Annotated in this window: 40 protein-coding genes (1 of these 40 only partly in view); 16 read left to right on the forward strand and 24 right to left on the reverse strand. The window is 61.6% G+C overall.

Annotated features, from left to right (window positions below):
- Positions 1–875: the 5' end (the start) of a PIG-L family deacetylase gene (locus HCO70_RS14430; protein WP_172297291.1), read on the reverse strand. It extends 1,459 nt beyond the left edge of the window; 875 of the gene's 2,334 nt are visible here — the first part of the coding sequence; it begins with the start codon at positions 873–875; its stop codon lies beyond the left edge, outside the window.
- 7 nt (positions 876–882) lie between these two features.
- Entirely contained in the window at positions 883–2,049 is a 1,167-nt protein-coding gene (locus HCO70_RS14435; RefSeq protein WP_172297293.1) for an ROK family transcriptional regulator, read from the reverse strand.
- Positions 2,050–2,168: 119 nt separating this feature from the next.
- Between HCO70_RS14435 and HCO70_RS14440 the strand changes: the two genes are divergently transcribed.
- From HCO70_RS14440 to HCO70_RS14465, 6 genes are all read left to right on the forward strand, one after another.
- Complete coding sequence (locus HCO70_RS14440; RefSeq protein WP_253913285.1) at positions 2,169–3,437, forward strand: extracellular solute-binding protein; 1,269 nt, start codon at positions 2,169–2,171, stop codon at positions 3,435–3,437.
- Positions 3,438–3,504: 67 nt separating this feature from the next.
- Positions 3,505–4,398: an ABC transporter permease subunit gene (locus HCO70_RS14445; protein ID WP_172297295.1), complete on the forward strand. Its 894-nt coding sequence runs from the start codon at positions 3,505–3,507 to the stop codon at positions 4,396–4,398.
- 1 nt (position 4,399) lies between these two features.
- On the forward strand, positions 4,400–5,278 hold the full coding sequence (locus tag HCO70_RS14450) for a carbohydrate ABC transporter permease (protein ID WP_371742229.1): 879 nt from the start codon (positions 4,400–4,402) through the stop codon (positions 5,276–5,278).
- The gene (gene argH / locus HCO70_RS14455; protein WP_172297297.1) at positions 5,275–6,759 is read left to right on the forward strand and encodes an argininosuccinate lyase; all 1,485 of its coding nucleotides are present in this window, start codon (positions 5,275–5,277) and stop codon (positions 6,757–6,759) included. Before HCO70_RS14450 ends, argH begins: the two co-directional genes overlap by 4 nt.
- A gap of 4 nt (positions 6,760–6,763) precedes the next feature.
- Entirely contained in the window at positions 6,764–7,822 is a 1,059-nt protein-coding gene (locus HCO70_RS14460) for a sn-glycerol-3-phosphate ABC transporter ATP-binding protein UgpC (RefSeq protein ID WP_172297299.1), read from the forward strand.
- A gap of 2 nt (positions 7,823–7,824) precedes the next feature.
- Entirely contained in the window at positions 7,825–8,724 is a 900-nt protein-coding gene (locus HCO70_RS14465; protein WP_172297463.1) for a carbohydrate kinase family protein, read from the forward strand.
- Positions 8,725–8,792: 68 nt separating this feature from the next.
- Here HCO70_RS14465 and HCO70_RS14470 read toward each other — a convergent pair whose 3' ends face one another.
- The 7 genes from HCO70_RS14470 to HCO70_RS14500 all read right to left on the reverse strand — a co-directional run bounded on the left by HCO70_RS14470 (position 8,793) and on the right by HCO70_RS14500 (position 16,090).
- The gene (locus tag HCO70_RS14470; RefSeq protein ID WP_172297301.1) at positions 8,793–9,560 is read right to left on the reverse strand and encodes an ABC transporter ATP-binding protein; all 768 of its coding nucleotides are present in this window, start codon (positions 9,558–9,560) and stop codon (positions 8,793–8,795) included.
- Positions 9,553–10,344: an ABC transporter ATP-binding protein gene (locus HCO70_RS14475; RefSeq protein ID WP_172297303.1), complete on the reverse strand. Its 792-nt coding sequence runs from the start codon at positions 10,342–10,344 to the stop codon at positions 9,553–9,555. The genes HCO70_RS14470 and HCO70_RS14475 overlap by 8 nt, the downstream gene beginning before the upstream one ends.
- On the reverse strand, positions 10,341–11,420 hold the full coding sequence (locus tag HCO70_RS14480; protein ID WP_172297305.1) for a branched-chain amino acid ABC transporter permease: 1,080 nt from the start codon (positions 11,418–11,420) through the stop codon (positions 10,341–10,343). The genes HCO70_RS14475 and HCO70_RS14480 overlap by 4 nt, the downstream gene beginning before the upstream one ends.
- Complete coding sequence (locus HCO70_RS14485; RefSeq protein WP_172297307.1) at positions 11,413–12,285, reverse strand: branched-chain amino acid ABC transporter permease; 873 nt, start codon at positions 12,283–12,285, stop codon at positions 11,413–11,415. Before HCO70_RS14485 ends, HCO70_RS14480 begins: the two co-directional genes overlap by 8 nt.
- Before the next feature lie 33 nt (positions 12,286–12,318).
- Positions 12,319–13,479, reverse strand: coding sequence for an ABC transporter substrate-binding protein (locus HCO70_RS14490; protein ID WP_172297309.1), 1,161 nt, complete (start codon positions 13,477–13,479; stop codon positions 12,319–12,321).
- A 46-nt stretch (positions 13,480–13,525) separates the two neighbouring features.
- The gene (locus HCO70_RS14495) at positions 13,526–15,391 is read right to left on the reverse strand and encodes a long-chain fatty acid--CoA ligase (protein WP_172297311.1); all 1,866 of its coding nucleotides are present in this window, start codon (positions 15,389–15,391) and stop codon (positions 13,526–13,528) included.
- Between the two features lie 72 nt (positions 15,392–15,463).
- Entirely contained in the window at positions 15,464–16,090 is a 627-nt protein-coding gene (locus HCO70_RS14500) for a TetR/AcrR family transcriptional regulator (protein ID WP_172297313.1), read from the reverse strand.
- Between the two features lie 145 nt (positions 16,091–16,235).
- On the opposite strand from HCO70_RS14500, the gene HCO70_RS14505 reads away from it, so the two are divergent.
- Both HCO70_RS14505 and HCO70_RS14510 read left to right on the forward strand, forming a co-directional pair.
- Positions 16,236–17,684: an aminomethyl transferase family protein gene (locus HCO70_RS14505; RefSeq protein WP_172297315.1), complete on the forward strand. Its 1,449-nt coding sequence runs from the start codon at positions 16,236–16,238 to the stop codon at positions 17,682–17,684.
- Positions 17,684–18,112, forward strand: coding sequence for a thioesterase family protein (locus tag HCO70_RS14510; protein ID WP_172297317.1), 429 nt, complete (start codon positions 17,684–17,686; stop codon positions 18,110–18,112). The genes HCO70_RS14505 and HCO70_RS14510 overlap by 1 nt, the downstream gene beginning before the upstream one ends.
- A 32-nt stretch (positions 18,113–18,144) precedes the next feature.
- On the opposite strand, the gene HCO70_RS14515 is transcribed toward HCO70_RS14510, so the two are convergent.
- The 10 genes from HCO70_RS14515 to HCO70_RS14560 form a co-directional block, all read right to left on the reverse strand.
- A complete protein-coding gene (locus HCO70_RS14515) occupies positions 18,145–21,240 on the reverse strand; it encodes an efflux RND transporter permease subunit (protein WP_172297319.1) in 3,096 nt (1,031 codons plus the stop codon).
- Positions 21,241–21,243: 3 nt separating this feature from the next.
- A complete protein-coding gene (locus HCO70_RS14520) occupies positions 21,244–22,293 on the reverse strand; it encodes an efflux RND transporter periplasmic adaptor subunit (RefSeq protein ID WP_253913286.1) in 1,050 nt (349 codons plus the stop codon).
- 559 nt (positions 22,294–22,852) lie between these two features.
- The gene (gene comE / locus HCO70_RS14525) at positions 22,853–23,407 is read right to left on the reverse strand and encodes a sulfopyruvate decarboxylase subunit beta (RefSeq protein ID WP_172297323.1); all 555 of its coding nucleotides are present in this window, start codon (positions 23,405–23,407) and stop codon (positions 22,853–22,855) included.
- The gene (gene comD / locus HCO70_RS14530) at positions 23,404–23,898 is read right to left on the reverse strand and encodes a sulfopyruvate decarboxylase subunit alpha (protein ID WP_172297465.1); all 495 of its coding nucleotides are present in this window, start codon (positions 23,896–23,898) and stop codon (positions 23,404–23,406) included. The genes comE and comD overlap by 4 nt, the downstream gene beginning before the upstream one ends.
- Before the next feature lie 31 nt (positions 23,899–23,929).
- The gene (locus HCO70_RS14535) at positions 23,930–24,853 is read right to left on the reverse strand and encodes a hydroxyacid dehydrogenase (protein WP_172297325.1); all 924 of its coding nucleotides are present in this window, start codon (positions 24,851–24,853) and stop codon (positions 23,930–23,932) included.
- A 7-nt stretch (positions 24,854–24,860) separates the two neighbouring features.
- Positions 24,861–25,955 carry a Gfo/Idh/MocA family protein gene (locus tag HCO70_RS14540; protein WP_172297327.1) on the reverse strand — a complete coding sequence of 365 codons (1,095 nt, stop codon included), beginning with the start codon at positions 25,953–25,955 and terminating at the stop codon, positions 24,861–24,863.
- 2 nt (positions 25,956–25,957) lie between these two features.
- A complete protein-coding gene (locus tag HCO70_RS14545; RefSeq protein ID WP_172297329.1) occupies positions 25,958–27,340 on the reverse strand; it encodes an L-fucose/L-arabinose isomerase family protein in 1,383 nt (460 codons plus the stop codon).
- A 9-nt stretch (positions 27,341–27,349) separates the two neighbouring features.
- A complete protein-coding gene (locus HCO70_RS14550) occupies positions 27,350–28,375 on the reverse strand; it encodes a tagatose 1,6-diphosphate aldolase (protein WP_172297331.1) in 1,026 nt (341 codons plus the stop codon).
- Entirely contained in the window at positions 28,356–29,258 is a 903-nt protein-coding gene (locus HCO70_RS14555; RefSeq protein ID WP_172297333.1) for a PfkB family carbohydrate kinase, read from the reverse strand. The genes HCO70_RS14550 and HCO70_RS14555 overlap by 20 nt, the downstream gene beginning before the upstream one ends.
- A 205-nt stretch (positions 29,259–29,463) precedes the next feature.
- Positions 29,464–30,228, reverse strand: coding sequence for a DeoR/GlpR family DNA-binding transcription regulator (locus HCO70_RS14560; RefSeq protein WP_172297335.1), 765 nt, complete (start codon positions 30,226–30,228; stop codon positions 29,464–29,466).
- Positions 30,229–30,444: 216 nt separating this feature from the next.
- Between HCO70_RS14560 and HCO70_RS14565 the strand changes: the two genes are divergently transcribed.
- The 3 genes from HCO70_RS14565 to dctP are packed head-to-tail and all read left to right on the forward strand — an operon-like array spanning position 30,445 to position 33,579.
- On the forward strand, positions 30,445–31,014 hold the full coding sequence (locus tag HCO70_RS14565; RefSeq protein ID WP_371742230.1) for a TRAP transporter small permease: 570 nt from the start codon (positions 30,445–30,447) through the stop codon (positions 31,012–31,014).
- Between the two features lie 3 nt (positions 31,015–31,017).
- A complete protein-coding gene (locus tag HCO70_RS14570; protein ID WP_172297337.1) occupies positions 31,018–32,493 on the forward strand; it encodes a TRAP transporter large permease in 1,476 nt (491 codons plus the stop codon).
- Between the two features lie 39 nt (positions 32,494–32,532).
- Positions 32,533–33,579 carry a TRAP transporter substrate-binding protein DctP gene (dctP, locus tag HCO70_RS14575; RefSeq protein ID WP_172297339.1) on the forward strand — a complete coding sequence of 349 codons (1,047 nt, stop codon included), beginning with the start codon at positions 32,533–32,535 and terminating at the stop codon, positions 33,577–33,579.
- Positions 33,580–33,611: 32 nt separating this feature from the next.
- Here dctP and HCO70_RS14580 read toward each other — a convergent pair whose 3' ends face one another.
- Genes HCO70_RS14580 through HCO70_RS14590 form a run of 3 tightly spaced genes read right to left on the reverse strand, consistent with a single transcriptional unit; the run spans position 33,612 to position 35,806 of the window.
- Entirely contained in the window at positions 33,612–34,442 is an 831-nt protein-coding gene (locus HCO70_RS14580) for a ChbG/HpnK family deacetylase (protein WP_172297341.1), read from the reverse strand.
- Positions 34,442–35,314 carry a glucosamine-6-phosphate isomerase gene (locus HCO70_RS14585; protein WP_172297343.1) on the reverse strand — a complete coding sequence of 291 codons (873 nt, stop codon included), beginning with the start codon at positions 35,312–35,314 and terminating at the stop codon, positions 34,442–34,444. The genes HCO70_RS14580 and HCO70_RS14585 overlap by 1 nt, the downstream gene beginning before the upstream one ends.
- A 36-nt stretch (positions 35,315–35,350) precedes the next feature.
- Positions 35,351–35,806, reverse strand: coding sequence for a tetratricopeptide repeat protein (locus HCO70_RS14590; protein WP_172297345.1), 456 nt, complete (start codon positions 35,804–35,806; stop codon positions 35,351–35,353).
- Here HCO70_RS14590 and HCO70_RS14595 point away from each other — a divergent pair.
- From HCO70_RS14595 to HCO70_RS14610, 4 genes are all read left to right on the forward strand, one after another.
- A complete protein-coding gene (locus tag HCO70_RS14595) occupies positions 35,805–37,175 on the forward strand; it encodes a cytochrome-c peroxidase (protein WP_172297347.1) in 1,371 nt (456 codons plus the stop codon). The genes HCO70_RS14590 and HCO70_RS14595 overlap by 2 nt on opposite strands.
- Positions 37,176–37,961: 786 nt before the next feature.
- Positions 37,962–38,678, forward strand: a complete 717-nt coding sequence (locus tag HCO70_RS14600) for a Crp/Fnr family transcriptional regulator (protein WP_172297349.1) — start codon at positions 37,962–37,964, stop codon at positions 38,676–38,678.
- Between the two features lie 40 nt (positions 38,679–38,718).
- Entirely contained in the window at positions 38,719–39,465 is a 747-nt protein-coding gene (locus tag HCO70_RS14605) for a porin family protein (RefSeq protein WP_172297351.1), read from the forward strand.
- A 154-nt stretch (positions 39,466–39,619) separates the two neighbouring features.
- On the forward strand, positions 39,620–40,336 hold the full coding sequence (locus HCO70_RS14610; protein ID WP_216665441.1) for a Crp/Fnr family transcriptional regulator: 717 nt from the start codon (positions 39,620–39,622) through the stop codon (positions 40,334–40,336).
- 90 nt (positions 40,337–40,426) lie between these two features.
- On the opposite strand, the gene HCO70_RS14615 is transcribed toward HCO70_RS14610, so the two are convergent.
- Both HCO70_RS14615 and HCO70_RS14620 read right to left on the reverse strand, forming a co-directional pair.
- Positions 40,427–40,711 (reverse strand): hypothetical protein, encoded by a 285-nt coding sequence (locus HCO70_RS14615; protein WP_172297355.1) that lies wholly within the window; start codon positions 40,709–40,711, stop codon positions 40,427–40,429.
- Between the two features lie 786 nt (positions 40,712–41,497).
- Positions 41,498–41,710, reverse strand: coding sequence for a hypothetical protein (locus tag HCO70_RS14620; RefSeq protein ID WP_172297357.1), 213 nt, complete (start codon positions 41,708–41,710; stop codon positions 41,498–41,500).
- A gap of 29 nt (positions 41,711–41,739) precedes the next feature.
- Between HCO70_RS14620 and HCO70_RS14625 the strand changes: the two genes are divergently transcribed.
- Positions 41,740–45,116: Ig-like domain-containing protein (locus tag HCO70_RS14625; RefSeq protein WP_172297359.1), on the forward strand; the 3,377-nt coding region annotated here is incomplete at its 3' end.

Here is a 45,116-nt window from a genome sequence, read left to right on the forward strand (position 1 = left end):
GCGGGACCAGCATCGAGATCGGCGAGCGACACCGGCAGACCGGCCGCAACGTCGTTGTCAGGAGCGGGCACGTGGCTTTCCAGCAGATGCAGCGGGAATTCGCGTTCCGTTCCGTTCGCAGGCCATCGTCCCATGCCTTGTGTCCGGTGGAAGGCACGGGAGTGTTGGCCGATACGTTCCCAGGTCCAGCCCGTGACAGGATCGCGGCCAGACGGGAGTGTCAGCGTCGCGGGCGGCGGCGGCAGGTCGTCGTCATAGGCTTGTCCTGCGCCGGACCAGGCGGGCAAATAGAGTTTCTTCACTTGCCAGGGTGCAGCATTCGACGGGAAATTGGGGTCGGCTGCCGCGGCCATCGCGAGCCTAACGGATTCGGTCATCGCGCGGTGGTGGCCATGCTGGCCGGGAATATCCAGGAAGGTCGGACACAGGATATCGGGCCGGTCGATCCGCAGGATCTCGACCATGCGTGCAAGCGTCCGGTCAGCACCCCAACGTCCCAGTGTTTCGACGCCACTCTTGGAAAATCCGAAATCGGTGATCGGGTCGTCTGGCCCTTCCGACAGCCAGTACATCCGCATTTGGAGGACATCGCATGCGCGTTCCATTTCGCGCGTTCGCAGCGCACCCAGATCGGCCCCGGCCTCGGTTCCAATGTCGTTCTGTCCGCCTTCGCCGCGCGTCGAGCAGGCGTAGCTGAGATTTATGCCGCGGCCATGAAGCATGCCGGCCAGCATTGCAGAGGTCTCGTCATCCGGATGCGCGCCGGAATTCATGAACCTGATCACAGAACCCAGCGGCAGAAGCGCCAGCCCGAGGTCGGTCAGGCGCGCATGAGCGCGGTCGTCGGCGAGGCGGCGTTGGTCTCTGGTTGGCATGTGGGACCTATCTTGCGGCGATCATAGGAGTGAAAGCCTGGTTGATGACGAGCGCGGCTGCGCCCAGCGTTGCGGTCATCCGGCCGGACGCGCCTCTTAGCAGTCGGGGGCGTTCGCGGTCGGGTCGTGTGGCAACGGATCGGTCCGGCAGCGAGACGCCAGCGATCATGTGGTCTAGCAGCGAGTCGGGCATCGCGCCGCCAAGGATGATCGCCTGCGGATCGAACAGGTTCTCGATGATGGCGACGGCGGCGGAAAGAGGCTCGGCCGTGCGGTCTAGCCATTGGGAGAGGGCTGGATACTCCTCGGCATAGAGCTGTGCGAGATCTTCGCCGCTTTCGACGTTTACTCCGGTATTGCCGAGAGCACGCTGAACTGACAGTCGGCTGACCGCAGATTCCAGAGGGACGATGGCGCCGTCTGAAGGTACCGGGATATGGCCAATCTCACCCGCGTTGCCATGTGTGCCGGCCACCAGTCTCCCCTCATTCACGACGCCAAGCCCGAGGCCGGTGCCGAAATAGAGGAATGCATATGTGTCGAGCCCACGAGCAGCGCCGTTCACCCGCTCCGCCATGGCGGCGGCGTTCGCGTCGTTCTCGACTACCACAGGAAGGTTCAGCGCGTCGGAAAACAGCCGGGCAGGTTCGACATCGTCCCAGGCAGACAGTTCGGAACCGCTTTCTCGAATACCGGTCGCGCCGAACGGGCCGGGCATAACCATGCCCGCTCCCAGCAAGTGCGCATCTGGGTTTTCCGCCAAAGCTATGTCGCGGAGCGAGAGTACGGCGTCGGTTACGTGATCGGGGTGTGTGTCGGCAAGCGCCACACGGCGCGAAAAGAGCGTCTCGCCCCCAAGGTTCAGGACAGCTGCAAAGAGCGCGTCAGGCCGGATCTCGACCCCCAGCGCATGCGCGCCTTCCGGATTGAGTGTGTACTGGACGGCGGGAAGGCCGCGCACGCCTGCGCGACGTCCACATTCCACGATCAAATCTTCACTCAGCAAATCGGCGATGATGTTCGAAACTGCCTGGGTCGACAGTCCGGAGGACCGCGCAATCTCGGCGCGACCGATCTGTCCTGCCGCGCGGACCCGGGACAGGACCACCTGCCGGTTGTGGCTGCGTGATCTTTCGGCATTTGCGCCGACAGTTTCCAGCGGGCGGACGATCATGAGGCCCGATTAACTCAATACACTTGATAACTCAAGCATGTTGAGTTAATCGGAGAAAAGCTCTGACAAAACACGTCACCGGGGCATCGACTGCGCCCCAGGAAAACAGGGAGACGACAATGGAATACGAAAAAACAAGGGCGATGTTCCTTGCCTCAAGCCTTGGCATCTCGGCGCTGTTCGCGGGCGGCGCGCAGGCGGTCGAGATCGAGTACTGGCAATATTTCTACGACGCACGTGTCAAGGCCATGGAGCAGTTGATCGAGACGTTCCAGGAGCAGAACCCGGACATTACGGTCACCATGACGACCTTCCCGTATGATGACTACCGTACCAAGGTCGCTGCCGCGATTCCCGCAGGGGAGGGGCCGGACGTTGTGCAATTGTTCTATGGCTGGTTGAACGATTATGTTGCAGCGGACTTGATCCAGCCATTGCCTGCCGATGCATTTCCGCCGGAGAAGATCGACGAAGAATTTTTCCCGATGGTCCAGGCGATGAAAGGGGATGAGGGTTATTGGGCGCTGCCTACTGCGGTGCGTTCTCTCGCATTGTTCTACAACAAACGCCTCTTCGAAGCGGCCGGCATCGAGGAGCCGCCGGCGACACTCGACGAACTCGTAGAGGACGCCAAGAAAATGACCGAAGTCGATGGCGCAGGCAACGTGACCCAGGTCGGACTGACCGCCGGGATGACCGCGCAGGACCACCATTGGTTCCGGGAGGTCTTGGTTCGCCAGTTCGGCGGAGACCCGTATCTCGATGACTACAAGACAGTGAATTACAACAACGAAGCCGGTCTTGACGCGCTTAATTTCTACGTCGGTCTGGCCGAGGGTGATGTGCCGGCCACCTCTTTCGGCTTCATGGACGAACCGCAGGCTGCCTTCAAGGCAGGACGCGCTGGTATGCATATCGACGGGTCGTTCCGGATCGGATCGCTGGCAGACATTCGCGGCCTCGAGTGGGGGGTAGCCGAGTTGCCCGCTGGTGCGGACGGTACCCAGTCGAACTACTCGTCCTACTGGGTAAACGCCATCACAACGAAAGCAGAAGGCGAGAAGATGGACGCCGCGGTCAAGTTCATGGAGTTTGTCACTTCGGACGAAGCGATGCAGGTTTGGCTTGACGTCGTTGGTGAATTGCCAGCGAAGCCGTCCGTTGGCATGACTGATGACAATGCTAACGACCCTGTTTTCGGTCCCTTCATTCGCGGCCTAGAATATGCGCATACCACCAAATTCGCCAATGAAAGCGCCCAGCGCGAAGCGATGAACCACATGGTGGAAAGGATCACCATCGAGGGAACCGATCCCGCTGACGCGCTCGCCACGGCTGCCGAGGAAGAGCAGAAAGTGCTCGACGACTACTACGCCACTTCGAACTGATTTGATCCAGTGCACCCCGGCCCGCTCGGGGCGGGGTGCAGCCCATTGGGGCGCGAGGAGTCAACGGGTGCGTTTATACCGCAATCTTTCCATCCGACAGAAACAGATCGTCTGGGCATGGACCTTTCTGTCGCTGCCGGTCCTGTTCTATGTGGTGATCCGGTTTTATCCGACCGGAAATGCCATCGTCATCTCGTTCCAGGACTGGAATCTTCTGGGTGACCGGACCTGGGCAGGGCTTGAGAACTACCGCAAGCTTGTGGCTGATCCTGTGTTCTGGAAGGTGTTCGGGAACACGTTCCAATACCTGCTTATCGGTACGCCGATCAGCCTCGTGATTTCCTTTGTCATTGCCTATCACCTCGACCGCGTGCGTTTCGCACACGGTTTTATGCGGATGCTGTACTTCCTCCCTTTCATGACCTCGGCGGTGGCAATGGCCTGGGTCTGGCGCTGGTTCTATCAACCGGTGCCAATCGGCCTCTTCAACAACTTCCTGGCTTCGATGGGCATTCCGCAGGTCAAGTTTCTTGCATCGACCACCAACGCTCTGCCCGCAATTCTGGCGCCGGCCGTCTGGGCCGGGCTGGGGTTCCAGATCATCATTTTCATGGCCGGCCTGCGCGCCATACCACCAAGTTATTATGAAGCCGCGCGCATTGACGGGGTTTCGTGGTGGACGGTGCTTTGGGAGATCACGATTCCGCTGTTGAAGCCCACAATTGTTTTTATCGTTGTGTTCTCGTCAATCGGGTTTCTTCGGATCTTCGACACCGTATTCAACATGACATCCACCAATCCAGGTGGCCCGCTCAATTCGACGAAGCCTTTGGTGCTGATGATCTACCAGACTGCGTTTACCTCTTTCGACATGGGCTACGCCGCGGCGCAAACGGTGGTGCTTTTCCTGGTGCTACTGGTGGTGAGCCTGCTGCAACTCTGGATCCTGAGGGACAAGTGAAGTGGCAGTAGCAGAAGAAATCCGCGCGTCCTCCGAAACGCTTCTTGACCGCAAAGCGACACGGCGTCCGGCAAACCTGGGCCAGATCATCCGCTGGACGATCCTGTTTCTCGGCGGGATTCTGATGGTGATGCCTATTGCCTTCATGATTTCGACCTCGCTGAAATGGCCGCACGAGGTTTACAACCTGAACCTCATCCCTGAAGAGCCGACGCTCGATAACTATCGCTATGTGCTGGAGGACGGCCGGTTCTACTGGTGGTTCCTGAACTCGCTTATCATTGCCACGATCACGACGCTTTCGAATGTCTTCTTCGACAGCCTGATTGGCTACACCCTGTGCAAGTTCCGCTTCCCAGGGCGCTACATCGTCTTCATCGCAATCCTGTCGACGCTGATGATCCCGACCGAAATGCTGGTAATTCCGTGGTACCTGATGAGCCAGCAGTTCGGCTGGCTGGACACTTACTGGGGAATTATGTTTCCCGGGCTTATGACCGCCTTTGGAACCTTCCTGATGAAGCAGTTCTTCGAGACGGTGCCTGACGACTTCATTGAGGCGGCACGCATAGATGGGCTGAACGAGTTCCAGATCTGGTGGACCGTCGCGATGCCGCTGGTCCGCCCGGCGCTGGCCGCACTGGCGATCTTCGTCTTTCTTGGAAACTGGACGGCCTTCATCTGGCCGCTGATCGTGACCAACTCGACGGAACACTACACGCTGCCCGTTGGGCTGTCCTCGTTCGGTGACGAGGCAGATGTGGCCTGGGAACTGATAATGACGGGTGCAGCTATCTCGACGCTGCCGACACTGATCGTCTTCCTGATCTTCCAGCGCTTCATTATCCGCGGTGTTGTCATGGCGGGGCTGAAGGGATGAACGACACCACCCGCTTTCCGGATCCGGTCTATCGCGACACTGTGCTAGCCCCGCTTTTTGAAGGGGTTAAGACGCATTTCGCGGCACATATGGGCGCGCTGAACAAGGCGCATCTCGTGATGCTGGCCGAGACCGGAATTCTGTCTGCTTCGGATGCCGGGTCAATCGCCGACGCCTTGTCCGACATCGAAGTAGACGTCGATATCGCCGCATTGAAGTATACGGGCGAACACGAAGACTATTTTTTCCTTGTCGAGAGCGAATTGCGGCAGAGGCTGGGCGATCTAGGAGGTGCGCTCCACACCGCGCGGTCCCGCAACGACATGGATCATACACTGTTCAAGCTTGCCCTGCGTGGCCGCGTCTCGGCACTGATAGGTCAGGTGCTGGGACTGGCCGACGCGCTGATCGCCAAGGCCCGCATGGAAGCCGAGACGCTGATAGTTGCCTATACTCACGGACAACCGGCGCAGCCGACCACCTGGGGCCACTACCTCGGTGCCGCAATCGAGGTTTTGCTGCGAGACGCGGAGCGTCTCGAAACTGCCGCCGAGGGGCTGGAGCATTGCCCAATGGGAGCGGCGGCGATCACAACCTCTGGCTTTCCGATCGACCGCGATAGGGTCGCTGAGCTTTTGGGCTTCGACGGCCCGTTGTTGAACTCTTACGGCTGTATCGCATCGGTCGACTACATCACCGGCCTCTATTCGGCGATCAAGCTGGTCTTCCTGCATCTCGGCCGTCTGATACAGGACATGCAGTTCTGGTCCGCCTTTGAGGTTCGGCAGCTTTACGTGCCGAATAGTTTCGTACAGATCTCGTCGATCATGCCGCAAAAGCGGAATCCGGTGCCCATCGAGCACCTCCGACATCTGGCCAGTGTAACGGTAGGGCGCTGCGACATGATCAACGGAGTGATGCACAATACGCCCTTTACCGACATGAACGACAGCGAAGGCGAGGTACAGGCGGCGGGATACGCCACCTTTGAAAGCGGCGGACGTGTGCTGGACCTTCTGGCGGCTCTCATCCCCGCATGTTCCATCGACACGGCGCGTGTCCGGGCCAATGCGGATGCCGCCTGCGTCACCATAACCGAGCTTGCCGATACGCTCGTCCGTGACGAGGGGCTGACCTTCCGGCAGGCGCACGAGATCGCTGCGAAGACGGCGAAGGCCGTGATAGCCGATGGCGTCCCGCTCGGCTCAGGTTTCGAAGTATTCACGGCTGCTTTCGCGGACGCGGCAGGGCGCGAGACCAGTTTGACCGAGGTCCAGTTCGCACAGGCAGTTGCACCCGAGACGTTCGTTGCCCGTCGCAACCGCCCCGGTGGACCGGCGCCTGAAGCATTGCAGGCGGCGCTTGCACAATATGTATCAACGCTCGGTTCGCTGAAGAAGAGCGCACTTGACAGGAGGGCGCGGCATCACGCGGCCGAAGAGATGCTGGACGGCGCATTTGCGGCGCTGAAAGAAGGATGAAGCGGTGGCAGATGTAAGCCTGATGAAACTGGTCAAAGCCTATGACAGAACCGAGGTTCTGCACGGTATTGATCTAAACATCGAGGATGGAGAGTTCGTCGTCTTCGTTGGTCCCTCCGGTTGCGGTAAATCCACCACGCTTCGGCTTATTGCGGGCCTTGAGGAGGTCACCTCGGGCGAAATCCGCATTGGCGGTCGTGTGGTTAACAATCTGGAGCCCAAGGAACGCGACATCGCAATGGTGTTCCAGAACTATGCGATCTACCCGCATATGAGTGTGCGGAAGAATATCGGTTTCGGTCTGCGGACTGCCAAAATGCCTAAATCCGACAAGGACAAACGGATCGAGGAAGTCGCAGAGATTCTTGACATGTCAGCGCTGCTGGACCGCAAGCCCAGTCAGTTATCCGGGGGTCAACGGCAGCGTGTCGCGATCGGCCGCGCAATGGTGCGCGATCCGGCTGTGTTCCTGTTCGACGAGCCACTATCGAATCTCGACGCGCAGTTGCGCACGCAGATGCGGCTAGAAATCAAGAAACTGCACCAGCGTGTCGGCAACACGATCATTTTCGTCACCCATGACCAGGTCGAAGCGATGACCATGGCTGACCGCATCGTCATCATGAAAGACGGCTATATACAGCAGGTCGGCACACCGGCGGAAGTGTATCACAAGCCTGCAAATACTTTCGTGGCGCAGTTTATCGGTGCGCCCTCGATGAACATGCTGCCAGGAGCGGTGAACGGTGGATCGGTTCGCCTGGATACTGGCGCAGAGGTCGCGTTGGGGCACAGGCTCGAGTCTGGTCGACGTGTGGTATTGGGAGTACGGCCAGAGGACCTCGCACCCGACATTGACGGTGCTGCTCTTGTCGAGGGACAGGTAATGGTGCGCGAACCGCTGGGGCATGAGACTTTGATCTATGTCGGCGCAGGCGACGCGGAGATCATCGCAAAGGCCGACGGCCGCTTGCCACCGGAGTTGGGTGAGACCGTCTCGCTCACTGCCGACCCTGCAAACATCCACGTTTTTGATGCCGCCAGCGGGGAGGCGCTGACGTGACAATGGTGACCGCAAAGACGGGCGTCCTGTCTGTCGGGCGCACCTATTGCGATCTGATATTCTCGGGTCTGCCGCGGATGCCCTCAATGGGCACCGAGGTCTTTGCCGGAGGACTAGGCGTGCATGCGGGCGGTGGTGCGCCGATCACAGCCGCGGTCCTCGCCGCGCTGGGGCGACCGTCGTTTCTTTCGGCTGTGCTGCCGCAAGAACCATTCGGAGCGTTGGTGCGAAATCAGATTCAGGCCACGGGCGTCGAGCTTTCACTGTGCGAGACGGCAGAGCCGGATGCAGAGCCGCAAGTTACCGTTGCAATTTCGGGTGGAAGCGACCGTGCCTTCCTCACTCGGCGTGTGGGAGCTGCACAACCACCACTTAACATTGCGGAGTTGAATCGGATCGGAGTGCGGCACTTGCATGTGGGAGAACTCACGACGCTTGTCGACACTCCGGAACTGTTGACGCTAGCGCGTGAAGCCGGCCTTACGGTTTCGCTCGACTGTGCCTGGGATGAGTCCGTTTCGCCCGAGGCTGCGATACCAATGATTGGCGCCGTTGACGTTTTTCTGCCCAGCGATGCTGAGGTTGCGTGGTTGGAGCGCATCGGACTGTTGCGCCCCTACGCTCCAGTCACGGTGATCAAGTGCGGTGAACGCGGTGCCGAGGCACATTACGAAGGTAAGGTGTTGCACGCTTCCGCACAGGCGGTAACGCCTGTGGATACAACCGGGGCAGGAGATGCGTTCAATGCCGGGTTTCTGGACCGGTGGCTGGACGGTGTGCCGTTGGGCGAGTGCTTGGCCGCCGGTAACGCCATGGGCGCGGAAGCCATCCAGCGTCCTGGGGGGCTTCCGGCGAACTCCGTATCAGAAAAATCGGAACAACGGTCGGTTTTGACAACCTGATACGACAGCTACCTCCGAATTGGTGCCGAGCAGATCGCTGGGCTCCCGGCGGGAAAAACCGGAAGCTGTCAGCCCTCTGCCACCCCCAGATAGGCATTGATGACATTGCTGTCGCTCAGCACTTCGGCGGGACGGCCCCCTGCAATGGTGCGGCCATAGTCGAGCACCTGCAGTCGGTCGGCGAGATCCGCAACCATCTGCATGTCATGCTCGATCCAGATCATCGCGATGCCCAATTCGTGCTTGATCCGCAACAGGAACCGCGCAAGGTCCTCTCGCTCATCGCGGTTCAGCCCGGCGGATGGTTCGTCCAGCAGCAAGAGTTTCGGTTCCGTCGCTAGCGCTCGCGCAAAACCGGCGAGCTTCTGGATGCCGAAGGGCAGGCCGCCCACGGGCGCATGCCGGAAGCGTTCGAGTTCGACGAATTCGATGATCCGCTCAACTGCTTCCCGATGCATGACCTCTTCCCGCCTGACAGAGGGCAGGAACATCGCCTCGGCGAGAGGATTGGTCCGGAACCGCGCATGTCGACCAGCGAGCAGATTGTCGATGACGCTCATCTCGCGGAACAGCTCGCCATGCTGGAACGTGCGCGCCAGTCCGAGGCGGGCGATCTCGTGAGGGGTCTTGCCGAGGATGCTCTGTCCGCTGAAACGGATCGTACCGGCGCGGGGCCGGTAGATCCCGCTGATACAGTTGAACACGCTCGTCTTGCCGGCCCCGTTCGGGCCGATCAGCGCAAACAGCTCTCCAGGCGCGACCGAAATCGAGATATCGTCCAGCACCTTCAGCCCGCCGAAGGCGAGAGCAAGGTTTTCCACCTGAAGATCAGCCATACCACCTCCGGCTTCTACGGTATTGCTTCACATCGCGATAGCTGCGCCGGTCGCTGCCAGTGTGGCCAAGGTAGAATTCCTGCACGTCGGAATGATCACGAAGCCGCTGCGCATCGCCATCAAGTACGATGCGGCCGTTCTCCAGCACATATCCGTAATCCGCGATGCCAAGTGCGACGGTGGCGCTCTGTTCGACCAGCAGGATGCTAACGCCCAGCTCGTCGCGGATGGCGACAAGGCTCTTTGTGAGCTCTTCGACGGCGACGGGAGACAGGCCAAGCGACAGCTCGTCGACCAACAACAAGTCGGGGTCACACATGATGCCTGCGGCGATGGCCAGCATCTGCCGTTCACCTCCCGATAGCAGCCCTGCGGTTCGGCGGCGCAGGTCGGTGAGGCGGGGAAAGAAATGATAGGCGCGTTCTTCCATCTTTCGTGCCGTTCCGGAGGTACGGGACGGCACGACGGCAAGGTTTTCTGCCACGGTCAGGTTCGGAAAAACCTTGTCGCGTTCCGGCACCAGTGCGAGGCCGCGGCGAGTGATCTCGTAAGGCGGGCGGTTCTCTAGCTGTGTGTCGCGGAAACGAATGCTGCCCTCGGTGACTCGCGCATCATCCAGCCCGAGAAATCCGGAAATGGCGCGCAGCGTCGTCGTCTTGCCTGCGCCGTTGGTGCCGAGCAGGGCAACTATCTGTCGTTCCTCTACCCGCAGCGACACGCCCTGTATGGCAGTTATGGCGCGCTGGTAGACAACTTCCAACTTGTCGACGGTCAGCAGGCTCATGACTTGGTTCCGACGGGCCTGTATCGGAATGGCCAAAGCTGGAAATAGTCGCGCAGGCGCCGCCAGATGCCGACCAGACCCTGCGGTTCGAAGACGAGGAACAGGATCATCACGATTCCGAACGCCGCGTAATTGACCGCAAATACAGAACCGGCCAGGCGATCAGCCCCGGGCAACGCCGACATCAGCCCCTCGATCAGGTAGGGAAACAGCGTGACGAAGGTCGCACCCAGGATCGCGCCCAACAGCGATCCCATCCCGCCAATGATGATCATCGCGACATACTGGATGGTCAGGTACATCGAGAAAGCCTCGATGGACACGAAACCGCGGTAATAAGCGAAAAGCGCGCCGGCAACGGCCGTCATCGAAGAGGAAATGACGAAGGCCAGAAGCTTGTAGCGCGCAATACCGATGCCAAGCGCTTCCGCAACGGTCTCGTTGGAATGGATCGCGCGCCAGGCACGGCCCGAACGGGCTCGCATCAGGTTGATGCAAACCAGCAGCGCGATGCCCGCGGCGGCTAGCAGCACGAGATACCAGGTGCGCGGGGCGTAGATCTCCCAGCCGAAAATCTTCGGCGGATCGACAAGGATTCCCGTGGAAAAACCGCGCCGGGTCTCGTACTCGCCGCCGAGATAGACGACCACGAAATGCAGCGCGAACGTCGAGACGGCAAGGTAAAGACCGCGCAGCCGCAACGAAGGCAATCCGAAAATAAGCCCCAGCAGTGCGCCTGTGACGGCGGCTGCCGGGACAGTGACCCAGAAGGGCAGGGAGAATTCCTTGAACAGGATACCGGCGGTAAAGGCGCCGGCGGCGATCAGGCCGGCATGGCCCAGGCTGATCTGACCGGCAATTCCGGTGAGTAGCATCAGCGCCAGCGCCCCGATGGACGTTAGGAAGACCTGCGTCGCGAGGTCGACGTAAAAGGGCGAGGCAAGGAACGGGAATGCGAGAAGGCAAAGCGTGAAGACGGTGGCCCAGATCCTGGCAAAACGGGTCTCGATCAGGCGAAACTCGTCGGCATAGCTGCGCCGGAAATGCCCACTGGCGGCGGGAAGGGGCTTAGACACGGTCGAGCTCCTCGCGGGTGCCGAACAAGCCCCATGGTCGCACCACGAGCATGACGATCAGCACGAGGAACGGCACAACATCGGCCAGCAGCGGGTCGATGAAGCGGATCACGCCAACCTCCGCCGCCGCGATGATCAGCGCGCCGATCAGCGCACCGGCCAGACTGTCGAGTCCGCCGACAAGTGCTGCCGGAAAGGCCTTCAGCCCGATCATCACCATCGTGCTGTCGAGCCCGGAATCGAGCGCGATCAGCATCCCCGCAGTGGCGCCGGTGAAGGTCGACAGCCCCCAGGCCAGCGCAAAGACCGCGTGCAGGCGGATACCGCGCTGCGCCGCCAGCAGCGGGTTCTGCCCCGCAGCGCGCATCCGCATCCCCCACCGCCCGAAGCGCAGGAACAGGAACAGTGCGCCATAGACCACGACGGTAGAGACGATCAGCAATCCCGCATAAAGCGAAATCCGCGCATCGCCCGGCAGGGTGAACACCGGGTTTTCCCAGCCGAGCATGTCGCGCGGATGCCGCGGGCTGGCGGACCAGATCAGCAGGATCAGACCGCGCAGCAGGATACCCAGCGCAACCGTCGTCAGCACCGCCGCCAGCACCATCTCGCCGGTCATCCGGCGCATCAGGAAAAGATAGACCATGCCGCCCACGACGAGGCTCAGCGCCAGCGCCAGCAGCAGGGCGGCGACGGGGCTGTTCGACAGCCCCGACGCGGTTGCGACCAGAAGGTAGGCGCCGAGCATCATCAGTTCGCCATGTGCCAGGTTCAGCACCCGGCTGACGCGATAGATCAGCACGTAACCGCAGGCAATCAGCGCATAGATCGACGCAAGCACAAGGATGTTGACGACGAGCTGCACCCGTTACCTCCCTTCCGGTTCCGAAACGCCGGCTTACTGGACGTCGTAGCTGGTCCAGTCCCGCACGGTTTCGATCTGCCCGCTATCCGTGTTCCAGCGATAGACGCGATAGCTCTGCACTGTGCGGAAATGGTTGTCCTCGGTCCATTCCAGAGGCCCGCCGCGTAGGCCCTCGGTATCGACGCTGACCGATGACAGCGCATCGCGCACCGACGCCGCATCGCCCGGATCCTCGGCCGCGCTCAGTGCCGCCTCGATCACCATCCCTGCGATCCAGCCCTCGGTCATCTGGTTGGCTTCATAGCTGGACCCGGCCGCCTCTGTGGCGCTGGCGATCTCTTCCATCACCGGCAGCCCTTCCGAGAACATCGCATTGGCGCCGATGGCGTAAAGCCCGGCATCCTTGATCCGCTCCAGCTCTCCCTCCGCCTCAAGGTGGGAGTAGAGCACATAATCGCCCTCCCAGCCCAGACGACGCAACGCCTCGAAGGTCTTGACCTGCGCCACCCAGGGCGCCCAGGACCAGACCCACTCGGCGCCTGCATTTTCGATGTTGGACGCAAACGGCGAATAATCTGGCGCGGGCGGCGGGGTGATTTCCTTGGCGACGGGGGTCATGCCCATTTCGCCCGCAAGCGTCTCGGCATAATCGATCTCGCCGCGCGACACCGGAATCGCCATCGCCTGGAAACCGATCTGCACGTCGGTGCCGTCGGTCGCTTCGATAAAGGCAAGCGCCGCCTGGCTATCGTATTTCGGGCCGAACCCGGTGGTGCAGAACAGGTTCGGATCGGCGGGCGGGAACACTTCGGGCGGGCAGGCGGAAGCCGAAAAGATCAGCGGCACGCCGGCGCGTTTCGCCTCTGCGATGGCCGGGGCATAGGTCGAGGACAGGCTGGCGTTGATCATTACCACGACGCCGTCCTGAGTCAGGAAACGCTTGGAGTTCGCCGCCGCCCGCGAAGGCTCGGCACCGTCATCCTGCAGGATCAGCTCGACGGACCGTCCGCCGATGCCGCCTGCCGCGTTCACACCGTCGAGGTACAGCCGCAGCCCTTCGACCGCCGGCGCATAGGTGCCGGCGACTGGCCCGGTCAAGGCGCCGGTCAGACCGATCTTGATCGTGTCCTGCGCCATCGCCGCCGGTGCAGCGTAAACCACGGCAATGCCGGCAATCATGCTCTTGAACTTCATAGTCTTCTCCTCCCAGGTTCAGGCGGCTCCTCCACCGCCCGTTTGTTCAGCCGCTCCCCACGGCGGCGGCGACCATCCGGTCCTCCCGGTCGTCGTACATTTCGTCGACCAGATGGCCGAATTTCTCGTACATCAGATTCCGCTTCACCTTGCGCGTCGGAGTCACCGGCTCGCCCTCTTCCTCGGGGTCGAGTTCCTTGTGCAGGATGCGGAAATCCTTGATCTGCTCGACCCGCGCCAGCGCCTCGTTGCACCGCGCGATCTCGTCGCGGATCATCTGCCGCAGTGCCGGGTTTTCGGCGAGGTTGGTAAAGCCGGAATAGCCTACGTCATTGGCGCGCGCCCAGTCGGCGGCCATGCCATAATCGACTTCGATCAGCGCGGTCAGGTATTTGCGCCCGTGCCCAAAGACCACGACTTCGCTCAGATAGGGGCTCGCGCGCAGCGCGTTCTCGACATAGGCGGGCGAAATCGTCTTGCCGCCCGAGGTCACGATGAAGTCGCGCGCCCGGTCGATCAGCCGCAGCGAGCCATCTACCCATTCGCCGATATCGCCGGTCCGCAGCCAGCAGTCCTCGGTAAAGCTCCTGGCCGTGGCGTCGGGATTGTTCCAGTAGCCATCGAACAGATCCGGGCTGTTCACCTGAATCTCGCCATCCTCGGCCAGTCGCACCTCCCAGCTCTCGGGAACCGTGCCCACCGTGCCGGGCCGCGAAAACGGGCCGGGTTGGCCAGCGACGATGCCGCCCGCAGTCTCCGTCTGTCCGTACATTTCGACGACATTGACGCCGTAGATCTGCCAAAGCGTCGCGGTCTCTGTCGGCAAAGGTGCGCCGCCGGATATCACCAGTTCCAGCTTGTCGAAGCCCAGCTTGTTCAGGATCGGTCGGAACACAGCAGCCCAGGCGGCAGAAAAGGCGGGACCGGCCAGTTCGCCGTTCCAGCGCGCCTCGGCCCGCTTGCGGGCGATACGCAGCGCAAGGTCATAGGCGCCACGCTTCAGCCCGGTCGTATTCGAGATCCCGATCAGGATCTGCGAGGCCCATTTCTGCAGATAACGCGGCACGGTGAACAGGATGGTCGGCGCGACCTCGAATATCGTCGTTCCGATATCCTCAATGTCCTCGCCGAAATGTGGAACCAGCCGAGAAATCATCGGCAACGTCACAGCGATATCGCGCCCGAGGACATGACAGAGCGGCAGGAACACGACGGCGCGCTGCTCGCGTTCAGTTAGCATCGGGTAGTGGACCACGATGTTATACGTCGCCGCGAGGTGCTTGCCGTGAGACACCACTGCACCTTTCGGTGCACCCGTGGTGCCGGAGGTATAGACGATGAAGGCCGGTGCGGCCGGATCAAGCTTAGTGGTCTTCTGTTCGAGCCAGTCCTGCCCGGCGGTTTCAGCCGCAACGAGATCGCCATAGACCTTCAGCCGGGGATCATCATAGGCGAAGAGCGCCGTCGCATCGATCACCACGATATCGCGCAGTTTCTCCAGCCGGTCGGCCAAGGCAAGGATCTTGTCGACGTATTCCTGGTCCTCTGCCACAAACACCGACGCACCGCCGTCCCGCATCTGGTACTCGACTTCATCAAGCGATGCGGTCGGGTAGATGCCATAGGTGATCGCTCCCAGCGACTGCGCACCGAGGTCGCAGATCATCCATTCCTCGCAAGGGTCCCCCATGATCGCGACGCGGTCGCCAGCCACTACGCCCAGCCGTTCGAATGCCGCGGCCACCCTGGCCACCGCCTCGGCGTAATCCTTCCACCTCCGTTCCCGGTAGATGCCGAGGCTCTTGGAGCGGTACGCAGTGTCGTCTGGAGAGGTGCGGGCAAGCTCGCAAAGCAGGCTTGGCGCCGTGTTGCGGCGCAGCTCTTCGTACCTCCCTGTCGTCGTGCCCGTCATTCTGCCCACCGGCCAATTCGCGGAACTTGGCGCTAACTATAACGCAGAGATTCTATAAGGCTATAAAATTTTTCAAGAACCGTAATTGGAACCTTCCGGCTGCCGGATACCGCCGATCACAAGGTTCGAGAGTGCTTCGGCGATCTTTTCAAGCCCCGCACTCTCTCGGTCGTGCCATGCCGCGACCGAGTTCATCATCCCCAGAAGGCCAAGCGTCGCGAGTCGTGGATTGATCTCCTGCCGGAACTCGCCGGCCCGGATACCATCCCGAATCACACGCTCGAAAATCGCCTCGATACGCCGCGACATCCGTCCGATCCGGCGGCGGCTTTCGGTGGGCAGCCATTTGCGCTCGTTTAGGAAGGTCTGGACGTAATCGGCGCCCTCGGCCATCGGCATGACCTGAGCCGCCAGCAGCAGATGAAGCTTTGTGCCTTGGTCCTCGTCGCTCTTCAGGATGGCCTCGGCGCGTTCGATGAACCCGGCTGTACCGCGCGCGCAGACCTCCTCCAGCGCGGCCTCTTTCGAATGGAAGTAGTAATAAAGGCTGGCCTGCCTCATCCCCAGAAGATCCGCGATGTCCTGCGTCGAAGCACCGTGATAACCGCGCTCGGCAAAGACCCGGGCTGCCGCGTCGAAAACCTCGTCACGGCGCTTCCGGGTCATCGGCTTTTCGGCAGTTGCGGCTCGGCGCGGCATCGGCGCTCCTTTCGCAAAGGATCCAGTCTTGTTTTATGCCACTCGCGGCCAGAATGGAAAGCGTCTGCGCGTGCGCATGCGATCTGGCATTGATTATTCTCTATAGAACTATAGAATGATTGGCGCCGGAATGGGAGGATACAGCATGGCAAGCGCCGACGAACAGCCACAATCCCTCAGCGATCTGTTGGAGACGATTCCAAACGTGGTCGACCACCTGTTCCGGAATCCGCCCAAGAACGCCCTGACAATCTATACACAGATGATGCCGGGTGACGGCGTGCGACCGGAGTTCACCACCTGGCGGGACGAGCAGCAGTCGTGGCGCAAGAGCATCGCGCTGCATGACCAGTCCTACCACATGCACTCACTGCACGTTCGCGGGGCTCGGGCGCAGGAGTTCCTGCAATTCCTCTCGGTTAACACTTTCAAGAATTTCGGCGTCGGCGCGGCAAAGCAGCTGTTGGCTTGTTCTCCCGACGGCTATGTGATTGGCGACGCGATCCTCTATCGGCTGGAAGAGGAGGAGTACCTCGTCGTCGGTAACCCGGCCACGACGGACTGGGTCGAATACAACGCTCAGGCGCTGGACTATGGCGTCACCACTGAACTCGATCCGATGTGGGCACTGAACCCCGCGAAGAAGCGGAATTTCTACCGCTATCAGGTTGAGGGCCCCAATGCCTGGGACCTGCTGGAGGAACTGAACGGCGCCCCGCTGCCCGAGATCAAGTTCTTCAAATCCGACACGCTGACAATCGCCGGCTGCACAGTTCGCGGCATGCGCCACACGATGGGCGGCGTCCCCGGCCTCGAACTCTCCGGCCCGTGGGAGGATCGAAAGACCGTCAAGCGTGCCTTGGTCAGCACCGGCAAGAAGTACGGTTTGCGCCAGATCGGCTCCATCGCCTATTTCACCACCGTAATTGAAAGTGGCTGGTGGGCTGTGCCGGTCTCCGCTGTCTATACGAGCCCGGAAATGAAGGGCTATCGCGACTGGCTGTCTGCCAAACACGCCTCGATGCGGATGTCCCTGGGCGGCAGCTATTATTCCCAGGATATCGAGGATTACTACCTCACGCCCTATGACCTGAACTACGGCCACCTGGTGAAGTTCGATCACGACTACATCGGCCGCGAGGCACTGGAGGCGATCAGCGACAATGAACACCGCAAAAAGGTGACGCTGGTCTGGAACGCCGATGATGTGCTGAAGGTCATGCAGAGCCAGTTCGAAACGGGCGAGGCGCCGCTTCCGATTACAATGCCGCTCGCCGCGACTGCCCGCATGCACTACGACCGAGTCGAGGACCGGAACGGCAAATTCATCGGTTTGTCGACCTATCCCGCTTACACCGCCAACGAGCGGGCGATGATGTCGCTCGCCTCGGTCGACGCGGATTTTGCCGAGCATGGCACTGAGGTTGCGCTGATCTGGGGCGAGGATGGCGGCGGGTCGCGAAGCGCCGGCAACATCGAGGCACATAAGCAGGTACGGATCCGTGCCACCGTCGCTCCCTGTCCCATCAGTCAGGCCGCGCAGTCATACCGAAGCGAAATCGGCGTCAAACGTGGCTCTCTGGAGGAAGTCTGATGTTGTCGAACACCGTCACCCGGTTGATCGAGTGGGGGGACTGCGATCCGGCCGGGATCGTCTTTAACCCTAACTTTTTCCGCTGGTTCGACCATTGCACGACTTTGCTCTACGAGGCGGCGGGTTGGCCGAAACAGGTGATGGTCGAGACCTTCGGAATTGCCGGTTGCCCGCTGGTCGAAACGACGGCCAAGTTCCTAGCGCCATGCCGGTATGGCGAGGAAGTGGAAATCACTTCGACAATCGCCGAGGTCCGGAACTCCGGTTTCGACATACGGCACATGTTGCAGAAGGACGGTAAGGTCCGGGTGGAAGGAAAGGAAACCCGGGTCTGGACCGCGTGCGATCCAGAAACCGGTCGGCTGAAATCTGCGGTGATACCCGAAGAAGTCGTCCAGCGGTTCCGGGGAAAGCCGGTGCCTGGCTGACGTTGCAAAAAAAGGAACGTGGTCCTCGCAGGTCAGGTCACGCGTTTTTTTGAAGGCCGTCGCACAATCACGAAGCAGGCCGGCACCACAAATACACCTATAAATGTCGCTGCCGTCATGCCGCCAAGCACCGCGATACCGATTGCGTTCTGTGCCTGAGCGCCGGCCCCGCTGGCTGTCGCAAGGGGCAGGACCCCCAGCATGAAGGCCAATGACGTCATCAAGATCGGCCGCAGGCGCATGCGGGCAGCTTCAAGTGCGGCTTCGACCGTGCTGCGTCCCTGCTCCTCTAGGTCTCGCGCGAACTCCACAATCAGAATCGCATTCTTCGCCGCAAGGCCGATCGTTGTCAGGATCCCGACCTTGAAATAGACGTCGTTGGACTGATCGAAGAGCACCGCAAAGAACAGCGCACCGGCGATCCCTACCGGGACCGAGAGCATTACCGCTATCGGAATGCTCCAGCTTTCATACAGCGCGGCGAGCGCAAGGAATACCACGAGCGCAGACAGTGCATACAGGTATGGCGCTTGGCTGCCGGATTGTTGTTCCTGAAAGCTCAGACCCGTCCAAGCGACGCCATAGCCACCGTCCAGACTGTTTGCCAGCTCGGCTATCGCGTCCATCGCCTCACCGGAAGAGACACCATCGCCGGGGCTTCCCGAGACTGAAATCGCGCCGATCCCGTCTATCCGGGAAAGCGATGGCGTATTGGAAATCCACTCCGTCTCCATGAAAGAGGAAAAGCTAACCATCTCGCCACCAGAATTGATGGCAAACCAATCTTCGATGTCTTCTGGCTGCATCCGGTAATTTGCTGCAGCTTGCACGATCACCGGGCGTAATGTGCCGTTCATGTCGAAATCGTTGACAGTGGTACCGGCGAACACCGTTGACAGGATGCTGTTCACTGAAGAGACGCTAACACCGAAGCTTTCGGCCTTCTGCTGATCGATGTTGATGCGCAACACCGCTTCACTGTCAGTGCCTTCGACCCGTACGTTTGAAAGCCTCGGATCCTCCCCGGCAATTTGCTCCAGTTCGGTTGCGGCGGCGCGGAGGTCTTCTCCGCCGGTGTTTCCGAAATCGACCAGGTACATCGAAAACCCGGACGTGTTTCCGAGGCCCGGAATGGACGGAGGCTGCATGAAAAGAACCTGTCCCGCCCGGATGTTGCCGAACCGCGCCGTTGCCCGCCCGGCCACTGACGATGCGGATTGTCCTTCGTCCGATCGATCATCGAAATCGCGCAGCTTAACAAATATCATGGCGGTGTTCTGGCCGGATCCGCCGAAACCAAAGCCGAGTGTGGCAAATGTGCTTTCAACCGCGGCGCTCTCCTCGGTCAGCAGGTAGTCCTCGACCTGCGAGACGACCTGTTCCGTCTGGGGTGTGGTAGATCCCTCGGACAGATTCACCATCACCATGAGCACGCCCTGGTCTTCCTGCGGAAGAAAAGAGGACGGCAGCCTCGTGAATGTCACGCCGGCTGCCCCGGCCAAGGCCAGGATTACAAGAATAGCTATCCAGGATCTTTTTGTCAGGCGCTTCACCACGGACGCATAGGCGGACGTCATCCTATTGAAACAGCTATTGAACCACCTTGCTGGCGCAAACTCGGCCCCGGTTTTCTTCCGCCGCAGAAGCGAGGCCGTCAGGGCCGGTGTCAGGATCAGCGCCACAAGGGCCGACAGAACCATCGCACTGATAATCGTGACCGAGAACTGGCGATAGATCACGCCGGTCGAACCGCCGAAGAACGCCATGGGCAGGAAGACTGCCGAGAGGACCAGCGCGATGCCGATCAGCGCCCCTGTGATCTGGCGCATGCTCACTTCGGTAGCAGGCAGGGGATCAAGGCCATCTTCCTCCATGACGCGCTCGACGTTTTCGACCACAACGATCGCGTCATCGACCAGCAGGCCGATGGCGAGGACCATGCCGAACATCGTCAACGTATTGATCGAATACCCGAGAACCGCCAACACGCCGAACGTCCCGGCCAAAACGACGGGCACTGCGATGATCGGGATGACAGTGGCGCGCCAGTTCTGCAGAAAGAGAAGGATGACGAGAAAGACCAGGGCCACGGCCTCGATCAGCGTGTGATAGACTTTCTCGATGGATAACTCGACAAAGGGCGATGTGTCGTAAGCGACTTCGAACTCCACGCCAGCTGGCAGCGATGCTTCCAGTTCGGCCAGTGTTTCGCGGACGGCTTCTGCGGTGTCGACCGCATTCGCACCGGTAGCGAGGTTCACCCCGAAACCGGAGGCGTTCGCGCCGTTGAACCGGGCATCGCCGCCGTAGCTTTCTTGGCCTATCTCGATCCGCGCCACGTCGCCAAGCAGGACATGCGAACCGTCCTCTTCAGACTTCAGCAGAATGCTCTCGAATTCTTCGACGGTCGAGAGCTGGCTCTGAGCGGTGATCGTCGCTGTGAATTGCTGACCCTCGACTACCGGAAGCTCGCCGAGCGACCCAACGGATACGGTGGAGTTCTGCGCTGCAATCGCCGAAGTCACGTCGGAGGGCGTAAGCTGGAACTCGGAAAGGGAAAGCGGGTCGAGCCAGACGCGCAACGCATAGCCAGACCCGAAGGAATTGATCCCGCCCACGCCGTCGGTGCGCTGTATGGGCCCCGAAACCTGATTGTCGAGGATATCGCCGAGTTCAATCGTCGAATAACGGCCATCGCTCGAAACGATTGCCCCGACCATCAGGATCGAGGACGAAGAGCGCGATATCGTCACCCCGGAAGACTGAACCGAGTCAGGTAGTTGCCCTTCGATCTGGCTGACTTTGGATTGCACGTTGTTCTGGGCGTCGACCGGATCAATGCTTTCATCGAAGGTCAGTTCGATAGACGAAGAGCCTTCGCGTGACGTACTCTCCATGTAGAGTACGCCGTCGAGCCCCGTCATCGCGTCTTCGATGACCGAGGTGACCGAATTTTCGACAGCTGAAGCGGTGGCGCCGGAATAGCTGGCAGAGACACGCACAGTCGTCGGAGCAATTTCGGGATACTGCGAAACCGGAAGCTGATAAAAGGCGAGAGCACCGGCCAACATCGCAACGATAGCCAGCACCCACGCAAACACGGGGCGGTGAATGAAGAACTGTGCCATGTCTTATTCGTTTCCGGCCGGTGCCGCATCCTCGACCACACCAGCGGCGTTGATCGTGACAGGTACAGTCGTGATTGCCGCGCCATTCGTCAGGTTGGTCAGTCCGTCCAGGATCACCTCGTCTCCGGCGGCAACTCCATCTGTCACAATCCACCCATTCTTGTGGGTGCCTGAATAGGTCAATTCCACCCGTTCAGCGGTTCCGTCCCTGGCTATGAAGGCTGTTAGCGTGCCGTCAGATTGCCGTTCAGTTGCGCGCTGTGGCACCAGGATCGCCCTCTGTTCACCAACAATGATCCGGACCCGCAGGAACTGGCCGGGCAGGATCATCCGGTCCGGATTCTCGAATTCGAAGCGAAGGTCGATCGCCCCGGTAGTCGTCGATACCGACAGGCCGGGAGCGACGAGCCGCCCGGTGCTCTCGTAGATCTCGCCGTTTTCCAGCGTTAGCACCGCTTCCAGCTGACCGCCCGGCTGCATGCTCCCGCTGGCAATGCGCGATCGGATCCGCATCATTCTCGCTGAGCTTTCGGCAACATCTACGTAAATCGGGTCCATCGCCGTCACGGTAGTAAGCGCATCGGTCTGGTTCGCCGTTACCAGCGTTCCGATCGAGACCGCGCTTACGTCGACCACCCCGGCAATCGGGCTGCGGATGTCCACTCGGTCTAGGTCGAGCCTTGCACTCTTCAGGGCTGCCTCGGCCGCACTTAGCGTCGCCTTCGCTTGAGCGAGATCAGCCTGCGCCGTCTGCAGGTCGGAAGATGTGACACCCGTGCCTTCCAATCGGACATAGCGATCAACGGTAGACTGGGCGGCATCGAGAGCGGCGGCAGCGCCGGTCCGTTCGGCCTCGGCCGCGGCATAGGCGACTTCATATGTGTCCGGCTCTAGTCGGAACAACAGGTCGCCGATCTCGAGAGTGCGGCCGGGGGTATATGCGATCTCCGCGATGATACCGCCGACCCTGGGGCGGATCTCAGTCCTTTCGCTCGCGACGGCCCGGCCCGGGAGGGTTACGGAGTAGGGAACGAGAGTTTCCTCAAGTGCCATGACTCCGACTTCCTTCGGAGCACCGCCAGCCTCTTCCGAAATTGGCTGCGCTGAAACTGGTGTGACCATTGCAATCAGCAACAGGAGGAGGAGAGGAAAAACCGGCGTGGAACGAAGCATGAGGGACCCTAGTGAACAACATCTTGCAGTTTCATTTAGCTCTTACGGATCTGACACCAAAATCTGTCGGTCCGAACACGCTATGTTCCCCAGCGCACAGCGCCATATGTCCGGACGCGTCAGGCATCAGTTAGTGCACGACCTTGGTTGGTCGCCGCTAGTGCGCTTCCAATTCTTTTTTTACGCCGTTTTGATTACTCTTTCAGCTATGTCGGTGCCATCGCTTCGGCGGAAGGCGATTGCGTGGAACCGACGGCCATGTCGCCGCCGCTGGGCCGGAACGGTTTCAGCAGCCATGCAGCACCGTGACCATTAAAACCCGAGTACATATCCTCGCTTGCCCTGTCAGTCCCGACGCTGTCTCGCGAAACCAAGTGGATGGGCAAACCGACGCGTCCGGCTGAGTGTGCGATGAAGCGTTTGCGGGATCGCATTGCCGCTATCGCTGCACCTCCTGAATGAACCGATCCCGAATTGCGACCGGGTTCCGGGTGATCACTGGGACATCCACGTTGCCGGGATCACAATTCGCGACAATGATGGTCATCGTTTTGGACCGCAGCGCATCAGCAACTGCCGCCCGTGTCTCTTCAGCCTCGGCCTCTACAACCGTCTCACAGCCGCAAGCCCGTGCCACCGATGCAAGTGAGGTTTTTGCAGAAGTGTAGGTCTTCTGATCTCCGGTTGAACCGTAGCTGCCGTTGTCGACGATGAGCAGAATGAAGTTCGGAGCCGGGTTATTGGCGATGGTTGCGAGGGTCCCCAGGTTGGTCAGAACCGATCCGTCGCCGTCAATGGCAATCACTGGTTTGGGCTGCGTGAGCGCCAGGCCGAGCCCTATCGACGAAGCAAGTCCCATCGTGCCGAGCATGTAGAAGTTCGACGTGCGGTCATCGAGCGCTGCCAGTTCCTGGCTGGGCGCGCCAATATTGCAGACGACGAGGTGGTCGGAGATCACCGGGATCAGGTCTTTCAACAGGTCATGGCGGTTCATGTGGCGGCCCCCCAGAAGCTGGCGTCGGTCAGGATCGCGGTCGGTTTCGAACACATCTGTGTATGCGCCAGGATACCCGGGAACTCGGCGGCCTGGTCTGGGTGGTGGAAGTGGTAGGTGGGGATGTGAAGCTGGGCGAGGATAGCATTGGTGTGCAGCGCCATCTCGACCTGGCACGCCACCTTTTCGCCGACCTCGCCGCGGTAGGAGATCAGCATCGGCAGCGGGATGTGGTAGAACTGGATCAGGGTGGCGAGGGCGTTCACCACCACGCCCAGCGCGGTGTTTTGCATCACGATGCAGGGCCGCCCGCCGCCGAGATAGGCGCCGGCGCAAAGGCCCATCCCCTCGTCCTCCTTGTTGCAGGGGACGTGGCGGATGCTGGTGGTTTCGTCCAGCACCTCGAGCACCCCGGCCAGCTGCTTGCAGGGCACGGAGGTGACGAAATCGACGCCGGCGGCGACGAGATCGCCGACAAGCTGTCGGTCCATTTCCTTGGGCACGTTTTCTTCCTCCTCCCGGTCAGGTCCGGACCAGATGCGCGCGCACTCGGTCCGCGATCATCGCGCTGACGCGCGTGTTGCTCTCTTCGGTGACGCCGCCGATATGCGGGGTCAGGATCAGGTTCGGAAGGCCGTCGAACTGCGCGGCGGCCTCGGCGGTGAGCGGTTCGGTCTCGAACACGTCGAGCGCCGCGCCGCCCAGCCTGCCCTCTCGCAGGGCAGACGCAAGCGCGGCCTCGTCCACCACGCCGCCGCGCGCGGCGTTGATAAGTACGGCGTCAGACTTCATCCGGGAAAGGCGGGTGGCGTTGATCAGGTGCCGTGTCGCGCCGGTCAGCGGGACGTGCAGGCTGACGACATCCGCTGCTGGCAGAAGGTCGTCGAGATCGCGCGCAGGCACGTCGCCCCACGCGGGGTGGTCGGGGGGCAAGAAGGGATCGTGGGCGATCAGGTTCAAGCCCAGCGCCCGCGCCTTGACGGCGAGGTCCTGCGCGATGGCGCCGAAGCCGACGAGGCCCAGCGTCTTGCCCGCGAGCTCGCGTCCGGCACATGCGGTACGGGGCCAGCTGCCGGCCTGCATCGCCACGCGCGCGTCATAGGCACCGCGTAGCAGGCTCATGGCGGTGGCAAGGACGTATTCCACCACCGACAGATTGTTGGCTCCGGTGGCCGGGTAGACCTCGACATCACGCGTGGCGCAGGCGGCCTGGTCAATGTTGTCGAGCCCGACGCCGAGGCGCCCGACGCATTCGAGGTCGGGTGCGGCCGCCAGCAGATTGGCGGTCACCTGCGTCCGGTTGCGGACAATCAGCGCGCGGCGGCCGGGGATCAGAGCCTCGATCCGCGACGGGTCGTCGGCTAGGGCAGGGTCGTAGTGGACGTCGAACTCCTTGCGCAGCGCGTCGACGGCGGTCTCGTCCATGAATTCGGTGATCAGGATCATCGGGGCCTCACTTCAACTCCGACAGCGTTACCGCCCGGTCCTCGCGCGCCGACATTTCGGCGGCCTCGCCGGTCAGCACCGACCAGAGCCCGTCTTCCAGCGTGACGGCGGGCGTGCCCTTGCCGGAGCGCACCATCTCGAAAAACCCGCGGTGCTGAAAGAAGGTGGAGCCGTGATGGTCGCCGGCCTTCAGCAGCGTGTCGTCTACATGCACGGTTTCGACTGTCTCGCGTAGCGACGCGCGGTCGGCGACGGCGTATTCGGCCTCGCGCTCGATCCCGTCGGGCTCGAACCGGCCGGGACGGGGCACGCGGGTTTCCAAACGGGCGCGGTTGCCGGTCACGGTGATGATCTCCTGCCAGGTCGCCGCCTCAGCGAACATGCAGAGGTCCATCATGCCGCGTGTCCCGTTCTCGAAGTCGACGATGACATAGCCGTTGTCGATGATGTCGGGCTGTTTGCCGCCATACCTTTCGTCGGCATGGTTCACGTTCATCGCCGCCGAGGCGTAGACCCGCACCGGGTCGCTACGGGTGATCAGCCGCATCAGGTCCCAGAAATGGCAGCATTTCTCGACCATGGTGCCACCCGTCCGCGCGTTGAAGCGGTTCCAGTCGCCGACTTTGTCGAGGAACGGGTAGCGATGCTCGCGGATCGAGACCATGTGCAGCTTGCCAGCGCGCCCCGCCTCGAGATCGGCCAGCAGGCGTTGTGACGAGGGCATGTAGCGGTATTCCATCGCGACCCAGACAGGCGCGCATCCATGTGCCTTCGCGACAAGATCACGGCAGTCCCGACTGGTGGTGCAGAGCGGCTTCTCGCATAGGATCGGTTTGCCTGTGGCCAGCGCGTCGGTCATCATTGCGTGGTGCAGGTCGTTCGGCCCGACGATCATGTAGGCGTCGCAGAGGTCCGCAGACAGCATCTCCTTATAGTCCGAAAATGCTTTCGCTGCGGGTCCCGCCAGCGCGGTGGAGGCGGTGCGCGTGCCCTCGTCGGGATCGGCGAGAGCCGTGACCTCTGCCCCCTCGATCAGGGCGAGGTTGCGCAGGTGTTCCTGCCCCATCATTCCGGCCCCGATCAGGCCATAGCGTACGGTCATTCTCAGATCTCCAGAACGGGCAGGTCCAGCGCCGCCGCGATGCTTCGCAGCAGCGGCCGGTGCTCGCCATAGGTCAGGGCCATGTGGTGTTCGAGCCCGCTGTCGATGATGTCGGTCAGGACCTCGCCGGCGGGGCGGTCGAACCGCATCACGCCGGAGGTCCCGGTGAACGCCATCGGTCGGTCGAGCATCTCTGCACCGGAAAGCACCATCTTCGGCGCGCCGAAGCTTTGCGAAACACGCATCAGGGTAATCCGGCCGGGTTTCAGCGGGAACTCGTAGAGCAGCGGCATCTTGCGGTTGGAATGAACCGTGGCCCGGGGAGGATGTGACGCCGCCGCCATCGACAGGGGCGCCTGGCCGCAGTGCCAGACCACGCCACTGTCGTCCGTTGCGTCCATGTCGACGAGGTCGGTCAGAAAGACCGGCTGACCGGACGCTTCGGACAGGATCATCTGGGTCAGGGCGCCGTAGACATCGGCCTCGCACGCGCAGGGAACGCGCGCCTCACCCTCGATGGCGACGGGGCCGCAGATGGCGCCGCCGTATTCGGTGAAGGTTTCCGGCCAGCAGCGGATGGCGAAGGCGTGGTACCTTCCGTCGCGCCGCAGCTTGTCGAGCCCGAGCTTGAGGCGGAGCGAACGGTCCAGTTTGTCCTGATCCTGCGTATCGAGGTCGGTGATCTGCCCCGCCACTTCGGCACGGAGCGCGGCGACGGGTGCGGCATTGGTTGCGCGGGCCAGCGCGAAAAGCTGGTCGAGTTCCAGCGCGTCCACCTCTATCCCCGCCAGCGCACGCAGCGCTTTGGGGTCGTAGGCGCAGGTGTCGAAGCCGTCGGGATGCGCGCCGATCCGTCCGATGCGGCGCCCGGCGATGCGGCCGACGATGGCCTCGGCTTCTTCGGTTGGATGGCCTCCCTTTGCCGCGGTCAGTTGGCCGGCGCGGCGCCGTCCGGCCAGCATATCGTCGATGTCGGACGCCGCGACGGTTTCGGGATCGGCGTAGAGCCAGGAGAAGTTCCGCCCGTTCCGGCCCAGCGCGTGGCTGGCGAGGTTTAGGCCGCAGAACGAGTTCAGCCGCAACCGCCCGCCATGCCGCGGTTCCGGCACCGCCCAGATCGACAGCGGGACCGGCAGCGCATTGGCGGCGGCAACGGTCATCGAGGCGTCGGTGAAGGTGACCTGCAGGATCAGCAGCTGGTCGATGGCCTCGCCCTTCAGCGTGTCGATGGCGGCGGTCGTCGCGTCGCCGTCGAAGAGCAGGTCGCGCGGGCCGACGGTTTCGAAGCCCGACGCGTCCAGCGACTTCAGCATCAAGGAGAGCTTTACCTCGGCAAAGGCGACGTCAAAGGTCGCGCGGCCGAGTGGAAGGAGTCCGATCCTCATCGCGGCCCCCTAGATTTCAGCATAGGCGTGGCGGAAGCTGGCGTCGGTAGGCCTAAACCCGGCGCCGCCCACGCCATAGGCCGGGTGATCGCGCCAGGACAACGCCTCGGAATCGGCGAGGGCCGAGATCTCGCCCAGATAGGCCGCCGATCCGCCGCGCAGGTCGCGTTCGATGGCCGCCCAGTCCGGGTATTGGTTGAAGGCGTCGAGCCAGATGGCGCGGCCCGCGAGGAAGCCCGAAGCCCCGGCCCGGAAGGCGTGTTCCAGCACGGAGCGGAATTCGACCTTGCCGGCACCCGCCGACAGCATCACCCAGGGACGCCCGGCCAGACGCCCCATCTCGTCGAACAGGGCCTGCACGGCTGGCGAGCCATCCGCCGCCGCGGCGGGGACCGGGCTTTCCAGCTTGAACAGGTCGACGCCGTATTCCGGCTTGGCGAATTCCGCGACCGACGCGAGCACGTCGTCGGCGCGTTTGGTATTCATCTCGACGTATTCCTTGGTCTGCTCGGTGTCCTTGGCGAGCGGATAGACCAGCAATTCCAGCAGGAAGGGGATGTCGTATCGTTCGCAGGCCTCGCCGATGCGGCGGACATAGGCCTGCTGCGCCGCGACGACCTCTGCCCCGGCATCCGGGCGGTACCAGGCCAGCACCTTGACCGCGTCGCCGCCCATCCGCTTGATCTTGGCGACGGACCAGTCGTCGATGTTGAGCGACATACGGCCGTTGTCGGTGTCCTGGAAGACGGAATCTTCAAGCGTCACGATCAGGCCCTTGGCTGGCGACAACGCGTCGATGCCGTGGGGGATGGCGTAATGGGGGTCGAGCAGCATGGCGGTGCTCTGATCCTGCAGGGTCTCGACCAGCAGGCGCTTGAAGCGGGCGACCTCTTCCCACGGGGCGGTTTCGACGCCCAGCTTCTTGGCGATCGGCCCCTTGATCGGCGGTCGCTGATCGACCGCCGTCATCTTGAAGATGCCGCGCGCGTCCGCCATGCGCCTGAGACCCCAGAGTTTACCGGCCGTTAGTTGCATCTTCTCTCTCCCTCAGAAAAGTCTCAACTTCGCTTCGCGCGGGTGTACCGGCGCGGCCGCCCCGGCGCGTGCACTTGATGGCCGCGGCGGCGTTGGCGAACCGGACCGCTTGTGCTTCCGTCGCGCCCTCGGCCAGCCGTAGGGCGAAAGCACCATGCCAGACATCGCCTGCGCCAAGCGTATCGACGGTGTCGACAGGATAGGCCGGCAGGTGGCCGGTTCCGGCGGGGCCGGTGAAGCGGACGCCATCGGCGCCGTCGGTGACGCAGGCCCAGCCGCCGTGGGTCAACTGGTAGCGTTGCAGCGCTTCTCGCAGTGGCAGGTCCGGATAGAGCGAGCGCAGGCCCTGAGCGGAAAAGGTGACGTGACTCGCCGCCGCGATGTCATCGGGATCAAGCGGCGCCTCGGCATCGACAATGCCGGGGATACTGGCGGTCTGCGCCAGTTGCAGGGAGCGTCGCGTTCCGGCAGGCCAGCGGGTGTCGGTCAGAACCGCGCCGGTGTCTACGGGCAGGGTGAGCCAGTCGGCGGACTTGGCAAGGCTGGAGCCGCGGAAGTTCACGATCTGCCGCTCGCCTTTGGAATCGACAAGGATCGAGGAGAAAGAAGAGCGCCCGCATGCCGCTCGGTTCAGGCCGGACGTGTCCAGCCCCTCGGCCTGAAGTTCCGCCGCAATCAGGTCGCCGACCGCATCGCTACCCAGCCGCGCGGACAGATGCGCATGACCACCGAGACGTGAGATCGCGACCGCCGCGTTGGCGCCGCAGCCGCCGCCGACGGCGACAGCATCCTCGGCGCGGTATTTCTCGGCGGCATCGGGAAAGGCATCGACGAACAGGACGAAATCCATGACCGCGACGCCAAAGACGAGTACCCCGGTCATTGCAGTGCGACCGCCGGACCGCGCCTGGTCCCACGGCTCCTACTGTCAGCAGGCTTAATGCGAATCATCTTGTGCCAAGCTTCTCCTCCCAGGGGATAGTCCGTCAGTTCGGGCCGCTTTCCAACCAGCATGGCGCGAAAAAAATTCGTAATTTTCGATATTTCTTGGAAACGAAATCGCGTGAAAAGGTGGGAATTTCTGGGTCTCAGGCCTCGAGAACGCGGACATTGCTGGTACGGCAGAGCTGGCGCAGCGGCTCGGGGCAACTGCGGTCGGTGACCAGGAGGCCGACCTCGCCGATATTGGCGATACAGACCGGCGCGGCGCGGCCGAATTTCGAGCTGTCGGCGGCAAGGATCACCTGCCGGGCGTGGCGGATGATCGCGCGAACGACCGACACCTCGGACAGGTCGTAATCCAGCAGAGCGCCGTCGTGGCCAATGGCGGCGGTGCCGATCACCGCGACGTCGAAGCGGAATTGCGAGATGAACTCGGCAGCGGAGTGGCCGACGATGGACCCGTCCGATGCGCGGACTCGACCGCCGGGCACGATTACCTCCAAACCACTGAAATTCCTGATTTCGTCGGCGACGTGCACGCTGTCCGTTACCACCCGCAGCCCGGAATGCTGGCGCAGTTCCGCCGCGGCGGCGGCGGTCGTGGTGCCGGAATTGATCGCGACGGAAGCAGAGTTGGGTATCTGCCGCGCGACCATCGCGCCGATGCGTGCCTTCTGCGCCGCGGAGACGTTCCTGCGGGCGTCGAAGCTGGTATATTCGTTCCCGGCCAGAAGCGTGGCGCCGCCGTGGTAGCGGACGATCTTGTTCTCCTGCTCGAGGGCGCTGAGATCCTTGCGGATCGTCTGCGGCGTCATGCGCAGGACGGTGGCAATCTCCTCGACTGAGGCGCGGCCGCGCTTGGTCAGAAGGCCGAGGATGGCCGAGCGTCTGGACTGTGGTCTTTCGTGCATCGAGGCACCATTCCTTTTCGAATTTTATCAAAAACGAATAATCCGAACGGGTGTTTTCGGCAAAAGGAAATCCGTTGACTGCCGCTTAGGCCGGGATCGGCCGGAACGGCGTATATATACCTGTTGCGCGGTCTAGGCGCATGCCTCAGGATCGGTCCAAGGACGCGGAAAAATCCGCGCGAGGGAGGTTCAATTGCAGCTACGGAAACAGCGGCCGTGATCGCCGGTCTGGGGATCGTCATCACCGTTCTGTTGCGCGTGGGACGCTCGATAGCCTGGGTCCTGATCGGGCTGATGGTCGTCGTGATCCTGGTCCAGGTCTTCTTTCGCTACGTGCTCAACAACGCGCTGCCCTGGCCGGACGAGGCGGCGCGGTTCCTGATGCTGTGGATGACGGGGCTGATGGCACCCTCGGCCTACCGGTGGGGCGGGTTCGTCGCCATTGATATGTTCAAGGAACTGCTCGGAAGGCGCGCCGGCCTTGTCCTGAACCTGCTGCTGCTCGTCATAGCGCTGGCCGTCCTGATGGTCGCGCTTCAGCTTGGCATCAGGCACATCAAGTCGGGCTGGCTGTTCAACTCCGGCTCGCTGAAGGTGCCTCTCGACCTGGTGGGCGGCGAGCCGGTGCGGATGAAACTCGCCTGGATGTACATGTCGATCTATGTCGGCTTCATCCTGATGACGCTTGTCAATATCGAGATGATCCTGAAGCACCTGCACATGCTGTGGGATTCATCGGTGGATTATGGGCCGGTCCCGGATCAGATCGTGATGTCGGCGGAGTAAGCGATGCTGACCTGGTTCCTTCCGCTGTTTCTGGTCTTCATCCTTGTCGGGATGCCGATCTTTTTCGCGATGCTGGCGGCGCCCGGCATCATGCTGTGGGTGACCGATTCCACCCGCGACTGGAACCTGCTGTACCGGAATGTCTACAACGGCATAGACAGCTTCCCGCTAATGGCGATCCCGTTCTTCATGCTTGCGGGCGAGATGATGAACCGCGGCGGCATCACCCATCGGCTGGTCGAGTTCAGCCAGGCGCTGATGGGCCATTTCCGCGGCGGGCTGGCGCAGGTGAACATCCTGTCCTCGATCCTGTTCGCCGGACTGTCCGGGTCGGCCGTGGCCGATACCTCAGCCCTGGGGTCTATGCTGATCCCGGCGATGGAGCGCGAGGGGTATACCCGCCGCTTCGCCGCGGCGGTGACGGCGGCCTCGTCGGTGATCGGCCCGATCATTCCGCCGTCGGGCATCATGATCATCTATGCGTACGTGATGGGGGAATCCGTCGCGGCGCTGTTTCTCGGCGGAATCGTCCCCGGCATCCTTGTCGGCATCGGCCTTATGCTGTGCGTCCGCGTTCTGGCCGACCGCTACGAGCTTCCCCCAGCCAAGCGCGTGGTGCGGGAAAAGATCGAGATCGGGGCGGTCGAGTACTGGCTGAGCTTCGCGCTTGTGCGCCTGAACCTGGCCGGTCTGGTCTATCTGCTGTCGCCGGTGACGGAGGAAACCGCCACCTCGACAAGCTGGATGATCTTCTTTGCGGCGCTGGTGGTCATACACTTCATGGTCCTCAGCCTGCGCCGCCTTGCGAGCGAGGATTTCCGCAGGACCTGCAAACGCGCGGTTCTGCCGCTGCAGACGCCGGTGCTGATCCTGGGCGGCATCCTGGGCGGGGTGTTCACCCCGACAGAGGCCGCTGCCGTCGCCGCGGGCTATGCGCTGATCGTGTCGCTGTTCATCCTGCGCACGATGAAGCTGCGCGACCTGCCGAACGTGCTGACCCGGGCTGCGCTGACGTCTTCCGTCGTGTTGATGCTGGTCGGCGCGGCCATTGCGTTCAAGGTGGTCGTCGGGCTGTCGCACCTGCCGGAGACGATGGCCGAGTGGGTGCTTGGCCTTACCTCGAACCCGCTGATCCTGCTGTTCCTGATCAACGTGCTGCTGTTCGTGGTTGGCATGTTCCTGGACGCCGGGCCGGCGATCATCATCCTGGGCCCGATCCTGGCGCCGATCTTCATCGACCTGGGCGTCCACCCCGTGCACTTCGCCATCATCATGAGCGTGAACCTGACCGTCGGACTGGCGACGCCACCAATGGGGTTGATCCTGTTCGTGGCCTCATCGGTCTCTGGCGAGAGGGTCGAGACCATCGCCAAGGCGATCCTGCCATTCCTGCTGGTCGAGATTCTGGTGATCTTCCTGATCACCTATGTCCCCGCAATTTCCATGACGGTTCCGACGTTCTTCGGTTTCGTCAAATAGAGATCCGCAAACCAGACCGAGATTCAGAGGAGGGAGACAATGCTGAAGAAACTGATGGTGACCATCGCGGCCGCCGCGATCGCGGTGCCTGCGCTGGCGCAGGATTACACGCTGCGCGCCAACGTCCCGGACAACCGCGAGGACGAAGACTGGGACGGCATGCTGGTGTTCAAGGACTATGTCGAGAAGGCGTCGAACGGCGCCATCGCGGTAGAACTTCTGCCGGGGACGACGCTGTGCGCCAACGGCGCGGAGTGCCTGCAGTCGGTGTCGGACGGGACGCTGGATATCTACATTTCCACCTCCGGCGGCGCGGCGGGCATCTTTCCCTATGTTCAGGTGTTCGACCTGCCATACCTGATGCGCGACGACCGGGTGGCCGAGGACGTGCTGACCGGGCCGTTCGTCGGCATGCTGCGCGAGAAGATCCTTGAGGATTCGGGCGGCACGATCCGGCTGATGACCATCGGCAACACCGGCGGCTGGCGTAACTTTGCCAATACCAAGAAGACGGTGAAGACGCCGACGGATCTGGAAGGCATGAAGATCCGTACCGTGGTAGCTGACCTGCCGCAGGAACTGGTCAAGGCGCTGGGCGCCTCGCCCACGCCGATCCCTTGGCCGGAGCTGTTCACCTCGTTCCAGACCGGCGTGGTCGAAGGGTCCAAGAACGGGATCACGGACATCATGGGCATGAAGTTCCCCGATGCCGGCCTGACCCACATCACGCTGGACGGCCACGCCTATATGGCGGCGCTGTGGTACATCAACAACGAGGTGTTCATGTCGATGCCCGAGGACCTGCGCCGCGTTGTTGCAGACGGGTTCTACCAGTTGCAGCAGGCCACCTTCGCCTCGCCGAAGCGCAAGTCGATCTCCGCCTACGAGGAGTTCCGCGAGGCAGGCGGCGAAATTTACGTGCCGTCGCCGGAAGAGAAGGAGATGTTCCGCGAGGTGGCTGCGCCGGTTTATGACTGGTTCAAGGAGAACATCGACGGCGGGTCGGAAGTCTATGACGCGCTTGTTGCCGCGGCGGCCGAAGCCGAGGAGCGGATCGGCAGCCTGAACTCGATGGCGATGGAGTAATCCGGGCCTTCAAAGCGATTTCCGGGACGGGGTCAGGCGTCGTCCCGGAACTCTACGGGGTCTACCCCGAGCTTTTCGAACAGCGCCTGCGCGCGCGGACTGCTGAACAGCTCGTATTCCTTTAGCCGCGGTTCAGCCATTTGCGGGGCGTAGGCTTCCATCCCGTCGGCTGCGTTGGCGTGCAATCCCCAGAAGTGGCAGCCGGATCCGGCACCCCGGACGATATGCTCAATATGTGCTTCAATGTCGGTGTCAGGTGGACAGAACCCAATCAGGAACTGGTCAAAGATCTTCGCGCCGCGCTGCTCGACCTCCGCAAGGAATTCTTTCAGGTAGCCTGCGTCAAATCCCGGTACGGCCACCGCCGCAATCAGGGCCGACAGGTCGCGACACGCAAGCACAGGAATGCCGTAGTGGTCGGAGGCGTCGAGCACCGCACCGATGAACGGTTCCAGGAACGCCGTGCCCATATGTGCGTCCAGATGTGTCGGTCGGATACCGTCTGCGAGCGCGCGTTCAATCTGCGCCGCAATCTCGTCGGCCACGGCGGCAGGGTTGGCGCTGGCGGCGACGGAACCGGGCCGGCGGTGGAAGAAGCCTTCGTCATCGGTCAGCCCCTTCGCCGGGCCGATCATTGGACGCCAGCGATAGGTGGACCACTCCGATGTTAGGGTAAGGTGGACGCCCAGGTCCTGACCGGGATTCTCCTGCCAGTCATCGCGTGCCATTGGGTACCAGGGGCAGGGGACCATGACGCTGGCCGAGCGCACCACGCCGGACTTGCGTAAGTCCTTCCATGCGACCACCGATCCGTAGCTGACGCCCACATCGTCAAGGTGGAAAGCGATACGCGTTGCCGGCATCAGCGAAGCCCGGGTTCGGCCGGGTCGAGCACTAGATCGACAAGATGCAGGCTCCATTCGGGATGGTTCTGTACAAGTGACGCCGGAAATGCACCGGTCACCGGACCATAGGCGAGGCGGCGGATCGCGGCACATTGCCAGTCGCGGTTCATGAAAATGCGCAGGCGGCGGGCGGACAGGATTTCCTTCATCCCGACGGTGACCGCGAGGCGCGGTATACGTTCGGCATTGCCACGCGCTGCAGTGACGGAATTGATCAGCCGCGTTTCGGTTGTAAGCGCCACGATCCGCGTTGGCAGAGACGCGAGGAATTCCGGCGCGTCTCGTCCCGGGATCGGGTCGTTGAAGGCGAGGTGCCCGGTGATGCCGACTCCGGCATAGGTCACGTCCACGCCGCCCATCGACTCGATCAATGCCGGCACAGCGGTGGTGTCTGCGGGGTCCGGTACGACCACTTCGGGGCGCAGGTCCTCCGGCAGGTCCGACAAGGCCCGTGCCATGTGTCCGCGAAAGCTGAGCGGGTCGTCTGCGGCAATCCAGGCACCCGCATCGGTCAGGTATTCGTCCATGATCAGGAGTGTCAGCCGGTTGAGGGATATGCCTTCGTCCCGGCACCGCGCCGAAAGAAGGTCGTACTGTCCCACCGGTCCCACCGGACAGATCATCAGCACGTGTTCTCTCCCGGCTTCCAGTGCCGCTCGGAAATCCTGCAGGATGAGATCGGCGAAGGCCGAGATCATCGCACTGTTGTCGGCGAAGATCTCGGCTCTACCGGAAAGCCGCGCGGTTAGGTCGCTGCGGCTGAGCCTCAGCGCCTCGCGTGTCTCTGCGTCGAGCCCGTGATACGGGTCGTCCTCCTCCCTCTCGTTCATGCCGATCCCATTTCTCCTCGCCTTCGCCTTCCTGCCTCAGCGGTAGGGATAAAGCCAGTCTCGATAATCATGTACCAGCGTATGTGCCTTGGCGATCTGTTCGGGCGTCATCTTTTTTACGATTTCTTGCTGGCTGATCGCGCCGTCGGGATCGCCGCCTATGGCCGACAGCGCGTACCACATGTAGGCGCGCACGAGGTCCGGCGCCGGTACGCCGATACCAACCTCGTAGTACCAGGCAACGCCTGTCTGGGCGCCAGGATGTCCCTTCATCGCCGCCCGCAGGTACCAGTCAAAAGCGCGCTGGTAATCCTGCTCTACGCCGAGCCCCATCGCGTACATCACGCCGATCAGCTTTTCGGCATCTGCGTTGCCTGATTGCGCAAGCGGAACCAGCGACCTCATCGCGGTATCGAATTCCCCGGCTTCCATCTGATCGCTCGCAGTTTCCAGCGCACTATTGGCAAGCGCGGGGGCGAGCGGCATAGTCATGCAAAATGCCAGCAAACAGCGGCGGAAGGCTTCGGGGAGGAACGTCATTCGCATTCTGGTCACGTGTCTCGCATTCCTGGTTTCCGCCACTCCCAGTCAGGCGGAGACTTCCGATCTACGGCCTCTGTCCGAAGCGGACTACCGTCCTTATGATCCTGCGAAGGCCGAGATCGGTCGGTTACTGTTCTACGATAAGATTCTGTCGGGTAACCGCAACATTTCTTGCGGTACCTGCCATACGATCGAAGGCGCAACCAGCGATGGACTGTCGCTCGGCGTCGGTGAGGGTGGCGTCGGCACAGGTCCTGAGCGCCGCATCCCAGACAGCGCAGAGCGCCCGGATTTTCGCATGTCGCGAAACACCATGGCCATGTTCAACCTGGGCCACCGGTCGATCCGTACGCTTCTGCACGATGGGCGTGTGACTGCCGAAGATACATATGGGCGTGGCTTCGATACCCCTGCCGAAGAATGGCTTCCCTTAGGGCTTCAAAGCGTCCTGGCCGCTCAGGCCCTGTTTCCGCTTGCCAGCCGGATCGAAATGGCGGGCCGGGCCGGCGAGAACGAGGCCGGTACGGCGCGAAACGAACGTATCGACTATGCTTGGCCAATCCTCACTGCACGGGTCGCCACGATCCCGGAATACATGGATATGTTCGCAACGGCGTTCTCGGATGTATCGACTCCCGAGCACCTGACGATCGCCCACATTGGAAATGCCCTGGACGATTTCATCAATTCCGAATGGAGGACACTATCAAGCCCATTCGATACCTGGCTATCGGGCGATGGGTCGGCGTTTTCGACTGCGCAAGGTCGGGGGCTCGAACTGTTCTACGGGAAGGCCGGCTGCTCGGAGTGTCATTCCGGGCAGCTGCTGACGGACCAGCAATTCTACGCCTTGGCTATCCCGCCGTTCGGCCCCGGGCGGGTCCGCCGGTTCGATCCCTATGCCCGTGATCTTGGCCGAATGGTCGAGACCGACCTGCAGGATGATGCCTATCGCTTCCGCACGCCTTCTTTGCGCAACGTTGCTAGGACCGGTCCATGGGGCCACAACGGCGCATTCGCATCGCTCGACGCGGTCGTGAGGCACCATCTGAACCCACTCAGTTCCCTCGCAGCGTGGGACAGCGGCCAGGTCGTACTGCCACAGGATGCTCAGTTCGCAAAGACGGATTTCGTGGTTCTGGAAGACCGTTTCGAAATGGACCGATACCGTATGCGGGTAGACATTGAACCAATTACGCTCTCCGATTCCGAGATATCGGATATCGTCGCATTTCTTCATACTCTGACCGACGAGGCGTCGATTCCTGGCCGCCTCGGTAAGCCCGAAGTCGTGCCCAGCAATCTGCCGGTCGATTGACGTATGCGCACGATAACTGAATAGGACCTGGGGCACATGCGACGGGACGGCTTTCAGGGCCGTTCCAGTCTGCAGGCAGAGCGATTTCCTAAGTTCGTCCGCTACGTATCACCGTGTTGGCTTTTCTGTGAACCTATTTCGCGGCCCTGTCCGCCCGCAGTTTGGCGCAATGTTCGGATTCAACTGATGCGAGAATGGGAACATGGCCCGGCCTTCGATTGTCCAGTGCGCGAAAGTGTCAAAGGTCAGTAGTTCCTCCCTGGTTTGGACAGGTTTCCGGATCCCATGATCGGTCACTCCCGACCAACAAATATTTCCAAGTGGCCATGTCATCGAAGGGAGGTAGCCCACTGGAAATGTTCATGTTCTCTGAGTTTCCAGTATGGGCACCCCAAGGGTACGGACATGTTCGAACCTTACGTCATCCATGCAGTTGCTAGACGATTTACTCAGCGTTGATAGCGACTCGGAGGCGACTGACACTCAGTAGCGAGGAGCATCGCATCCACGTCAACGAATGCTGTGAAGTCTTGGTGCCGAATTCGAAAGATGTGGAATCAATCCGGATACCTCCGACGAGGAAGCTCCTCGAATTATTCGTCGGTAAGCGGTCAGGCGCACAGGGTCCGAAGTTCAACCCGCGTCCGCCGCTGCAAACTCCGCCTCCCGCCGAGGCGGTCCTACAGGCCACAGACTGAATTCGAAGTATTCGGTGCCGCGCCAGCACCAGGAGAACAACCCAGCCCGTAGGGCGCCGTCATTAGTGAAATGCCTATGAACAGACCCATGTTTCATGACAATCTGTCAGGTTCAGCGGCTATCCTCCGGACCAGAGGCTGGCTGTCGAAAACACCCGAAAGTTTCGCGGACGCTCTGCTTGAGCGTGCGATGTTCCGGCGCCTGGAAAAAGGGGCGACCCTGTTCAGGGCCGACGACAGCCCGTCCGGGTTATTCGGCATTGTCTCGGGGGTTGTGTCAGTAGAGCAGATGTTCCCCGACAGGGGGCCTGCGATCTCCGGACTCAATCGTGAAGGTGACTGGATCGGCGCAATCGAGATTTACGACAACTCGCCGCGGGTTTCGACGGTAACTGCAACGCGAAATTGCAACGTGGTGTTCGTGCCGCGCGGTCGAATCATCGAACTTACAAGCTCGGATCCTGCAAACTGGAAATGGCTCGGTTGTCTGGTCTCTATGCAACTGCGGCAAGTCTTGTACATGCTCGACGACATGCGAATCCGAAATCCGTCTGGTCGGATTGCGGCCACACTGCTTCAGCTTGGCAATGTAAGGAACGTTAGGCAGCTGGGGAGTGAAAGGCCCTCTTTGGAAGTCACTCAATCCGACGTCGCTCGATTGACCACTTTGTCGCGGTCGTCGGTCGCGGAGCATCTGAGCCTGCTTGAACGGGGCGGCTACATTTCGAGATCGTATGGTGCAATCCGTATCACCGATGTGTCCAGGCTACGAAAACTGGCAGACGAGGTTTCTGAAGACGACTGACAATCGATCCAGGGTTGATCGCAGATGAAGGGATGAGCCCATGCTGAAAAATCTGATTCCAACCTCTTCGGCTGTTCTCATCTCATGTGCGGGAGCCGCAAGCGCACAGCAAACTGATTGGGATTTCAGCGCTTCAATCTACCTTTTTGGGGCCGGCACGACCACTTCCATCGACTCTCCAGCTGGCTCGGTCGAAACGGAATTGAGCTTCGGCGATGCTTTGGAGAATCTCGATTTTGCCTTCATGGGCGCGTTTGAGGCGCATAACGGGCGCTGGGGCGCTTTTGTCGATTTCATGTATTACGATCTGGCCTTCGACGCCGATATTTCCGGGCCGAACTTTGCTAGATCAGAGACCTCTCTGGAAATGACTGCGGTTACGGCGGCGGGACTATACAGGGCTTATGAAGGGGCTGTCGTGACCCTGGATCTGGTCGCTGGCTTCCGCTGGTTCGATATTGACTCCGCGGTGGAACTCACACCGGCCGGAGGCGCGGCCGTACCCGTCTCCTTTGGTGCCGGAAGCGATTGGATTGACCCTATCATCGGTGCTCGGGCCAGGTTCGCATTTGACCGGAACTGGAGCGCGACGGTCTATGCAGACTATGGCGGATTCAGCGGCGACAGTGAGACATGGCAGGTTCTGGTCACAGCAGATTATACCATTAATGAACGCTGGACCCTTCGTGGTGGGTATCGCCACATCTCTTTCGATCACGATATCGGCGACTCGAATTTGCACATCGAACAGTCCGGACCCGTTCTCGGAGTTACCTTTCAGTTCTAGCTCGCGGGGCCGGAACGATCCATTTGGTGAGGGTCCTGGCACTCTGACATGTCACTGTCGCGAGTGGACAGTCAGAAACGTCGTATCTGCTAGCATGGCTCGGCATTGGTAGCGGAGGGTGCGTCGCGCTTTGTTTGCGGCGTTCAGTCGAAGCATGGTTCCGAGGACTGAAGCTGAGCAGTTGGATCTGGCGCGCGCCTTCGCGCGACGCCAGGGCTGGCTTGCCGAAACGCCCTCGCACTTTGCCGACTTATGGCTTTCAAAATCCGGCCTCGTTCGATTTGACAGCGGCGACGAGGTCTGCCGGTTAGGAGAGGCAACGGATGGAATTTATGGCGTAGTCAGCGGTTCCGTGGCGCTCGCACTGACACAGGGAGCTACGGTGCGAAATCCGGTAACCGTACACCTACCGGGATCCTGGTTCGGGGAGACGGAACTGCTCGAAACGAGTTCCGCACGAGGGTTCTTCTTTGCCAACAGGCAATGCGAATTGCTTGCCGTTCCAAGAGCAGAGGTTCTACGCATGGCTGAGGAGCGGCCGGAATGCTGGCGATGGCTCGGTTTGCTGAGCGTGCGCCAGATCCGAACTGGCCTCGAAACGCTTGAGGACATCAGAAGGCGAAACGCCGCGGCGCGTATTGCCGCGACAATCCTGAGTATCGGACGGGTCAGATGGCGGGGGAATATGCCCGAGCCATCGAATGAAATCGTGATTACACAAGGTGAACTTGCGGCCCTGTCCGTCGTCTCTCGCGCTTCCGTGGTTCAGTTGCTGAATGAATTTGAAAACGCTGGCCTGATCAAAAGGCTCTATGGCCGTATTCGGCTAACGGACGCCACGAACCTTCGAAAAATCGCGGCGCAAAGATAATAACCGGGGACACAGCACCTGCATCCCCGGTTCTAACATTGTGACTACTACGCGAACCAACGGGCGCCTGAAGCCGCCCGCTTCTGAAGATCAGCAGCGCCGATCCAGGATGGCCTTGACCTCACTGCGTTTCTCCGAGGAGTTGAGATCGGAGTCATTGATGATGGAGTTCATCGAAGCGACATCACCGGAATAGAGGTTGCCCATGCAGTCTGCCGACACGCCGTTGTCTTCCAGGAGCGATTTGATGTGCGATTCCATGTTGCTGAGCGTCAGAGAGCCACTTTCGTAAAGCTCTTCCTTGTAAGTCTGCTGAGCGGACAGCCCAGTTGCGCCCATAACAAAGACCAGAGATATTGCAGCCAGCTTGTACATAAGTTCATTCTCCCATTGAGTACTGCGATTGCCAGGCCGTACCAGCGGTTTTGACCTTAGCCTGTTCTTGCCCCACATCTGTCCCACACAATCGAAGGGGAAAATGTCAGGTGCAGGCAATTTTCCGAAATTTTTGTTCAGCACCCGAGCCGTCCAATACTGTGAACGGTGATGAGCCGATGTAAGGCAGAATGGTTTGGTCGCCCGCGGTGACTTGAGCGTTTGGCCATGCGTCGGGAAGATGACGATTTCGGTTTTGAGTTCGATTAACCTGAGAAGGGGCGCGGCGCCCACTGCAACTGTTGGTGGGCATAGTTCTGAACCTGGTCGCATAGTGGCTTGTCCAGAGTTGAGAAGTTTGATCCGCCTCAAGATGCGCTATCGGGTGCAATCGCTCCAAATGAGGCCCGTCGCCGTTCTGCAGCCATCCGTCGATCGGTTGGATCTCGGCTCTCGCTAAGGCGCCAGTCGTCCCCAATCCTGATCCGCTTTTATCATGCCGTCCGGTTCAAGCATGGCGCCGATCGACAGCCGGCTCGACAGTCGATTTGGACAGGCTGCCGCGATGACTCTGGCAGACCGATTTGGTCAGTTTCGGGCGTTACGCAGGCCCGGGCCACAACCACCGAGAGAGCTGCGAAAAAAAGGACAAAAAAGGCAGTGCTGGGGCCATACGTGTCACCGGCTGTTAACGAAGCTTTCCTTGACGTAAGGAAGACCGGGGTGCCAACATCGTCGTCGTTGGGGGATTTCTTCTAGATCGAAGATGACCTCGTTGGCGTGCGTTCAGTTGCATTTCTCGAGAGTATTTTGTTTTGCCAGTGAAATTGTTGTTCCCGAGAGTAGCGCCAACAAGATCAGCACGATCTTCACCAAGGCTCCCAGCAAAATCGCTCTTTCTAGATGGCTCTCAAACGGGTGGCCCGGGGCAACCGGCTTCACTCGTCGGGCATCTGATGCCGGGCGCCAGTGGCAGCGCGCCGGCAATATTTTCAGCATGATTTCAATCCGAAGTGGGGGCACTAGGAATGGCTGACATCATCTACGACGCAGTTGGCGTTACGGAGTTTGACGGGACCTCGGGGGACGTTGTGGAGGTCGAACACGACGCGGCGTATGGGGTTCCGGAAGGCACGGTGGCGTTTTCCTTTACCGCGGCAGATACCAACGGTCGGCAGGGGCTGTTTACCAAGGATGCCTCGGGCTATGCCGGCGGCGGCAACCACTTTGTGATGTTCCTCGACAAGTCGACGCTGAAGGCGCGGTTCCAGGATGGCGCGAACGAGGTCTACCTGACCTATTCGGGGATTACGCCCGGTCAGGAATACGAGGTTGCGGTCACCTTCGGGCCAGCAGGGGTCGAACTCTGGATCGACGGGGCCCTGGTGGCGAGCGATCCGCTGGTGATGGACTGGACGCTCAATGTCGAGGTGATGCAGTGGGGCGGCCGCGGCTGGGGCAGCGAGAGCGGCGCGACCGGCTTCGATGCGCCCTTCGAAGGCGCGATCGCCGATGCCCGGATCTATTCCGGGGTGCTGACACCGGAGCAGATCGCCGATCTGGCCGCGACCTCGAGCGCGGACAACGCGCCGCCGGTACCCGGGGATGACAGCGTCGGCACCGACGAGGACGTGGCGCTGGTGATCCCGGCCGCCGATCTGCTCGCCAATGACACCGACCCGGACGGCGGCACGCCCGTGATCCTCGGGATTGCGTCCCAGCCGGGCCATGGCAGCGCGAGCTACGATCCGGTGTCGGACACCGTGACATACACGCCCGAGGGGGATTTCCAGGGCGATGACAGCTTCACCGTGACGATCGGCGACGGGGCCGGGGGGACGGCGGAGTCGACGGTGAGCGTCACCGTTGCGCCGGTGAACGACGCACCTGTCGCAGCGGATGATGCCGGCGGCACCGTGGTCTTGGGCGGGTCTGTCGTGATCGACGTGCTTGGCAATGACGGTGACGTGGACGGCGACGTGCTGGCCGTGACCGGGGTGACCGATGGCGCGCTGGGGACGGTAACGAACAACGGCGACGGCACCGTCACCTACACGCCGGTCTCCGGCACTGGCGACGACAGTTTCACCTACACAATGGGCGACGGCGCGCTTTCCGACACGGCGACGGTAACAGTGACCGTTCTGTCTGAACCGAACACGCCCCCGGTCGCGGGGGACGATGACTATTCGGTAGACGAGGACACGATGCTCAGTGTGGCCGCCTCCGGTATCCTGACCAACGATACCGACGCGAACGGCGATGCACTGAGCGTGACATTGGTAAGCGGTGTCTCCCACGGGGAGCTTGTGCTGACCGGCGACGGCTCCTTCAGCTATACACCGGATGCGGATTTCAGCGGGACGGACAGCTTCGAGTACGAGGTGGCTGACGGCAATGGCGGTACCGATACCGGCACTGTCACGCTGACCGTGGCCCCGGTGAACGACACGCCCGCCGCGGCGGACGACACGGTGCAGACCGGCGAGGACGAGACCGTTGTGATTGACGTACTCGGCAATGACGGCGACGTGGACGGCGATCCCTTGAGCGTGACCCTGGACAGCGGCCCCTCGAACGGCAGCGCGACGGTCAATCCGGACGGCACCATCACCTACGACCCGGACCCGGGCTTCACCGGCTCCGACCAGTTCACCTACGCCGTCGATGACGGAAACGGAGAAACCGACACCGCAAACGTCAGGGTCAAGGTCACCGGCTCTGTGGGCATCATCTACGACGCAGTTGGCGTTACGGAGTTTGACGGGACCTCGGGGGACGTTGTGGAGGTCGAACACGACGCGGCGTATGGGGTTCCGGAAGGCACGGTGGCGTTTTCCTTTACCGCGGCAGATACCAACGGTCGGCAGGGGCTGTTTACCAAGGATGCCTCGGGCTATGCCGGCGGCGGCAACCACTTTGTGATGTTCCTCGACAAGTCGACGCTGAAGGCGCGGTTCCAGGATGGCGCGAACGAGGTCTACCTGACCTATTCGGGGATTACGCCCGGTCAGGAATACGAGGTTGCGGTCACCTTCGGGCCAGCAGGGGTCGAACTCTGGATCGACGGGGCCCTGGTGGCGAGCGATCCGCTGGTGATGGACTGGACGCTCAATGTCGAGGTGATGCAGTGGGGCGGCCGCGGCTGGGGCAGCGAGAGCGGCGCGACCGGCTTCGATGCGCCCTTCGAAGGCGCGATCGCCGATGCCCGGATCTATTCCGGGGTGCTGACACCGGAGCAGATCGCCGATCTGGCCGCGACCTCGAGCGCGGACAACGCGCCGCCGGTACCCGGGGATGACAGCGTCGGCACCGACGAGGACGTGGCGCTGGTGATCCCGGCCGCCGATCTGCTCGCCAATGACACCGACCCGGACGGCGGCACGCCCGTGATCCTCGGGATTGCGTCCCAGCCGGGCCATGGCAGCGCGAGCTACGATCCGGTGTCGGACACCGTGACATACACGCCCGAGGGGGATTTCCAGGGCGATGACAGCTTCACCGTGACGATCGGCGACGGGGCCGGGGGGACGGCGGAGTCGACGGTGAGCGTCACCGTTGCGCCGGTGAACGACGCACCTGTCGCAGCGGATGATGCCGGCGGCACCGTGGTCTTGGGCGGGTCTGTCGTGATCGACGTGCTTGGCAATGACGGTGACGTGGACGGCGACGTGCTGGCCGTGACCGGGGTGACCGATGGCGCGCTGGGGACGGTAACGAACAACGGCGACGGCACCGTCACCTACACGCCGGTCTCCGGCACTGGCGACGACAGTTTCACCTACACAATGGGCGACGGCGCGCTTTCCGACACGGCGACGGTAACAGTGACCGTTCTGTCTGAACCGAACACGCCCCCGGTCGCGGGGGACGATGACTATTCGGTAGACGAGGACACGATGCTCAGTGTGGCCGCCTCCGGTATCCTGACCAACGATACCGACGCGAACGGCGATGCACTGAGCGTGACATTGGTAAGCGGTGTCTCCCACGGGGAGCTTGTGCTGACCGGCGACGGCTCCTTCAGCTATACACCGGATGCGGATTTCAGCGGGACGGACAGCTTCGAGTACGAGGTGGCTGACGGCAATGGCGGTACCGATACCGGCACTGTCACGCTGACCGTGGCCCCGGTGAACGACACGCCCGCCGCGGCGGACGACACGGTGCAGACCGGCGAGGACGAGACCGTTGTGATTGACGTACTCGGCAATGACGGCGACGTGGACGGCGATCCCTTGAGCGTGACCCTGGACAGCGGCCCCTCGAACGGCAGCGCGACGGTCAATCCGGACGGCACCATCACCTACGACCCGGACCCGGGCTTCACCGGCTCCGACCAGTTCACCTACGCCGTCGATGACGGAAACGGAGAAACCGACACCGCAAACGTCAGGGTCACGGG

The sequence above is a fragment of the Pseudoruegeria sp. HB172150 genome (assembly GCF_013184805.1).
Taxonomy (GTDB): domain Bacteria; phylum Pseudomonadota; class Alphaproteobacteria; order Rhodobacterales; family Rhodobacteraceae; genus Psychromarinibacter.

Excerpts from the sequence above, each read along its gene's own strand:
- HCO70_RS14435 (WP_172297293.1), bottom strand. The coding sequence starts at position 2,049 with ATGATCGTCCGCCCGCTGGAAACTGTCGGCGCAAATGCCGAAAGATCA.
- HCO70_RS14440 (WP_253913285.1), top strand. The coding sequence starts at position 2,169 with ATGGAATACGAAAAAACAAGGGCGATGTTCCTTGCCTCAAGCCTTGGC.
- argH (WP_172297297.1), top strand. The coding sequence starts at position 5,275 with ATGAACGACACCACCCGCTTTCCGGATCCGGTCTATCGCGACACTGTG.
- HCO70_RS14465 (WP_172297463.1), top strand. The coding sequence starts at position 7,825 with ATGGTGACCGCAAAGACGGGCGTCCTGTCTGTCGGGCGCACCTATTGC.
- HCO70_RS14470 (WP_172297301.1), bottom strand. The coding sequence starts at position 9,560 with ATGGCTGATCTTCAGGTGGAAAACCTTGCTCTCGCCTTCGGCGGGCTG.
- HCO70_RS14475 (WP_172297303.1), bottom strand. The coding sequence starts at position 10,344 with ATGAGCCTGCTGACCGTCGACAAGTTGGAAGTTGTCTACCAGCGCGCC.
- HCO70_RS14490 (WP_172297309.1), bottom strand. The coding sequence starts at position 13,479 with ATGAAGTTCAAGAGCATGATTGCCGGCATTGCCGTGGTTTACGCTGCA.
- HCO70_RS14495 (WP_172297311.1), bottom strand. The coding sequence starts at position 15,391 with ATGACGGGCACGACGACAGGGAGGTACGAAGAGCTGCGCCGCAACACG.
- HCO70_RS14500 (WP_172297313.1), bottom strand. The coding sequence starts at position 16,090 with ATGCCGCGCCGAGCCGCAACTGCCGAAAAGCCGATGACCCGGAAGCGC.
- HCO70_RS14505 (WP_172297315.1), top strand. The coding sequence starts at position 16,236 with ATGGCAAGCGCCGACGAACAGCCACAATCCCTCAGCGATCTGTTGGAG.
- HCO70_RS14510 (WP_172297317.1), top strand. The coding sequence starts at position 17,684 with ATGTTGTCGAACACCGTCACCCGGTTGATCGAGTGGGGGGACTGCGAT.
- HCO70_RS14515 (WP_172297319.1), bottom strand. The coding sequence starts at position 21,240 with ATGGCACAGTTCTTCATTCACCGCCCCGTGTTTGCGTGGGTGCTGGCT.
- HCO70_RS14520 (WP_253913286.1), bottom strand. The coding sequence starts at position 22,293 with ATGGCACTTGAGGAAACTCTCGTTCCCTACTCCGTAACCCTCCCGGGC.
- comE (WP_172297323.1), bottom strand. The coding sequence starts at position 23,407 with ATGAACCGCCATGACCTGTTGAAAGACCTGATCCCGGTGATCTCCGAC.
- comD (WP_172297465.1), bottom strand. The coding sequence starts at position 23,898 with ATGGACCGACAGCTTGTCGGCGATCTCGTCGCCGCCGGCGTCGATTTC.
- HCO70_RS14535 (WP_172297325.1), bottom strand. The coding sequence starts at position 24,853 with ATGATCCTGATCACCGAATTCATGGACGAGACCGCCGTCGACGCGCTG.
- HCO70_RS14540 (WP_172297327.1), bottom strand. The coding sequence starts at position 25,955 with ATGACCGTACGCTATGGCCTGATCGGGGCCGGAATGATGGGGCAGGAA.
- HCO70_RS14545 (WP_172297329.1), bottom strand. The coding sequence starts at position 27,340 with ATGAGGATCGGACTCCTTCCACTCGGCCGCGCGACCTTTGACGTCGCC.
- HCO70_RS14550 (WP_172297331.1), bottom strand. The coding sequence starts at position 28,375 with ATGCAACTAACGGCCGGTAAACTCTGGGGTCTCAGGCGCATGGCGGAC.
- HCO70_RS14555 (WP_172297333.1), bottom strand. The coding sequence starts at position 29,258 with ATGACCGGGGTACTCGTCTTTGGCGTCGCGGTCATGGATTTCGTCCTG.
- HCO70_RS14560 (WP_172297335.1), bottom strand. The coding sequence starts at position 30,228 with ATGCACGAAAGACCACAGTCCAGACGCTCGGCCATCCTCGGCCTTCTG.
- HCO70_RS14570 (WP_172297337.1), top strand. The coding sequence starts at position 31,018 with ATGCTGACCTGGTTCCTTCCGCTGTTTCTGGTCTTCATCCTTGTCGGG.
- dctP (WP_172297339.1), top strand. The coding sequence starts at position 32,533 with ATGCTGAAGAAACTGATGGTGACCATCGCGGCCGCCGCGATCGCGGTG.
- HCO70_RS14580 (WP_172297341.1), bottom strand. The coding sequence starts at position 34,442 with ATGCCGGCAACGCGTATCGCTTTCCACCTTGACGATGTGGGCGTCAGC.
- HCO70_RS14585 (WP_172297343.1), bottom strand. The coding sequence starts at position 35,314 with ATGAACGAGAGGGAGGAGGACGACCCGTATCACGGGCTCGACGCAGAG.
- HCO70_RS14595 (WP_172297347.1), top strand. The coding sequence starts at position 35,805 with ATGCAAAATGCCAGCAAACAGCGGCGGAAGGCTTCGGGGAGGAACGTC.
- HCO70_RS14590 (WP_172297345.1), bottom strand. The coding sequence starts at position 35,806 with ATGACTATGCCGCTCGCCCCCGCGCTTGCCAATAGTGCGCTGGAAACT.
- HCO70_RS14600 (WP_172297349.1), top strand. The coding sequence starts at position 37,962 with ATGTTTCATGACAATCTGTCAGGTTCAGCGGCTATCCTCCGGACCAGA.
- HCO70_RS14605 (WP_172297351.1), top strand. The coding sequence starts at position 38,719 with ATGCTGAAAAATCTGATTCCAACCTCTTCGGCTGTTCTCATCTCATGT.
- HCO70_RS14610 (WP_216665441.1), top strand. The coding sequence starts at position 39,620 with ATGGTTCCGAGGACTGAAGCTGAGCAGTTGGATCTGGCGCGCGCCTTC.
- HCO70_RS14615 (WP_172297355.1), bottom strand. The coding sequence starts at position 40,711 with ATGTACAAGCTGGCTGCAATATCTCTGGTCTTTGTTATGGGCGCAACT.
- HCO70_RS14620 (WP_172297357.1), bottom strand. The coding sequence starts at position 41,710 with ATGCTGAAAATATTGCCGGCGCGCTGCCACTGGCGCCCGGCATCAGAT.